At 72.6% G+C, this 57,671-nt stretch carries 49 protein-coding genes (2 of these 49 running past the window's edge); 21 read left to right on the forward strand and 28 right to left on the reverse strand.

The features are described 5' to 3' along the window. The 7 genes in view from ACQPZ4_RS28470 to ACQPZ4_RS28500 are tightly spaced (at most 47 nt apart) and all read right to left on the reverse strand, a layout consistent with a single transcriptional unit that may run on beyond the window. Positions 1–563, reverse strand: the 5' portion of a protein-coding gene (locus ACQPZ4_RS28470) for an MFS transporter (protein WP_433041714.1). Its footprint begins 676 nt before the window's first position; only the first 563 of its 1,239 coding nucleotides appear in the window; its start codon is at positions 561–563; the stop codon falls past the left edge of the window. Continuing rightward, entirely contained in the window at positions 560–1,849 is a 1,290-nt protein-coding gene (locus ACQPZ4_RS28475) for an ATP-grasp domain-containing protein (RefSeq protein ID WP_433041716.1), read from the reverse strand. Before ACQPZ4_RS28475 ends, ACQPZ4_RS28470 begins: the two co-directional genes overlap by 4 nt. Then, the gene (locus tag ACQPZ4_RS28480) at positions 1,839–3,356 is read right to left on the reverse strand and encodes an amino acid adenylation domain-containing protein (RefSeq protein ID WP_433041720.1); all 1,518 of its coding nucleotides are present in this window, start codon (positions 3,354–3,356) and stop codon (positions 1,839–1,841) included. The genes ACQPZ4_RS28475 and ACQPZ4_RS28480 overlap by 11 nt, the downstream gene beginning before the upstream one ends. Further along, on the reverse strand, positions 3,353–3,550 hold the full coding sequence (locus ACQPZ4_RS28485; RefSeq protein WP_433041723.1) for an MbtH family protein: 198 nt from the start codon (positions 3,548–3,550) through the stop codon (positions 3,353–3,355). Before ACQPZ4_RS28485 ends, ACQPZ4_RS28480 begins: the two co-directional genes overlap by 4 nt. 9 nt (positions 3,551–3,559) lie before the next feature. Then, positions 3,560–7,405, reverse strand: a complete 3,846-nt coding sequence (locus tag ACQPZ4_RS28490; protein WP_433041726.1) for a non-ribosomal peptide synthetase — start codon at positions 7,403–7,405, stop codon at positions 3,560–3,562. Positions 7,406–7,452: 47 nt separating this feature from the next. Then, positions 7,453–7,716 carry a phosphopantetheine-binding protein gene (locus ACQPZ4_RS28495; protein WP_433041729.1) on the reverse strand — a complete coding sequence of 88 codons (264 nt, stop codon included), beginning with the start codon at positions 7,714–7,716 and terminating at the stop codon, positions 7,453–7,455. After that, the gene (locus ACQPZ4_RS28500) at positions 7,713–9,224 is read right to left on the reverse strand and encodes an NAD(P)/FAD-dependent oxidoreductase (protein ID WP_433041732.1); all 1,512 of its coding nucleotides are present in this window, start codon (positions 9,222–9,224) and stop codon (positions 7,713–7,715) included. Before ACQPZ4_RS28500 ends, ACQPZ4_RS28495 begins: the two co-directional genes overlap by 4 nt. A gap of 906 nt (positions 9,225–10,130) precedes the next feature. Between ACQPZ4_RS28500 and ACQPZ4_RS28505 the strand changes: the two genes are divergently transcribed. After that, on the forward strand, positions 10,131–10,556 hold the full coding sequence (locus ACQPZ4_RS28505; protein WP_433041735.1) for a hypothetical protein: 426 nt from the start codon (positions 10,131–10,133) through the stop codon (positions 10,554–10,556). Between the two features lie 5 nt (positions 10,557–10,561). Here the strand turns inward: ACQPZ4_RS28505 and ACQPZ4_RS28510 are convergent, their stop codons facing one another. Beyond that, positions 10,562–10,999 carry an MSMEG_6728 family protein gene (locus ACQPZ4_RS28510; protein ID WP_433041738.1) on the reverse strand — a complete coding sequence of 146 codons (438 nt, stop codon included), beginning with the start codon at positions 10,997–10,999 and terminating at the stop codon, positions 10,562–10,564. A 165-nt stretch (positions 11,000–11,164) separates the two neighbouring features. On the opposite strand from ACQPZ4_RS28510, the gene ACQPZ4_RS28515 reads away from it, so the two are divergent. Next, positions 11,165–11,368, forward strand: a complete 204-nt coding sequence (locus tag ACQPZ4_RS28515) for a DUF6767 domain-containing protein (protein WP_433041741.1) — start codon at positions 11,165–11,167, stop codon at positions 11,366–11,368. Here ACQPZ4_RS28515 and ACQPZ4_RS28520 read toward each other — a convergent pair. From ACQPZ4_RS28520 to ACQPZ4_RS28555, 8 genes are all read right to left on the reverse strand, one after another. Then, positions 11,329–12,528 (reverse strand): alpha-amylase family protein, encoded by a 1,200-nt coding sequence (locus ACQPZ4_RS28520; protein ID WP_433066687.1) that lies wholly within the window; start codon positions 12,526–12,528, stop codon positions 11,329–11,331. The genes ACQPZ4_RS28515 and ACQPZ4_RS28520 overlap by 40 nt on opposite strands. Beyond that, on the reverse strand, positions 12,528–13,208 hold the full coding sequence (locus ACQPZ4_RS28525; protein ID WP_433041744.1) for a phosphotransferase family protein: 681 nt from the start codon (positions 13,206–13,208) through the stop codon (positions 12,528–12,530). Before ACQPZ4_RS28525 ends, ACQPZ4_RS28520 begins: the two co-directional genes overlap by 1 nt. Before the next feature lie 19 nt (positions 13,209–13,227). Continuing rightward, positions 13,228–14,550, reverse strand: a complete 1,323-nt coding sequence (locus tag ACQPZ4_RS28530) for a GH1 family beta-glucosidase (RefSeq protein WP_433041747.1) — start codon at positions 14,548–14,550, stop codon at positions 13,228–13,230. A 14-nt stretch (positions 14,551–14,564) separates the two neighbouring features. Then, on the reverse strand, positions 14,565–15,701 hold the full coding sequence (locus ACQPZ4_RS28535) for a sugar ABC transporter permease (protein WP_433066690.1): 1,137 nt from the start codon (positions 15,699–15,701) through the stop codon (positions 14,565–14,567). After that, entirely contained in the window at positions 15,701–16,447 is a 747-nt protein-coding gene (locus tag ACQPZ4_RS28540; RefSeq protein ID WP_433041750.1) for an ATP-binding cassette domain-containing protein, read from the reverse strand. Before ACQPZ4_RS28540 ends, ACQPZ4_RS28535 begins: the two co-directional genes overlap by 1 nt. After that, positions 16,435–17,394: a sugar ABC transporter substrate-binding protein gene (locus tag ACQPZ4_RS28545; protein WP_433041753.1), complete on the reverse strand. Its 960-nt coding sequence runs from the start codon at positions 17,392–17,394 to the stop codon at positions 16,435–16,437. Before ACQPZ4_RS28545 ends, ACQPZ4_RS28540 begins: the two co-directional genes overlap by 13 nt. Positions 17,395–17,510: 116 nt before the next feature. Then, complete coding sequence (locus tag ACQPZ4_RS28550) at positions 17,511–18,713, reverse strand: ROK family transcriptional regulator (protein ID WP_433041756.1); 1,203 nt, start codon at positions 18,711–18,713, stop codon at positions 17,511–17,513. An 86-nt stretch (positions 18,714–18,799) separates the two neighbouring features. Next, entirely contained in the window at positions 18,800–20,965 is a 2,166-nt protein-coding gene (locus ACQPZ4_RS28555; protein ID WP_433041759.1) for an ATP-binding protein, read from the reverse strand. Between the two features lie 53 nt (positions 20,966–21,018). On the opposite strand from ACQPZ4_RS28555, the gene ACQPZ4_RS28560 reads away from it, so the two are divergent. Both ACQPZ4_RS28560 and ACQPZ4_RS28565 read left to right on the forward strand, forming a co-directional pair. Then, positions 21,019–21,336 (forward strand): PadR family transcriptional regulator, encoded by a 318-nt coding sequence (locus ACQPZ4_RS28560; protein WP_433041762.1) that lies wholly within the window; start codon positions 21,019–21,021, stop codon positions 21,334–21,336. Further along, complete coding sequence (locus ACQPZ4_RS28565; RefSeq protein WP_433041765.1) at positions 21,333–21,989, forward strand: permease prefix domain 1-containing protein; 657 nt, start codon at positions 21,333–21,335, stop codon at positions 21,987–21,989. The genes ACQPZ4_RS28560 and ACQPZ4_RS28565 overlap by 4 nt, the downstream gene beginning before the upstream one ends. On the opposite strand, the gene ACQPZ4_RS28570 is transcribed toward ACQPZ4_RS28565, so the two are convergent. Both ACQPZ4_RS28570 and ACQPZ4_RS28575 read right to left on the reverse strand, forming a co-directional pair. Beyond that, positions 21,950–22,579, reverse strand: coding sequence for a hypothetical protein (locus ACQPZ4_RS28570; RefSeq protein WP_433041768.1), 630 nt, complete (start codon positions 22,577–22,579; stop codon positions 21,950–21,952). The genes ACQPZ4_RS28565 and ACQPZ4_RS28570 overlap by 40 nt on opposite strands. Positions 22,580–22,662: 83 nt before the next feature. Further along, positions 22,663–29,520 (reverse strand): polymorphic toxin-type HINT domain-containing protein, encoded by a 6,858-nt coding sequence (locus ACQPZ4_RS28575; protein ID WP_433041771.1) that lies wholly within the window; start codon positions 29,518–29,520, stop codon positions 22,663–22,665. Positions 29,521–29,838: 318 nt separating this feature from the next. Here ACQPZ4_RS28575 and ACQPZ4_RS28580 point away from each other — a divergent pair, with 318 nt between their 5' ends. From ACQPZ4_RS28580 to ACQPZ4_RS28600, 5 genes are all read left to right on the forward strand, one after another. Further along, entirely contained in the window at positions 29,839–34,383 is a 4,545-nt protein-coding gene (locus ACQPZ4_RS28580; protein WP_433041774.1) for a LamG-like jellyroll fold domain-containing protein, read from the forward strand. 96 nt (positions 34,384–34,479) lie between these two features. After that, a complete protein-coding gene (locus ACQPZ4_RS28585; RefSeq protein ID WP_433041777.1) occupies positions 34,480–34,674 on the forward strand; it encodes a Ku protein in 195 nt (64 codons plus the stop codon). Continuing rightward, positions 34,635–35,144 (forward strand): Ku protein, encoded by a 510-nt coding sequence (locus ACQPZ4_RS28590; protein WP_433041780.1) that lies wholly within the window; start codon positions 34,635–34,637, stop codon positions 35,142–35,144. Before ACQPZ4_RS28585 ends, ACQPZ4_RS28590 begins: the two co-directional genes overlap by 40 nt. A gap of 131 nt (positions 35,145–35,275) precedes the next feature. Further along, a complete protein-coding gene (locus tag ACQPZ4_RS28595; RefSeq protein ID WP_433041783.1) occupies positions 35,276–36,244 on the forward strand; it encodes an ATP-binding protein in 969 nt (322 codons plus the stop codon). Further along, positions 36,225–36,611: an SCO5389 family protein gene (locus ACQPZ4_RS28600; RefSeq protein ID WP_433041785.1), complete on the forward strand. Its 387-nt coding sequence runs from the start codon at positions 36,225–36,227 to the stop codon at positions 36,609–36,611. Before ACQPZ4_RS28595 ends, ACQPZ4_RS28600 begins: the two co-directional genes overlap by 20 nt. Before the next feature lie 4 nt (positions 36,612–36,615). Here the strand turns inward: ACQPZ4_RS28600 and ACQPZ4_RS28605 are convergent, their stop codons facing one another. Both ACQPZ4_RS28605 and ACQPZ4_RS28610 read right to left on the reverse strand, forming a co-directional pair. Beyond that, a complete protein-coding gene (locus ACQPZ4_RS28605) occupies positions 36,616–38,163 on the reverse strand; it encodes a TROVE domain-containing protein (protein ID WP_433041788.1) in 1,548 nt (515 codons plus the stop codon). 124 nt (positions 38,164–38,287) lie between these two features. Beyond that, positions 38,288–38,836: a hypothetical protein gene (locus ACQPZ4_RS28610; RefSeq protein WP_433066693.1), complete on the reverse strand. Its 549-nt coding sequence runs from the start codon at positions 38,834–38,836 to the stop codon at positions 38,288–38,290. Between the two features lie 116 nt (positions 38,837–38,952). On the opposite strand from ACQPZ4_RS28610, the gene ACQPZ4_RS28615 reads away from it, so the two are divergent. Beyond that, a complete protein-coding gene (locus tag ACQPZ4_RS28615; protein WP_433041791.1) occupies positions 38,953–39,933 on the forward strand; it encodes a LacI family DNA-binding transcriptional regulator in 981 nt (326 codons plus the stop codon). Here ACQPZ4_RS28615 and ACQPZ4_RS28620 read toward each other — a convergent pair. Then, positions 39,901–40,920, reverse strand: coding sequence for an aldo/keto reductase (locus ACQPZ4_RS28620; RefSeq protein WP_433041794.1), 1,020 nt, complete (start codon positions 40,918–40,920; stop codon positions 39,901–39,903). The two genes, ACQPZ4_RS28615 and ACQPZ4_RS28620, sit on opposite strands and share 33 nt — an antisense overlap. 129 nt (positions 40,921–41,049) lie before the next feature. Here ACQPZ4_RS28620 and ACQPZ4_RS28625 point away from each other — a divergent pair, with 129 nt between their 5' ends. Genes ACQPZ4_RS28625 through ACQPZ4_RS28660 form a run of 8 tightly spaced genes read left to right on the forward strand, consistent with a single transcriptional unit; the run spans position 41,050 to position 50,292 of the window. Next, positions 41,050–41,988, forward strand: a complete 939-nt coding sequence (locus ACQPZ4_RS28625; protein WP_433041797.1) for a metal ABC transporter substrate-binding protein — start codon at positions 41,050–41,052, stop codon at positions 41,986–41,988. Further along, entirely contained in the window at positions 41,981–42,691 is a 711-nt protein-coding gene (locus tag ACQPZ4_RS28630) for a metal ABC transporter ATP-binding protein (protein ID WP_433041800.1), read from the forward strand. The genes ACQPZ4_RS28625 and ACQPZ4_RS28630 overlap by 8 nt, the downstream gene beginning before the upstream one ends. Before the next feature lie 5 nt (positions 42,692–42,696). Continuing rightward, positions 42,697–43,551, forward strand: coding sequence for a metal ABC transporter permease (locus tag ACQPZ4_RS28635; RefSeq protein WP_433041803.1), 855 nt, complete (start codon positions 42,697–42,699; stop codon positions 43,549–43,551). Further along, positions 43,544–44,356, forward strand: a complete 813-nt coding sequence (locus ACQPZ4_RS28640) for a metal ABC transporter permease (RefSeq protein WP_433041806.1) — start codon at positions 43,544–43,546, stop codon at positions 44,354–44,356. The genes ACQPZ4_RS28635 and ACQPZ4_RS28640 overlap by 8 nt, the downstream gene beginning before the upstream one ends. Positions 44,357–44,408: 52 nt before the next feature. Beyond that, a complete protein-coding gene (locus tag ACQPZ4_RS28645) occupies positions 44,409–45,254 on the forward strand; it encodes a lysostaphin resistance A-like protein (RefSeq protein ID WP_433041809.1) in 846 nt (281 codons plus the stop codon). Further along, positions 45,224–46,516 carry a sensor histidine kinase gene (locus ACQPZ4_RS28650; protein ID WP_433041812.1) on the forward strand — a complete coding sequence of 431 codons (1,293 nt, stop codon included), beginning with the start codon at positions 45,224–45,226 and terminating at the stop codon, positions 46,514–46,516. Before ACQPZ4_RS28645 ends, ACQPZ4_RS28650 begins: the two co-directional genes overlap by 31 nt. Positions 46,517–46,526: 10 nt before the next feature. Then, a complete protein-coding gene (locus tag ACQPZ4_RS28655; protein WP_433066696.1) occupies positions 46,527–47,171 on the forward strand; it encodes a response regulator in 645 nt (214 codons plus the stop codon). A gap of 13 nt (positions 47,172–47,184) precedes the next feature. Next, a complete protein-coding gene (locus tag ACQPZ4_RS28660) occupies positions 47,185–50,292 on the forward strand; it encodes a BTAD domain-containing putative transcriptional regulator (RefSeq protein ID WP_433041815.1) in 3,108 nt (1,035 codons plus the stop codon). On the opposite strand, the gene ACQPZ4_RS28665 is transcribed toward ACQPZ4_RS28660, so the two are convergent. The 4 genes from ACQPZ4_RS28665 to ACQPZ4_RS28680 are packed head-to-tail and all read right to left on the reverse strand — an operon-like array spanning position 50,276 to position 53,429. Beyond that, on the reverse strand, positions 50,276–51,025 hold the full coding sequence (locus ACQPZ4_RS28665; protein WP_433041818.1) for an ABC transporter permease: 750 nt from the start codon (positions 51,023–51,025) through the stop codon (positions 50,276–50,278). The genes ACQPZ4_RS28660 and ACQPZ4_RS28665 overlap by 17 nt on opposite strands. Further along, the gene (locus tag ACQPZ4_RS28670) at positions 51,022–51,957 is read right to left on the reverse strand and encodes an ATP-binding cassette domain-containing protein (protein ID WP_433041821.1); all 936 of its coding nucleotides are present in this window, start codon (positions 51,955–51,957) and stop codon (positions 51,022–51,024) included. The genes ACQPZ4_RS28665 and ACQPZ4_RS28670 overlap by 4 nt, the downstream gene beginning before the upstream one ends. 42 nt (positions 51,958–51,999) lie before the next feature. Beyond that, on the reverse strand, positions 52,000–52,788 hold the full coding sequence (locus ACQPZ4_RS28675; protein WP_433041824.1) for an LLM class flavin-dependent oxidoreductase: 789 nt from the start codon (positions 52,786–52,788) through the stop codon (positions 52,000–52,002). Further along, a complete protein-coding gene (locus ACQPZ4_RS28680) occupies positions 52,785–53,429 on the reverse strand; it encodes an alpha/beta fold hydrolase (RefSeq protein WP_433041827.1) in 645 nt (214 codons plus the stop codon). The genes ACQPZ4_RS28675 and ACQPZ4_RS28680 overlap by 4 nt, the downstream gene beginning before the upstream one ends. Before the next feature lie 83 nt (positions 53,430–53,512). Here ACQPZ4_RS28680 and ACQPZ4_RS28685 point away from each other — a divergent pair, with 83 nt between their 5' ends. The 3 genes from ACQPZ4_RS28685 (at position 53,513) to ACQPZ4_RS28695 (ending at position 55,929) form a co-directional block, all read left to right on the forward strand. Further along, positions 53,513–54,406 carry a LysR family transcriptional regulator gene (locus ACQPZ4_RS28685; protein ID WP_433041830.1) on the forward strand — a complete coding sequence of 298 codons (894 nt, stop codon included), beginning with the start codon at positions 53,513–53,515 and terminating at the stop codon, positions 54,404–54,406. 51 nt (positions 54,407–54,457) lie between these two features. Then, positions 54,458–55,030, forward strand: a complete 573-nt coding sequence (locus tag ACQPZ4_RS28690) for an NADPH-dependent FMN reductase (RefSeq protein WP_433041833.1) — start codon at positions 54,458–54,460, stop codon at positions 55,028–55,030. 113 nt (positions 55,031–55,143) lie between these two features. After that, positions 55,144–55,929 (forward strand): alpha/beta fold hydrolase, encoded by a 786-nt coding sequence (locus ACQPZ4_RS28695; protein WP_433041836.1) that lies wholly within the window; start codon positions 55,144–55,146, stop codon positions 55,927–55,929. Here ACQPZ4_RS28695 and ACQPZ4_RS28700 read toward each other — a convergent pair whose 3' ends face one another. The 3 genes from ACQPZ4_RS28700 to ACQPZ4_RS28710 form a co-directional block, all read right to left on the reverse strand. Continuing rightward, entirely contained in the window at positions 55,930–56,202 is a 273-nt protein-coding gene (locus ACQPZ4_RS28700) for a GNAT family N-acetyltransferase (RefSeq protein WP_433041839.1), read from the reverse strand. A gap of 413 nt (positions 56,203–56,615) precedes the next feature. Continuing rightward, positions 56,616–57,470: an SRPBCC family protein gene (locus tag ACQPZ4_RS28705; protein ID WP_433041842.1), complete on the reverse strand. Its 855-nt coding sequence runs from the start codon at positions 57,468–57,470 to the stop codon at positions 56,616–56,618. Continuing rightward, positions 57,467–57,671: the 3' portion of an ArsR/SmtB family transcription factor gene (locus ACQPZ4_RS28710; protein WP_433041845.1), read on the reverse strand. 116 nt of this gene lie beyond the right edge of the window; only the last 205 of its 321 coding nucleotides appear in the window; the start codon falls outside the window, past its right edge; the stop codon is at positions 57,467–57,469. Before ACQPZ4_RS28710 ends, ACQPZ4_RS28705 begins: the two co-directional genes overlap by 4 nt.

The following is a 57,671-nucleotide window of genomic DNA, read 5'->3' on the forward strand; positions in this document are numbered from 1 at the left end:
AAGACGGCCGTCACGACCGCGAAGACCAGCGCGGCGAGCGCGTTGCTGTAGAACATCCACTCGTACGACACGGTGGCCAGCACGCCGCCCACGACCCCGCCGATCGCGGCGCCGATGTTCATCGCGAACCGGAACACGCCCGCGGCGGCGAGGCGCTGGCGGTGGTCGAGCCCGTCGACGAGCAGCGCCGCCGCGGCGGGCCGGTAGAGCTGCGAGGCGACCCCGACCAGCCCGACGAGCACCACGAGCACGACGAGTGGGCCGGCGAGCGGGATGCACGCGGTCAGCGCGGCGGTGGCGAGCCCGGACAGGGTCATCGTCCAGCGCCGGCCGAGGTGGTCGGCGAGGTGCCCGCCGACCGCGTTGCCGAGCACGTTGCCGAGCCCGGCGACGCCCAGCACGAGGCCGGACATCCACGGCGAGTGGTGGGTGACGGTGACGTACAGGACGATGAAGATCGGCAGGAAGTTCCCCGCCCGGTTGACGAGGATGCCCGCGCTGACCAGCCATACCCGTGCCGGAAGGTGGCGCACGGCGTCGCGGAAGCGTGGCTCCGCGCTCATCGGACCGGCTCGGTCTCGATGCGCAGCGCCGCCACGAGCCGCTCGCAGTTGGCGATCGCCTCGTCGGTGGTGGCGCCCCGGGCGATCACGTGCCCGACCCGGTCCTCGCTCCAGCGCAGCTCGCGCACGACGTCGCCGGGCTCGACCTCGAGCTCCACCTCGACCAGGTCCGGGTCGCCGGCGATGACGTCCTCGCCGTGGATCGCCACGACCCGGCCGGGCGGCGGGGTGAGGAACCGGATCGCCGCCCCCTGCACCGCCGCCGGCCGTCCCGGCAGCGGTTCGACCAGGCCGAACGGGATGGCGAGCGCGTAGCGGTCCATGTCGACGCCGTACGCGAGCTCGGTCAGCTCGTTGATCCGGTCGCCGCCGACCCGGTTGTGCGACTCGATGATCCGGGGCCCGCGCGAGGTCAGCTTGAGCTCGGTGTGCGCGGGGCCCTCCTGCAGCCCGACCGCGTCGAGGAAGCGGTGCACGAGCGCCTCGACCTGGGCCAGCAGCTCGGCGGGGTGCCGGCTGGGCGTGGAGTGGCCGAGCTCGACGAAGGCCGGGCCGGTGACCTTGTCGGTGATGCCGATGACGACGTGGCGGCCGGCGAAGCTCAGCGACTCGACGCTGATCTCGGGGCCGTCGAGGTACTCCTCCATGAGGAACGCGTCCATCGGCCCGGCCAGGTCGATGGCGTCGAAGGTGGTGCCCAGCTCGTGGTAGCGCGCCACGACCGGGGCGAGCTCGGCCTCCTCGCGCACCACGAAGACGCAGATGCTGCCGGCCTCCCGGGTCGGCTTGATCACCACCGGCAGCCCGTGCTCGGCCACGAACCGGCGCAGGTCGTCCTCGCCGCGCCCGACCGCGTGGGCGACCGGGCTGATCCCGAGCGCATTGATGTGCCGGCGCATGAATGACTTGTCGAGCAGCATTTCGACGGTGGTCACCGAGTTGCCGCCGAGGCCGAGCATCTCGTCGATCTTCGCGGCCGGCAGCAGCCCCAGTTCGAACAGCGAAACGACCTTGCGGAACGGAAACGCCTGGTGCAGCGCGCGCACCAGCGGCAGCAGCCGGTCGAGGTCGGAATAGTCCAGCAGCAGCGCCTGCGACACGTATTCCCAGTGCTCACGGCGGTACGAATTCGGGTACTGCACGTAGACGACCCGCAATCCGAGGTCGTGCGCCTTCTCGACGATCTTCGTCTTGCCGCCGATCACGAGCACCGCCGGCCGTACGTCCGCGTCCTCGACCGCCTTTTTTGTGTTCGCCGAGGTAGCACGAGCCGCGTCATCCACCATGGTGAATCTCCTTCAATGAGGTCCGCGGTGAATCGCGACGGCCCGCACCCATCACCATTCCGGTGATCGGCATTTCGGCCAGCTTGGCGCGATCCACCTTGCCCGGACGGTTCAGGGGCAGCATGTCGAGCCAGACATAGAACCGGGGCAGCATATAGCTCGGCAGGCGGTCGCGGAGGATATTCACCAGGTCCTCATCGGCGGATGGCGCACCCGTCAGATAGGCGACGATTGCCGTTCCGCCGGGCGCCCTTTCGTGTATCAGGATTGCGGCGTCGATGACGCCCGGGCAGTCGCGCAGGGCGTGCTCCACCTCGCCGATCTCGACCCGGTGCCCGTCGACCTTCACCTGGTCGTCGAGGCGGCCCAGATAGACGAGATTGCCGTCCGGCCCGAGCATGGCGCGGTCTCCCGTGGCGTACATCCGCCCGCCCGGGACGTCGGCGAGCGGATCGGGCAGGAACGCGGCGGCGGTGCGGGCCGGCCGCCCGAGATAGCCGCGGGCGAGCGCCGGCCCGGCGATGCAGACCTGCCCGGGCTGCCCGGCCGCGACCTCCCGGCCGTCGTCGTCGAGCAGGTGGATGCGCACCCCGCGGATCGGCCGGCCGATCGGCGTGCGCTGCGGGGTGGCGGGGTCGCAGCGGTACCAGGTGACGGCGACCGCGGCCTCGGTCGGGCCGTAGCCGTTGTGCACGACCATGGCGCCGGCCGCGTCGGCCAGGCCGCGCCCGTCCAGCTGGGAGCTGCCGGTGATGACCAGCCGCACGCCGGCCGCGGCCAGCCGGGGCAGCAGCGCGCGGCCGTACGGCCCGACCAGCGCCGCCGGCAGGTCCAGCACCGTCGCGCCGAGCTCCCGGGCGTCGCGCACCAGGCGGGTGCCCTGCAGCTCGCCCGGCGCCGGGATGGCGACCGCGGCCCCGCACGCCAGGGCCATCAGGCAGTCCTGCATGGTGACGTCGACGGTCGGCGCGGCCGTCCACAGCACCACGTCGTCCGGCCTGATCAGGTCCAGGTCGTAGCGGCAGGCCCGGATGCAGTTGACGATCGCGGCGTGCGGGACGCCGACCACCTTGGGCCGCCCGGTCGAACCCGACGTGGTGATGGCGTACGCCAGATCCTGCGGGCCCGGCACCGGCAGGCCTTCGCCGGCCGGGAGGTCACCCGGATCGTCGAGGATCACGTCGGCTTCGGTGAGGACCAGCGCGCAGCCCGCCTCCAGCAGCACCTCCCGGTTGCGCTCGGGCGGACCGTTGGGGTCCATCGGCAGGCAGGCGGCGCCGGCCCGGATCACGGCCAGCAGCCCGATCAGCGCGTGCGGGCCGCGCTGGATGGGCATCGCCACGACCGTGCCCGGGCCGGCCCCGCGGGCGTGCAGCCGGTGCGCGAGGCGGGCCGTGTCGCGGCCGAGTTCGGCGTACGTCCACGTCCGCCCGGGCGTGCGCACGGCCAGGGCCTGCGGCTGCCGCCGGACGTGGTGGGCGAACAGCTCGCCGACGGTCTCGCTCACGCCGTACCCCGGCGCAGGCTCAGCGGACGCAGGTCGGTCCAGACCTCGTCGATGTGGTCCAGGCACTCCTGCCGGGTCCCGGCCGGGCCGGTGGCCCGCCAGCCCGGGGGCGCGTCGCGGTCGGCGGGCCAGATCGAGTACTGCTCCTCGTCGTTCACCACGACCCGGAACTCCCGCTGCTCGTCGTCGAACATCCTTCTCCCTCAGTCCTGCCGCTCGTCGAAGATCCACCGCAGGGCTTCCGGGAGCATCGCCTCCCAGGCGGCGTAGGTGTGGCCGCCGGCGGCGGTCTCGGTGCGCGCCACGTGGCCGCGCTCGGCCAGCTCCGCGCCGGTCTTGCGGGTCGCCTCGACGAGGCTGAGCCCGTCGTCGAGGAGGATGTCGGCCTCGTCCCGCCCGGCGGCGAGATAGAACCGCGCCACGCTGGGCTCGTCCGGCTCCGACGCAACGAGGTGGTGGTCGGTGAGCGGGCCGGAGATCGCGGCGGCGCCGTCGAACCGGTCCGGGCGGCGCAGGGCGGCCCGGATGGCGGCGACCGCCCCCAGGCTCGCGCCGAGCGCCGTGGCCCGCTCCGCCCGGCAGCGCTCCCCCAGCCAGTCCCGCAGCTGCGGCAGCACCTCGTCGGCGAGGACGTCGACGTAGCCGTCGGCGAGCAGTTCGGTGCGGCGGGCCGCCCAGTCGGCCGGGCTGACGAAGGCCGCCGCGGTCACCGGGATCTGCCCGTCGAGGGTGAGCCGGTCCAGGATCACCGGCAGCCGCATGATGTCCACGAACTCGGAGCCGTCGAGCACGACCAGCAGCCGGCGGACCTCGGCCGCCGGGTCGGTGCCGGAGACGAACAGGTCCAGCCGCCGGTCACCGCCGAGGGCCGCGCTCGACCAGTCCCGCCGGTGCAGGCGGTGCTCCCGCGACGCCCCGGCGAGGTCGGGCTCGCTCTCGCGGAGCAGCGCTTCGGCGTACGCGGCCGGGGTGCGGTGCTCCATCATCAGGCGCAGCGGGACCTCCCGGCCGAGCAGCGCGCGGACGGCGGCGGTGGCGCGGGGTACGAGCAGCGAATGCCCGCCCTGCTCGAAGAAGTCCCCGTGCACCGGCGCCGGCCGGCCCAGCACCGCCGACCAGGCCTCCACCACCCGGGCGGCGAGCCCGGTCGCCGGCGCATCGGCCGCATCCGCCGCCGCGTCGACGAGGACCGGCGGGAGCGCGGGCCGGTCGACCTTGTGGTTGGCGGTCAGCGGCAGCCGCGGCAGCTCGATGACGTGATCCGGCACCATGTACGCCGGCAGGGTCGCCCGCAGCGCGCCGCGCAGCTCCGCCCGGTCCACAGGCTGGTCCGCGACGACGTAGGCGGCCAGGCACGGCCCGGTGCCGAGCTCCGCCCGTACGACGACGGCCGAGGTGATGCCGGGCCGGCGCAGCAGCGCGTGCTCGATCTCGCTGGTCTCGATGCGGAAGCCGCGGATCTTGACCTGGCGGTCGGCGCGGCCGAGGAAGTCGATGTCGCCGCCGGGCAGGTAGCGGCCGAGGTCGCCGGTGCGGTACATGCGGGAACCGGGCGGTCCGAAGGGGTCGGGCACGAACCGGTCCGCGGTCAGTCCCGGCCGGCCCTGGTAGCCGCGGGCGAGCCCGTCGCCGGCCAGGTAGATCTCGCCGCGCATGCCGACGCCGGCGGGGTTCAGGTCGCGGTCGAGGACGTACGCGCGGGTGTGCGGCACGGCCCGCCCGATCGGCACCCGGCCGCCGTCCACCGCGCCCTCGAAGACCGTGGCGAGGACCGTGCACTCGGTCGGGCCGTACGAGGCCGTCACCCGGCAGCCGGGCAGCGCCGCACGGGCCGCCGCGAAGCTCTTCGGGTTGACCACGTCGCCGCCCGCCACGAGCTGGCGCAGGCCGGTCAGGAAGTCCAGGCCGCCGTCGACGAGCAGGTCCAGCTGCGGCGAGACCACCTTGAGCGTGGTCACCGCGAAGTCGCGCACGACGGTGGGCAGGGACTCCTGGAGGGTACCGGTGCCGGCCACCACGACCCGCCCGCCGTGCGCCAGCTGCGCCCACTCCAGCGCGGCCACGTCGAAGGAGAGCGGCCCGGCCTGGAAGAACGTGGTGCCCGGGCCGAGGTCGAGGTACCGGGGCGCGCCCGCGCAGAGCCGGCTCAGGCCCCGGTGCGTGACCGCCACCGACTTCGGCGCGCCGGTCGAGCCGGACGTGGAGATCAGGTACGCCAGGTTGCCGGGGCGCGCGGCCGCGGGTGGGTTCTCGGCCGACGTCCCGCGCAGGTCCAGCTGATCCGGCTCCAGCACGGGCGTGGCGTGCTCCGGCAGCGCCCCGCGCAGCGACGCGCTGACGACGGTCAGGACGGCCGCGGCGTCGTCGAGCAGGAACCGCAGCCGGTCGGCGGGCAGCGCGGGGTCGAGCGGCAGATACGCGGCGCCGGCCTTGGCGATGGCGAGCAGCACGACGTACCGATGGACGCTGTGATCGAGGCAGACGGCCACGACGCGCTCCGGTCCGGCGCCGCGGCTGAGCAGGTGCCGGGCCAGCCGGTTCGCCCGCTCGTTGAGCTGCTGGAACGACAGGCGCCCGGCGCGTGCGGCGATCGCCAGCGCCTCCGGCCGGGCCGCCGCCTGCGCCTCGATCAGCTCGACGACGGTCGTTTCCGGTGCGGGGCTCGGGTCGTTGCCGGCCCGCAGCCGCTCGACCTCGGCGGCCGGGGTCAGGGGCAGCGCCCGCAGCGGCGTGTCGGGTGCGGCGACCGCCAGTTCGAGCAGCCTCGTGTACCGCGAGGTCAGCGCCTCCACCGGCGCCCGCTCGAAGAGGTCGGGGCGGTACAACATGGTCACCTGCAGCCGCCCGTCGACGGGCATCGCGGTGAGCGACAGGTCGAACCGGGCCGTGGCCGGGACCTCGGGGTACCACCAGATCGGCGCGTTCTCCAGCTCGGTGAGGCTGAGCCGGTCGCCGCCGTAGTTCACGGCCACGTCGAAGACCGGGTTGCGCCGGTCCGCGGTGCCGCCCCGCAGCGCCCCGACGATCTCCTCGAACGGCGCGTCCTGGTGCGCGTCGGCGGCCATCCAGGCGTCCCGGGTGCGCACGATGAGCTCGGCGAAGGTCAGCCCGGGACCGGCGGTGTCGACGAGCACCGGCACGGTGTTGACGAAGAAGCCGACGACGTCCTGCAGGTCGCGGTGCGGCCGGTCGGAGACGATCGCCCCGACCACCACGTCGGCCTGGCCGGTGTGGTCGGCGAGGGTCTTGGCCAGGGCGGCCATCACCACGATGAAGGGCGTCGCGCGGGACCGCCAGGCCAGGGCCGTCAGCTCGGCGGTGATGTCCGCGGACACCACCGCCGTCACGTCGGCGCCGGTGCCGTCGGCGGTCGCCGGGCGCGGGCGGTCCAGCGGCAGCTCCGGCCGCTCGCGTCCGCCCAGCGTCCCGGTCCACCAGCCCAGCAGCGCCTCGAGCCGCTCCCCGGTCAGGAACCGGCGCTGCCAGGCCGCGTAGTCGCCGTACTGCACCGGCATCGGCGGCAGTTGCGCCGGCCGGTCCTCCAGCGCGGCGTGGTACAGCTCCATCAGATCCCGCGGCAGCACGTCCATCGACCAGCGGTCGGTGACGATGTGATGCAGGGCCATGTAGAGCGCCGGGCCGTCCTCCAGCTCCGCGCCGACCACGCGGAACAGCGGCGGGCGGGCCAGGTCGAACGGCTCGGTCGCGGCCGCCTCGACCGCCGCGACCCAGTCCCGTCCGGCCCAGGTGATCGGAACTTCGACATCGTCCTGCACCTCCTGCGCGAGGGTGCCCCGCGCGCCCAGCACGAAGCGGGTGCGCAGGATCTCGTGCCGCCGCACCAGCCCGCCCAGCGCGGTGGCGATCGCCTCCGGGTCGAGGCCCTTCGGGAACCGCCAACCGCCATGGATGTGGTACTGGTCAGGCGCGGATCCGAGCTCGCGCAGCCACCAGAGCCGCTCCTGGCCCACGGACAGCGGGTAGTGGCCCGGCTCGCTCCCGCGGGTCAGCGGGTCCGGATTGGCTGGACGTTTCTCTCGTCGAGGCATCGCACCTGGCCCAATACAGAGGTTTCGGACAGACTTCCGGGCTGAGATCAGGCGAGCGTGTCTTCGCGGGCGCCGTCGATCGCGGCGACGATCGTGTTGACGCTGCGGAACGTCTCGTGCTGCAGCAGCTCGGTCGGCAGCTCGACGTCGAGGGCGTCCTCGAGGTTGAGCATCAGGCCCATGCAGGTCAGCGAGGTCATGCCGAGGTTCCACAGGTCGTCGTCGGGGTCCAGCGCGCGGCCGCCGACGTTGAGCTGGTCCTCGACGAGCTTGCGCACGACGTCCCGGACGGATTCCTCTGCTGTGCTCACCGCGCATCTCCAATGCCGCTGCTGGCCGGGGCCAGGACGGGGGTCTCGCCGCCGACGCGGCGCAGGTACCGGGCGACCCGGCGGGCTCCGACCAGGCTGCCCTCGGCGTACCAGAGCACGTCGGGACCGAGCGCGTAGTCGACGCCGAGCTTCTCGTAGGCCTCGGTGCCGCGGGCCCGGTAGAAGGCGGCCAGCTGGGTGGTCGTCATCTGCGGCGCGGCCTCGGCGCCGGTCTCGAACCAGGCGGCCATGTTGTGCTGCACGTACTCCTCGACCGACCAGTCGATCGTGCGGGTGACGATCGGGCGGCGGGTCGGGCTGAACATCGGGTCGATGGTGCCGGGCTTGCCCTGCAGCTCGTTGGCGACGTGCGTGGCCAGCAGCGGCGCGCAGTGGAAGCCGTCGCGGTACGTGCCGGTCATGAGGTACAGCCCGTTCATCGGCAGCCAGCCGATCATCGGGAAGCCGTCCAGGGTCACCGGCCGGTTGCCGCTGAGCCACTGCACGACCTCGTGCCGGGCGATCTGCTCGTCGAGCTGCTGCATGCCGTACTGCGCGAGGTAGCGCACGTCGGCGACCCAGGTGACGTTGGAGACGTCGTCGACGAGGCGGTTGGTGGCCCCGATGTACTCCCGCCCGGGCCCGGCCGGCACGACGTGCAGCCCGCAGGCGAAGCCCCGGTTCGGGGTCCGCACCACGCTGCTGAACGGCGTACCCGCGGTGCGCTGGGCGATCATCGCGAAGCCGAGGCCGGCGAACATCGGGATCAGCTCGAGGTCCGCGGCGACGGTGCGCACGAGGGCCTCGCTGCGCACGCCGACCGCGACGACGACGGCGCCCGCCTCGATGACCGTGCCGTCGGCCAGCTCGACCCCGGTCACGGCGTCGCCGGAGCCGATCAGCCGCCGGACGGTCGAGTCGACGAGCGTCGCGCCGGTCGCGTGCAGCCGGGCCTCGAGCGCGGCGAGCACGCCCCGCCCGTCCACGGCGCCCTCCTCGTGCAGGCACACCGCGCGCAGCGCCCGGGCGTCGGTCCGCGGCCGGAAGCCGGGAATGTCCTGCGGGTCGATCTCCGACCACGGCTTGCCGTACTCGTCGAGCGCCTTGAGCATCGACTCGAAGTTCACCGTGTCGAGCTCCGCGCCGATGGCGTTGAGCACCACGTGCGTCTCGGTGGCGACCTGCAGCGGGAACCCGGTCGAGGAGAACTCCTCCAGCCGGCGCAGCACGTCGGGCCAGCGCTCGTGGCCGCGGACCCCGAGCTCGAACCGGGTGCGCGCGGCGTCCGTGCGCAGCGACTCGGAGGTCGTCTCGCCGAAGCAGCCGAGCATCGCCCCGGCGGCCCGGCTGGCCCCGGCGTCGCGATCGCTGGGGCCCACCACGACGACGGAGCCGGCGCGGCGCTCCATCAGCTCGTCGGCGAGGAACAGCCCGAGCGCCCCGTTGCCGACGATGACGACGTCGGCCTGCCGCGGCACTTCGGCGCTGGCAACCTGACGGTGTTCCATTGGCATCCTCCGTACATTCCGTACACGGACATGCGGCATCGAATCACCGGTCGGAATACGTCCGGCGATTGGTATTTCCGTCAAAGGCGCGGTGAACCGGCCGGCCCCGTCGCCGGCTGGACAAATGCTGGGAGCTTTTTGTGAGTTGACCGCGAGCGAGAATCCGTTTTCGCGCATGCGCCGCCGACCTCCCTGCTCCAGGGCAGGGTAGGGCGGCAATGCGCGGTGCAAAGGAGGCCCGACGACCAGGCAGGATCTAGGCACGGCCGTGCGGCGGACACGATCGATTGGAATGATCAGTGAGACGCCGTGCAGATCTTGAGAGTCCCCGTTACCCCCGTCCGACAGCCGAATCCCGAAGGCCGATGAGGCCACTTCCGCTGTTCACGCCGCTCGCAATTGATCACTGAGCGACTTCATTGGGAAGCTTAGACGCGGCCGTCCGCGAGCCGCAACCCATCATTGACGTTTATCGGTTTTCTGCCGGGCGGCGTTTCCCCGCGCGTCACCTGCAACGATGATCGCCGATCTTATTTCTGGTCCTGCCGATCCCGCGCTGAGCAGTGGGTATTTCCTTGATTCGACCGTACCCAAATGACGTGTTGCCGCACGCACGAGATCCACGAATATCACTGTCGATTTTTGCGCACCATGCACACGCGGACTTCGCACCACCGGCATTGGATCACGGGACCGGCAACTCCGGCGGCAGGTTGCCCGGTTGCACGACTTGCACGAACTCGCATTTGTCCGGCCGCGCGTAACAGTCGCTTCCAGGCAATGTAAACGGGCCGATATTGTTTTCCCCCATACAACGATCTCCACGCCTTCCCTGGCCGGATCCCGTCGGTCTGTGGCATCCGGGCCACTGCCGCACCGGCGGCCGTGGATCTACCTTCGTCCCCCGTGAGCAAAATCCTGCTGAGCATCCACGTGCTCGCCGCGATCGTGGCCGTCGGGCCCGTGACGGTGGCGGCGAGCATGTTCCCGGCCGTGGCCCGGCGTGGCGACGGGGCCGCGTTGCGGCTGCTGCACCGGATCTGCGTGGTGTACGCCGCGCTCGGGCTCGCCGTGCCCGTGTTCGGGCTGGCCACGGCGGTGAGTCTCGGGGTGCTCGGCGACGCGTGGCTGCTCGCCTCGATCGCGCTGACCGTGGCCGCCGCGGCGCTGCTCGGGCTGGTCGTCCTGCCCCGGCAGCGGCGCTTCGTGCGCGGGGCCGCCGATGTCGCCGCGGCCGGGCGGCTGGGCATGGTCACCGGCGTGTTCAACCTGCTGTGGGCGGCCGTCGTGGTGCTGATGATCGTCCGGCCCGGGTCGACCACCGGGGTGTGAGGCGGTCAGGCGGCGGGCCAGACGTACGGCTCCTCCGGCTCGGCGTCGGGGAACAGGGGGCCGTAGAAGGCCGGATCCTTGCGTACCAGGGCGGAACGGTGGCTGCGGTGGACGTCCTCGCGCCCCAGCCACACCGGCAGCGCCCCGGCCTCGGCGAGCTCCTCCTGGGCCCGGGCCGCGCCCCGCTCGGCGAGCAGCGTGGCGGCGACGGTGTCGGCGTGCCCGAGGGCCGTCCACGCCGCGCACATCTCGAGGCCGTACCGCACGAGCGCCTCCTCGCACCCCGCCCACATCTTCACCGCCGGGTGGTGCCGCCAGCCGTAGCCGGGCACGACGAGGCCGCGCAGCACCTGGAGCGCCTCGACCCGCTGCTTGCCGAGCCGCCGCTGGTCGAGCACGGCGGCGGTGGCGGCGAAGTCCGCGTAGGGCAGGAACGTCTGCACACTGTCTTGGTACCCGGCGCCGCCGCTCGATACCGGGACTTTCGGCCCTGCCGGCGTTGTGTCGCGCGGCGCACGGTGGACGTATGAGCAGCAAGCTTTCTTTCGTGCGGCGCACGGTGGACCTGTGAGCGGCAAGCTTTCTTTCGTGCGGCGCACGGTGGACCTGTGAGCGGCAAGCGCCGTCCGGATGCGCGGTGCCCGCTCCGGCCGGGCGAGCCGTGCACGCTGTGCCACCCGAACGCCTCCGGACCGCAGGACTGCCCGATCGTGTACCTCGTGATGAGCGATCCCGAGCTGCGCGCCGGGCTGCACGCGTTCCGGCGGCGGGCTCAGGACGCCAGCACGGCCCAGCCCCGCGCGGGCAGCTGAACCCGGTCCCCGTCGAGCGTCCCGTTGCCGGCGGCGTGGGTGGTCGCGCCTGCCGACGGTACCGTGGCCGGTTCTTCCGCCAGATTGAGCGCCGCGATCAGCGCACCCTCGCCGGTCGCGGTGCGCAGCACGGTCTGGCGGTTGTCCAGGTGCACGACGTCCGTGTGGGCCCGAACGACCCAGGGCCGGTCGCGGCGCGCGGCGAGCAGCTCGCGGTGCACGCGCGTGAGGTCGTTGTCGGGCAGCGGCCGCTCCGGGAACTCCGGCCGCACCGCGTCGTCACCGCCGAGCCGCTCCTCCTTGACGCCGGTGAAGCCGTACTCGTCGCCGGCGTAGACGCTCGGCACGCCCGCCACGGTCAGCAGCACCGCGAGGGCGTGCGGCACGAACTCGGCCCCGACCGCCGAGGCGATCCGGGACACGTCATGATTACCGGTGAACGTGGCCGGAACGAACGCGGCCAGCAGGTCGTTGTGCCGCTTCAGCGCGTGCGCGAGCTCGAAGAAGTTCCGGTCGGCAATGCCGTGCCAGATACCCTGCCACAGCTCGTACTGCGTGACGGAGTCCATCGTGGACGCCCGCACGATGCCCGCGTAGTCGCCGTGGATGATCTCGCCCACGAACCAGGCCCCGGGGTGCCGCTCGCGCACGCGGGGCAGCACGGCCGCCCAGAACTCGTTCGGCACCGCGTAGGCCGCGTCGAGCCGCCACGCGTCGGCGCCCCGGTCCAGCCAGTGCGTCATGACCCGCACGACGAGGTCGGCGACGGCGGGCGAGGCGTGGTCGAGCACGACGAGCGAGTCATGTCCCTCGAATACGGCCGGGTTCACCAATTCCGCCACGAGCGGATGCCCGCGCCCGACGTGGTTGAACACACCGTCGAGCTGCACCCGCAGCCCGCGCGCATGGGCGGCGGCCACGAGCCGGTCGAAGTCCCCGTCGTCCCCGAGCCGCGGGTCGATCCGGAAGTGGTCGAGGGTGTCGTACCCATGCGTCTGCGAGGCGAAAATGGGGCCGAGCGCGATGCCGTCCAGTCCCAGCCCGGCCACGTGGTCGAGCCAGCCCTCGATCCGCCCGAGCCGGTGCGTCACGGTCTCGGCCGCCGTTTCGGGACGCACGGGCGCACCGGCGAAGCCCAGCGGGTACAACTGCCACCACATCACGGATAGTCAGCATAAACCGCGTCGAACCAGGCGGCCGCCGGGGCGACCTCCGCCGCCGGGTCGAGGGCCTGGAAGTGCTCGCTGCGCCAGCCGAGCCGGCTCGCCATCTCGTGAGCGACGGCCCAGCGCCACGCCTCCTCGCCGTGCCGCGAGCGTCCATAGTGGACCAGGGCGGCAAGCCCGGGCGCGCCGTGGCGGTGCCAGTCGGCGGCGAGGCAGGCCACGTCGGTGGCGCCGCTGCCGATGCCGAGGTTCTCCAGGTCGATCAGGCCGACGATGGTGTCGCCGTCGGTGAGGATGTTGCCGAGGTTGAGGTCGATGTGGACGTAGTCGAGCGCAGTCGCCGGCGTCCGTGACATGTCAACCGAATCGCGGACACGTTCACACAATGCCCGCGCGTCAGCACCGACGGCGGCGGCATTGGCCCAGTAGCCGGCCGCGTCGTCGCGGACCACCTGCGTGAGCCAGGCGTTGTAGTCGCTGCGATGCGGCCCGGCCGGCGCGGCCGGAATCCCCCGGCGTCGCAACTCGGGAATCTGCCCGGCGATGTACGGGAGCTTCTCGGGCAGATCCAGGTCGAGCCCCCACTTCACGACCACCTGCTCGCCGCGCCACCGCGCGAAGTAGGTGCGCCGCTGCCCGTGCTGGCCGGGCGTGGGCCGGAGATCCTCGAGCACGGCTCGATCGTACGGCGAGTCAGTCGATGCCGTTCGCCTTGATGACGCCCGCGTACCAGCGGGCGCTGCGCTTCGGCACCCGCTGCTGGGTCGGGTAGTCGACGTAGTACACGCCGTACCGCACGCCGTAGCCCGACGCCCACTCGAAGTTGTCCAGGAACGACCACGGGAAGAAGCCGAACAGCGGCACGCCCCGCTCCAGCGCGGCGTGGGCGGCGCGGATGTGCCCGTCGAAGAAGGCGATCCGCTCGTCGTCGGCGATCTCGCCGTCCGGGCCGGGGTAGTCGTGCAGCGCCAGGCCGGTCTCGGTGACGACGAGGGGCAGCGGCGTGTACTCCTTGGCGACCCGGTCGAGGATCTCGCCCAGCCCCTCGGGGTGCACGCCGATCCCGGTCACCGTCGGGTGTTCGGGCGGGACGCGCTGCCAGCCGCCGGTACCGTCGGCGCGGACGAGGTGGCGCTCGTAGTAGTTGATGCCGAAGAAGTCCAGCGGTGCGGAGATGCGCTCGAGGTCGCCGTCGCGGACGAAGCCGAAGTCGGTCACGTGCGCGTAGTGCGCCTCGGCGTCGGCGGGGTAGGCGCCGCGGAAGAGCGGGTCGAGGTACATGCGGTTCTCGTGCAGATCCAGCTGCCGGGCCGCGTCCAGGTCGGCCGGGTCGTCGCTCGCCGGATGGACCGACGTGAGGTTGCAGGTGATGCCCACGGCGCCGGTGACCCCGCCGGCGCGCAGGGCCGCGACCGCCAGCCCGTGGGCGAGCAGCAGGTGGTGGACGGCCGTGACCGAGGTCCGCTCGTCGCGCAGCCCCGGCGCGTGCCGGCCCTCCAGATGGCCGACGACCGCCGAGCAGTACGGCTCGTTGAGCGTGAGCCAGTACGGCACCCGATCGCCGAGCCGGTCGTGCACCACCGCGGCGTAGTCGGCGAAATGCGCGGCGGTGTCGCGGTCCGCCCAGCCGCCGCGGTCCTGCAGGGCCTGCGGGAGATCCCAGTGGTACAGGGTGAGCATCGGTGTGATGCCCCGCTCCAGCAGGCCGTCGGTGAGCCGGTCGTAGAAGTCCAGGCCGGCCGGGTTAACCGGGCCGGCGCCGCCGGGCACGACCCGCGGCCAGGCGACCGAGAACCGGTACGCGCCGACGCCCAGCTCGGTGAGCAGGTCGAGGTCGGCGGGCCAGCGGTGGTAGTGGTCGCAGGCGACGTCGCCGGTGTCGCCGCGCAGGACGGCGCCCGGGGTGTGGCTGAAGGTGTCCCAGATGGACGGTCCGCGGCCGTCCTCGGCAACGGCCCCCTCGATCTGATAGGCGGCGGTGGCCGCGCCCCAGAGAAACCCGTCGGGAAAACGCATGTGTACGAGCCTTTCTACAGGAAGCCGCGCGCCGCACGACGGCGGCGGCCGAGCGCGTCGAGCACGACGGCGACGACGAGGATGACGCCGGTGGCGATGTTCTTCACGGCGGCCGGTTCACCGAGCAGGTCCAGGCCGTTCTGCACGCTGCCGACGACGAGCGCGCCGAGGATCGCGTGGTAGATGCGGCCGCGGCCGCCGAACAGGCTGGTGCCGCCGATGACCGCCGCCGCGATCGCGTTGAGCTGCAGGGTGCCGCCGCCCAGCGCGTTGGACGCCGAGAACTGCCGGGAGGCCTCGACGACCCCGGCCAGTGCGGCGATCGCGGAGACGAGCACGAAGACCACGACGACGGTACGGGCGACGGGAATGCCCGCCCGCCGGGCCGCCTCGCGGTTGCCGCCGATCGCGGTCACGTGCCGGCCGAAGGAGGTGCCCGTCATGAGCACCCCGGCCGCGCCGGTCAGCACCAGGAGGAGCACGAAGACCCAGGGGATCCCGAAGTACGAGTTGAGCAGCCACGTCACCGCCAGCACGACGACGGCCACGAGGACCAGCGCGGGCACCTCGGCCCGCAGCGGCGGATCGGGCAGCTCGTGCCGGGCCCGGCGCGCGCGGCGCAGCGCCCGCAGGCCGGCGAACCCGGCCACCACCAGCACCGCGAGCACCCAGCCGAAGCCGGGCACGACGTAGCTGGACGCGATCGAGCGGATCGCGGTGTCGCGGATCGGGATCTGCCCGCCGTCGCCGACGAGCGCGAGCTGCACGCCCTGCCACACGAGCAGACCGGCGAGGGTGATGATGAACGACGGAATGCCGGCCGAGGTGATGACGAGCCCGTGCAGCAGCCCGATCACGGCGCCGGTGGCGACGGCTGCGGCGATCGCGAGCCAGGCGGGCGCGCCCTGGTCGGCGAGGAGCCGGGCCAGGACGGCCGCGCTGACCCCGGCGACGGCGCCGACGGACAGGTCGATCTCGCCGAGGATGAGCACCATCACCATGCCGACCGCGAGCGTGCCCAGCACCGCGATCTGCAGCAGCAGGTTGGACAGGTTCCGCGCGGACAGGAAGTTGTCGTTGAGGGCCTGGAAGATGCCCCAGACCAGCAACAGTCCGATGAGGACGGTCGTGGTGCCGCTCGCCCTGCGCATCACGACCGGCTCCCCGTGATCGCCGCAACCACGTCGTCGGTACTGTCCGTGCCCGGCCGGAACTCGCCCGCGTTGCGGCCCAGGCGCAGCACGCTGATCCGGTCGGCGACGGCGAACACGTCGGCCATGTTGTGCGAGATGACCACGACGGCCAGGCCGCGGTCGCGCAGCCGCCGGATGAGGTCGTACACCATCGCCGTCTGCGCCACCCCCAGCGCCGCGGTCGGCTCGTCGAGCAGCACGATCCGCGAGCCCCACAGCGCGGCCCGGCTCACCGCGATGGCCTGGCGCTGCCCTCCGGACAGCGCCGAGACCGGCTGGGCGAGGTCGGGCAGGTGCGCGGACAGGTCGGCGATGATCGCGGCGGCGTGCGCCTGCATCCCCTCCCGGTCCAGCAGCGCCGAGCGGCGCCGGCGGCGCTCGCGCCCGAGGTACAGGTTGGCGGTCACGTCGAGGTTGTCGCAGAGCGCGAGATCCTGGTAGACGGTCTCGATGCCCAGGGCCGCGGCCTCCTTGGGCGAGCCGATCGCGACCGGCTCGCCGTCCAGCAGAATCTCGCCCGCGTCGATGCGGTGGGTGCCGGCGATCGCCTTGACGAGCGTCGACTTGCCGGCCCCGTTGTCGCCGACCAGGGCCACCACCTCGCCGGCGGTGGCCGTGAAGCCGACCTCGGTGAGCGCCGCGACGCGCCCGTACCGCTTGACGACGCCGCGGAGCTCGAGGGTGGGCGGAGCTACAGCTTGCACTGGTCCGCCGCCAGTCCCGCGCAGATCTTGTCCTTGCTGCTGTACCCGTCCTTGATCACCACGTCGGCGATGTTCTCCTTGGTCACGGCGACCGGGTCGAGCAGCAGCGCCGGGACCTTGCCGGTGCCGTTGTCGACCGTGCTCGTGGTGAGCGCGGTGGCCCCGGCCTGGTCGCCCTTGGCGAGCGCGACGGCGATCTTCGCGGTGGCGGCCGCCTCGGCGCGGATCGACTTGTACACCGTCATGGACTGGTTGCCCGCCATGATGCTGCCCAGGCCGGCGTCGGTGGCGTCCTGCCCGGTGACGAGGACCTTGCCGTTGAGCTTGCGGGCGGTGAGCGCGGTGATGACGGCGTTGGCGAGCCCGTCGTTGGGCGCGATCACGCCCTGCACGTCGTCGCCGAGCTTGGTCAGGCCCTGCTCCATCGCGGCCTGGCCCTTGGCCGGGTCGAAGCTCGGGGTGTCCGACTCGTAGCCGAGCTTGAGCCGGCCCGACTGGAACGCCGGGTCGAGGACCTTGTGCGCGCCCGCCTTGAACTCCCGGCCCGGCGCCGAGGTGATGTCCCCGTTGATCATCGCGACGGTGGCGCCCGGCGGCAGCTTGTCGAGCAGGTACTGGCCCTGCAGCTCGCCGACCTTCTCGTTCTGGAAGGAGACGTACGCGGCGGGCATGGCCCCCTCGATCGCGCCGTCGTAGGCGATCACCTTGGCCCCGGCGGCGTCGGCCTTCGCCACGATCGACGCGCCCGCCTCGGCGGTGAAGGGGCTCACCACGATCACCTTGGCCCCGTTGGTGAGCGCGGATTCGGCCTGCTGCAGCTGTACCGCGGCATCGCCCTGGGCGTTGTTCGCGATCACCTTGATCGTGGGGTCGATGGCCTTGACGGCGTCGGTGAAGTAGGGCTTGTCCTTGCTCTCGAACCGGTCCGCGCAGGTCGAGCAGGGCATGAGGAACGCGATGGTGAGATCTTTTCCGGCACTTGCAGTGGGCGATCCCTGCGTACACGCGGCAGTCGAAAAAACTAAAGCTAAAACCAGCAGTCGTCGCAGCATGGGGGTGTCCTTTACAGGGGTGTGAGGCGCTCGATGCCGGCGCCGGACTCGATGAGCTGATGGATGGGCAGCGTGGCCGCGCCGAGCACGGCGGCCTCGCGCCCGAGCTGGGAGCGCACGAGCACGACCTCGCCGCCGGGCTGGTCCAGGGCGTAGGCGCGCACCGCGGCCTGCAGCTCCCCGAGGAGCTCGGCCGCGATCCGGTCGCCGAACCAGCCGCCGACGATGATCTTTTCCGGGTTGTACAGGTTGACCAGGTTGGACAGCGCCAGCCCGAGGTGGCGCACGAGGCCGTCGATGGCCCGCTGGGCCGCGGTGTCGCCGGACCGCCAGGCGGCCAGGATCGCCTCGACGCCGTCGGTCTCCCGGCCGAGCCAGGTCTCGTCGGGCCCCCGCCACTGGTTGAGGACCGCCGACGCGCCGACGAACGTCTCGACGCACCCGGCCCGCCCGCAGCGGCAGTGCGGACCGTCGAGGCTGATCTTCGTGTGGCCCCACTCGCCGGCGCTGCTGGAGAAGCCGCGGTACAGCCGGCCGTCGGTGATGATCCCGGCCCCCGCGCCCTCACCGATGAGCACCATGACCGCGTGGTCCGTGTCGCGGGCCGCCCCGAACCAGGCCTCGGCCTGCGTGGTCGACTTGGCCCCGTTGTCGATGTACGCCGGGATGCCGAGCCCGTCGCCGAACCCGCCGAAGTCCACGCCGTGCCAGCCGACGACCTCGGCGTGCACGAGCTGGCGGTCCTCCTCGACGATGCCCGGCACGCCGAGCCCGAGCCCGATCACCCGCCGCGCGTCGACGCCGAGCTCGGCGAGCATCGCGGTGACCTGATCGGTGATCGCGGTACGCGCCTCGCCGACCTCGATCCGCCGCCCCTTGAACGGGTACTCCCGGGCGGCGAGCCGGTTCAGCCCGAGATCGAACACCTCGACCCCGATCTTGGTCTCGCCGACGTCCGCCCCGACGACCAGCCCGGCATCGTGGGCGACCCGCACGATCGCCCGCCGCCGCCCGCCGTCGGAGTCCAGGAACCCCTCCTCGCGCACGGTGCCCTCGGCGAGCAGCTCGTTCATCACGTTGGTCACGGTGGCCGGCGACAGCCCGGTCGCCGTCCCCACCTCGCTGCGCGACGTGGGCCCGTGCAGCCAGACGTGCCGCAGGATCAGCGCCCGGTTGCGTCGCCGCACGTCCTTGACCGAAGCCTTCTTCGCCACCGTCGTCACTCCAACCCTTGGTTCAATGATTGTTTTATAGTCTGAAATAAGTCCCCGCACAACCGTCCCGCCCCAACTACGTGGCGTTACCTTCCGGGTGCGCGGTGCAGAGCGGCCAGGCCGGCCCGGGCGCGGTCCTCCTCGAACCGGTCGCCGATCTCCATGGCGAGGTCCAGCGCGAGCTCGTGCTCGCGGGCGGAGCGCAGCGCCTCCCCGAGCCCGTTGCGCGCCTCGCACTCCCCGCCCTTGTCACCGGCGGCGGCGAAGACGGCCAGGGCCCACCGGTGCTCCTGCGCGGCGCCGGCCCGGTCGCCGTGGCGGCGGTACGCGACCCCGAGATCGTTGCGCGCGTGCGCCTCGCCGATCCGGCTGCCGGCGGCCCGATGGATGGCGATGGACCGCTCGTGGTGGTCCACCGCGTCCCGATGCCGCCCCTGCCGCGAGGCGATGCATCCGAGGCTGTCCAGCACGCCCGCCTCTCCGGTCGGGTCGCCGAGCTCGCGGAAGAGCCGCAACGCGCCGTCGAACAGCCCGGCGGCCTCCTCGTCGCGGTCCTGACGCTCCAGCACGAGCCCCAGCGCGTCGAGGGCGGCCGCCTCCGCCGTCCGGTCGCCCAGGCGCCGGGCCAGCTCAAGCGCGCGTTCGGCGTAACCGGCGGCGGTGTCGTACGGGCCGCGACGCCAGTGCACGTGGCCCAGGTAGCGCAGCGCGCGGGACTGCCCGGCCAGGTCGCCGAGGTCGGTGTACTCGTCGAGGGCGCGCCGCAGGTTGGCTGCCGCCTCGCCGAAGCGTCCCTGCACCTCCTGCGTAGCGCCGAGGCTGACCAGCGCCGCGGCCTCCCCGGCACGGTCGCTGGTGATGTGTGCCGCCTCGCGCCCGGCGGCGTGGATGGCGAGCGCGTCGGCGTAGTGTCCGCCCTCGCGCAGGTACCGTAGCAGCAGCTCCGACAGCCGCACCGCGAGCTCCGGGCGGCCGTGCGCCGCGGCGACACCGGTGGCCGCGACGAGATTGGCGCGTTCGGCGTCGAGCCAGGTGCGGTCGGCCGTCGCAACCGTGGCCGTGTAGTGCTCCAGCAGCCGCACGACGCCGGCGGACCGGACCTCGTCCGGCTCCTCGGTGTGCTCCAGCCGGGCCGCGTAGGCCCGCACCAGGTCGTGGAACCGGAACCGGCCGCGCACCGCCTGCTGCAGCAGGTGCGCGTCGAGCAGCCGTTCCAGCATCGGCCCGGCCACCGGCTCCGCGATCCCGGCGAGGGCAGCGGCGGCGGCGGAGTCGGCGTCGGTACCCGGATGCAGGCTCAACCGGCACCACAGGCGCCGCTGCGCCGGGTCGAGATCGGCCACGGACAGCGCCAGCGCGGCGGGCACGCTGCGTTCGCCGTCGTCGAGCCGCTCCACGGCGAGCTCACCGGCCAGGTCCTCCGCCGTCCACATCGGACGCGCCCGCAGCCGGGCGGCGGCGATCCGCACGGCCAGCGGCAGACCACCGCAGGCGGCGACGATCCGGTCGACCGCATCGGCGTGCGCGCGCACCCGCTCGCGGCCCGCCACCGAACCGAACAGCGCCACCGAGTCCCCGTCCGGCAGCCCGTCCAGCGACACCGACCGCGCGTCGTCGAGCGCGAGCAACCGGCGCCGACTCGTCACCAGCGCCAGGCAGCCGGGGCCGGCCGGCAGCAGCGGCCGGACCTGCTCGGCGGTGCGGGCGTTGTCGAGCACGACCAGCACCCGCCGCCCGGCCAGCCGCCCCCGCCACAGCGCCGCCTGATCGTCGGCCTCGGCCGGGATCTGCTCCCCCGGCACCCCGATCGCGCGCAGCAGCCGCGGCAACGCCTGCGCGGGCTGGATCGGTGCGACGTCCTCGGTGTACCCGTGCAGGTCGAGAAACAGGCACCCGTCGGGGAACCGGCCGGCGAGCCGGTGGGCGGCCCGCACCGCGAGGGCCGTCTTGCCGATGCCCGCCATCCCGTCGATCGCGACGACCGCCGCCCCGCCCGAGACGACCCGCTCCAGCTCGGCCCGCCGCCCGGTGAACAGCGCCGTGTCGGCCGGCAACTGCGCGACGCGGCCGGCGAGCTGGTCCCGCCCGTGCCCGGCGCGCCAGATCTCGAACCCGATCCAGGCCCCGGCGAGCGCCACGAGCCCGGCCCCGACCGGCCACGTCCAGCCTGACGTGACAACGTTGGTGAGCACGCCGGCCGCGATCGCCAGCAGCGTCGAGACGCCCGCCGTCAGCTGCGGCCTCCGCTCCACAGTTCCACGATAGTGGTTGACACCGATCCGCCCCGATACCTAGATTGCTAGGTATGGACCTGCGGGGGCACCTCGACCTGCTGCTGCTGACGGCCCTGCGCCGCATCGAGCCAGGCCACGGCTACGCACTCATCACCGCCCTGCGCGAGCAGTCGGCGGGCACCTTCGACCTGCCGGAGGGCACGGTCTACCCGGCCCTGCACCGCCTGGAGCGCGACGGCCTCGTGCAGAGCGAGTGGAGCACGGAGTCCGGCCGCCGCAGACGCGTCTATCGGCTGACCCAGGCGGGCGCGGACGCGGTCACGGTGAAGCAGCAGGAATGGACGATCTTTCAAGCCGGCGTACGCGCCGTGGTGGAGGGATGGGCGTGAGCGAGATCGACTGGTACCTCGACGACCTCTTCAACCGGCTGTCCGGCCAGGGCGCCGCGGGCCGCCGCATGCTGGAGGAGGCCGCAGACCACCTCCACACGGCCGCCGACGCGCACGTCGCCGCGGGCCTGCCGCGCGACGAGGCGGAACGCGAGGCGGTGCTGAACTTCGGCGGCGCGGGCGAGGTCGCCACCCAACTGCTCCACGTCCACGAACCCACCCGCCTGGCCGCCGCCGCCTCGACCGCAACGGCCGTGGGCGGCCGGGCCCTGCTGATGCTGGCCGGCTGTTTCCTCGGCGCGGGGCTGGCTTTGAGCGTGTGGGGCAACAGCGACCCGATCGCCCGGCAGACGGCCTGGGTGGGGGTGCCCCTGTTCGTCGCCGCCATGGCACTGCTGCTGGCACGGCGTCCCGCTCCCCCGTTCGCTTCCCTGGGCGCGGCCCTGATCACGCTGGGCGGGGTCGCGGCGCTGGTGGACGTGCCGCTCGCGGCGGGCCTGTACTCCGGCGAGACCGGCCTGCACCGCCACGCGGCTGCGATGCTGACCGGCTTCGCCCTGGCCAACCTGGCCGGCGTCGGCCTCGTCCGGGCCTTCGTCCTCGTACCAGGAGCTCAGCCCATCGGGAACTCGGCCTCGAACCCCTCGATGTAGGGCATGTTCCGGAACGGAAAACCCGAACCGTCCTCGATTTGGCGCCGCATGTCCTCAAGCGCCTCGTAGGCCGCGTCGAGGTCGCCCACGAGCGCATGCAGCAGCGGTAGCCGTTCGATCGGGAGCCCGCCCGTGAGTCCCTGGCCCGTCCGCAAGACGTCGAGGACCCCGGCGTATGACGCGTGCGACCGCAGGAACGGCAACGCGATGTCCTTGACGTCGGCCAGGATCGGCCCGACGACGGACACGGGCGACTCCGCGGCCAGATCTATCGGGTGCTCCTGCCACTGCCGCTCGGCGGTGAGGTAGCCGGTGTTCATCGCGACCGTCGGAACGTAGTATCCGTCCCATCCGGGAACGACATCCCCGCACCAGGCGGCCACACGATCCTCGACGGCCGCCAGCCGGACGCCCACGATCGTCGCCACAAAGAGCGCTCCTGGGCGACCGTGATTCGAGTCGGCGAACGCGCACGAGCCCTCGATCCCGGCACCGAGATCGAGGTGGAACTCGAAGTTGGACTTGTACCGCTTGAACCCGAGGGCCTGCATCTCGGTCTTCAGCGCCGAGAAGAGCTCCGCCTTCTTCACCCGTTGCCCTCACTCAACCGATGGACCGGTCACAATGCGTCTCGCCCCGGCCTCGCGAGCGGGCCGGGGCGAGACGCACGACGCTACACGTCGAAATGATGGACCATGATGACGAACTCGTTCTCCCGGTAGTAGCGGGCCACCTTCGCAGCACGCGCCCCACGGCCGTACAGAATGAGTCCCACCTCGCTGAAGCGTTTGTCCAAGGCGCGCTGGGCCGCGTTGTAGGTCGCGCCGGCACCGTTCTTGGACTCGTGGAAGAACATGATCCCGTCTTTCTTGGTGATCAGGTCGTACCGGCGGATGTTGCCGGCCGTGTGACCGGTTCCGGGCGCACGCGCCCAGAACTCACGTCCGATGATCTCATGGCCGTCGGCCGCCATCTGGTCCGCGAGATGGTCGACGCCCTTGTCGCCCTTCTCATGCGGTTCCTTGCCGCCCTTCTGCGGTGGGTCGACGTCGCACGAGCTGTTGTGGACGAGGACCGCGGTGGGCCCGGCGAGCACGTAATAGGTGTGGGTGTCCTCGACGGTGAGGTTGTGGACCGTCGCCACGGCGCCGTAGGCCGCCACAGCCAGGACGCTGACGCGGGAACCGTCCGGCGCGAGCAGCGAGTCGCCCGGGCGTAGGTCGGCCGTGTTGCGCCACTCATGGACGCTCGCAACCCAGATCGGGTGGTTGTCGGTGGCGGTGAAGGATGCCGTCGTGCCGCTCGCGTCCGCGACGGTGACCTCGACGAGGTCCTTGTCGCCGGTGCCCTTGATCGTGGTGGTGACGGGCTGGGCGCCGGTCGCGCCGGTCTCCGGGTCGGTCGCGACGACCTGGTCGCCGATCTGCAGCGTCTCGATGGGCTTCGTCGAGCCGTCGGCCATCAGCACGGGTGTCCCCGGCAGGAAGCTGTTGCAGGTGTCGGCCACCGCCTCGCCGGCGTCGTCGGCGCTGGCCGGTATGTCGTCCGCGGCCTTGCCCACGTCGTCGCCGTGCTTCGCGGCCTGTTCCGCCACGTCGTCGGCCTTCTTCGCGGCCGCTTCCGCCGCCGCGGCCGCGTCGTCCGCCTTGCGCAGGATCGCCTTCGCCCAGGCGAGTTTCTCCTTGAAGGCGTCATAGGCCTTGTACGCCCGCTCGATCGCCTTCGCGATCTTCGGTAGCTTCGCGATCTTCGCCCAGGGGATGAAGTTCGAGGCCACCCCGACACAGGCGAGGATGTCGCCCTTGGTGAAGCAGTCGCGGATGTCGTTGATCCCCAGGACCTCCATGAGGATCTCGCCGCCCGCGTCGATGACGATGTCCAGCAGCGGGGTGTCCTTGATGATTTTGGCCTTCTCGACCTCCTCCTGCGAGACGCCCCCGGTGTTGCTGTTCGTGTTGGAGCCACCCGTGCTGGCCGATCCGCCGGAGGCGGCCTTCTCCTCGCGCCGGCGCTCCATCACCTCGCCGTCGGACTCGGGGCGGCGGCCCGAGGGGTCGGCGCTGGAGACCGGGCTGTTGTTGGCGTAGGAGTACCCCTGCATCATCTGGGGGTTGTAGAAGTCCTGCTCCGGGTCGACCGAGATGAAGCGGCCCAGGGCCGGGTCGTACTCGCGGGCGCCCAGGTGGGTCAGGCCGGTCGGGTCCTGCTCGCCGCCGAGGTAGCCCTTCGTCGTGGGCCAGGACGGCGGGGCGGTGCCGCGCTGCTGGCCGAACGGGGTGGTGCGGCGGACCTGGTAGTCCTGCGTGCTCTCCTTGATGACCAGGTTGTTGGTGCCGAGGTGGTCGCTGCAGGTCCACGACAGGCCGCTCGCGTCGCGGACCGCGACCGTCTGGCCGGCGTGGGTGTAGTAGCGGGTGGTCTTCGGCTTCGTGGTGCCGGTGGCCAGGCGCAGGTCCTCGCCGCCGAGGTACAGGGTCGCGCCCTTGGCGTCCTTGCGGATGATGCGGTTGCCGCCGGCGTCGTAGACGAACTCGGTGCTGTCGCCGCCCTCGACGACCTTGCTGAGCTCGCCCTCCTTGCCCCAGGTGAGCGTCTGCGGGGTACCGGTGGCGCTCAGGCGGTTGATCGTGTCGCCGAGCTGGTCGTAGCCGTAGTTCATGGTGCGCACGGTGCCGCCGGGCTCGGTGACCTCGACGGACGTGACCGAGTGGGGTTTGGTCGCGTCGTCGTACTTGTACCGGCGCTGCGTATTGCCGGCCGCCGTGTGCTGGGTCTCGGTCTGGCGGCTGCCGATCTTGTCGTACGTCCAGCTGTTCCAGTACGGCGCCGGTCCCCCGAGGGCGGTGGCCGACGGGGCCGGGGCACAGGTGCCGGAGGTGGGAGTCCAGGCCTCGGTGAGGCGGCTGCGGTTGTCGTGCGTGAAGCACTGCGTGTCGCCGGAGCCGGCCGCGACCCCGGTGTCCTTGATGGAGCTGATCAGGCCCCGGCCGTCGTAGTCGTACTTCACGTCGGCCAGCAGCGCCGGCGCGTTCTGCGCGTAGACGCTGGAGCCGTCGAGCCGGCGGGTGCCGTCCTTGTACGTGAACGTCTGCGCGACGACCTTGCTCGCGAACGCCTCCGGGCCGTCGTAGTCCAGGGTCAGCCGCTCGATCTCGCTGAACTTGGTGTAGTCGGTCCCGGCGGCGTAGTAGCCCAGCGCCGAGTACGTCTGCGTCGGCAGGCCCAGGTCGTTGTAGGCGAAGCGGACCTGCTCGGCGTCGAGGTCGCCACCGGCGTTGGGGTACGTCACCGACGCGGGCGAGCCGTCGACGTTGTACGTGTACGAGGTGTCGTAGGCGCCCTGGAACGGCACCGTCTTGCCCGACGGCGGCACGATCTGCAGCCGGGTCATCAGCGGCCGGTAGCCGGCGTCGTAGGAGCGGACGCCGGTGATGTACTGCGCGCCGTCCAGGTAGCGCACCGAGTAGTTGGGCAGGCCCTTGTAGCCGGTCGGGTCGTAGAAGTTCTCGGTCCGCTTGGCCCCGGTGGTCGAGCCGTCGTAGGTGGTCTTGAGGCGGCCGAGCTTGTCGTAGGCGTACGCGATGACCGTGCCGCGGGCGTCCTTGGTCGAGGTGACCTGACCGGCGTCGTTGTAGCCGATCTCGCCGGTGCCCTTGTCCGGGTCCTCGGTCTTGACCAGCCGGCCCTGGCGGTCGTAGTGGTTCGTCCAGACGGTGCCCATCGGGTCGGTGACCGTCTCGAGCTGGCCCGCCTTCGTGTACGTGTACCGCGTCTCGTCGCCGCTGGTGAGGTCGGTCAGGCCGGCGTGCTGGATCACCTTGAGCGTCTCGCCGCGGGCACCCTTCACCGTGGTGGCGGCGACCCCGTACGGCGGGATGACCGTCGTGCGCTCGCCGCGGTACTGCGTCGTGGTGCGGTACTGCTCCACGCCGAGCCGGTAGAACGCGTCGGCGACCGGGCGGCCGGCGGCGTCGTACTCGGTGACGTTCATGCCGGGCACGACGTTGTCGGCCACGCCGAGCAGCTCCGGGCCGGGGGCGCCGTCGTTGTAGAAGGCGCCGTGCTGCTTGACCACGAAGCCGCGGTTGTCGTAGACCGTGTCGGTGACGATCCGCCCGCCGCCCGGCGCGGGGACCTGTGTCTGGCGCGGCCGCTGGAGGCCGTCGAAGATGTCGTACGTGGTCACGTACGCGCCGTTGGGCCCGAGCGCCTTGGTGCTGGTGACGATCGGCTTGTCGGCCTCGACGGTGTAGCCGAACTCGGAGATCGGGCCGTAGCCGGCCAAGCGCGGCCGATCGATCGCCCAGGCCTTCGCCAGCCGGCCGAGCGGGTCGTACTCCAGCTCGGTGAACTTGGTGTTGGCGTCGGTCTGCTTGGTCGCCAGGCCCCAGGCGGGCTCCAGGGTCACGCTCGAGACGTGGTCGAGCGGGTTCTTGGTCGAGATCTGGGTGACCGGGCCGCCGACCTCCGGCGTGTACGCGGTCGTCGTGGTCCACCCGAGGGCGTCGGTGCTGGAGGTGCCGCGGCCGTAGCCGTCCACCGTGGACTTGCCGGTCATGTAGTAGACCGGCTGGCCGCCGGTGTAGTCGCGCAGGGTCTGCGTCTCGGTGACCGCGCCCTTCGTCGGCGCCGCCCCGTACGCCTGGTTGTCGTACAGCGTGAGCGCGTCGGACAGCACGTCGGCCGGGCGGCTCGGGGTCGCCGCGCAGGACACCGAGACCGTCTCGGTCCGCGTCGGCAGGTTGAGAATCCACGCGCCGGTGTTGCGGGCGTACGTGAACCGCGTGCACTGGTCGTCGTCCGGTGTGGACACGTCGCCGCGGTCCTCGACCTGGTCGACCGTGCCGTACGAGTCGAAGTGCTTGCTCGTCTCCATCGTGCGCCAGGTGCCGTCGGAGAGCAGGGCGCGCACGACGGTCTTGTTGGTGTTGACCCGCCGGGCGGTGACGTTGCCCCAGTCCCGGTTGCGGGTCGCGGTGGCGTCGGAGCGCCAGGGGTCGGTGATGGTGGACGAGACCTTCGCGCCGCCCGGGCCGAAGCCGATCACCTCCCGCGGCATGCCCGCGTACTCGTCCTCGTCGGGATAGCTGCCGCCGAACGAGTCGGACACCGACACGCTGCGGAAGGTGTTCGTCCCGGGCAGCTTGTCGCCGTTCATGCCCTGGAAGTACCGGGTCTCGGAGACGGTCGGGGTGGCGTTGGTGGCGCCGCCGAGCGTGCGCACCACCGGATACCCGCGCCACTGCCCGTAGGTCTTGTACTTCGGGTCGACCAGGCCGTCGTTGTCGTCGAGGCGCCAGGCGGCGTTGCCGGAGTACTCGTAGCGGGTCACCACCGGCGGCTGGGCGGTCACCCGGTCGGTCTCGGTGACCTCCTTGACCACGTACTTGTGGAACCAGTCGGTGTCGGTCGCGGTGTCGCTGCCCGGCCGCGGCGACTTCACCGGCATGCAGCGCTTGGTGTTGGACTCCGGGGCGGGCATCCCGGCGGCGTAGGAGCACTCCGGCTCGGAGTACGTGATGGCGAGCTGGCCGCCGCTCTCGTTGTTGATCCGGGCGACCCGCCACCAGTTCATCGTCGAGTTGGTGTCGTTGGGCCGCATGACCCGGTTGGTCAGCTGCACGCCGTCGAAGTTGACCTCCGGCAGCGCCTTGTCGCCGCCGACGTGGCCGGTGTGGGTGATCGCCTCCAGCCACAGCCCGGCCCGGGTGCCGTCGCCGGGCGACGGGAACTCGTGGTGCAGGGTCCACGAGTCGACGTTGCGATAGCCGCCGGCGCCGTTGGAGACCTGGGTGGTGATCTTCGAGTACCGCTTGGTGGTCCAGAACGTCGGCGACCACTTCTCGTCGCACGGCGCGGCGTCGCACTTCTGGTCCAGCGGGGTGTCCGGGTAGTTCTCGGGGTGCGAGTAGTCGCAGGTCGACCCGGGCACGCACCGCTCGGCGACGTCGAAGACGACCTGCGCGACCGGCGCCGCGGAGAACAGCGTGTCCTCGCGCTGGCCGTACTCGGCGCGCTTGAGCCAGCCGCCGCGGGTGTACCCGACCGGCTGGTCCTTCTTGAGGTTGGCCGCGTAGAGGTTGCCCTCCTTCTCGTACCAGTACGACATGGCGTTGCCGTACGGGTCGATCACCTCGTCGAGCTGCCACCGGTACGCCTGCTGGCAGGACGATCCCGCGAAGTCGCCGGCCTTGTAGCACGGCTCGCCGGACTGGTTGCCGTAGACCGGCGACGTCCAGGTCGAGTTGGTCTCGTTCTTGCCCGCCGACCAGCCGGGCAGCCGGTTGCGGCCGAAGAAGTACTGCATGCCGCCGGTCGTGGTGACCTTCCAGTACTCACCGTCGTCGTCGCCGTTGGTGGCCCCGGTGAACCGCTCGATCTTCGAGCCGTCGTCGCTGCGCAGCTTCCAGGCGCCGGTCGCGTCGTCGCGGACCAGCTCGCCGCCGCTGCCGTTGAGCGACATCGTCGCGTTGTCGGTCGCCCAGCACTGGTCGCCGGTCTTCTCGGTGGTGTTGCTGCCGGTCATGTCCTCGGCGCACGGCTTGTAGCGGCGCTCGATGAAGCCCGGGTGGAAGTCGAAGCCCTCGCCGATCATCGACGGCTGGTTGTTCGTGGCCGAGGAGCGGCCGTCGACGGAGGAGGACGAGTAGGACAGGGCGATCGACGGCGTCGGGCCGCCCAGGCCCGGCGGCACCCGCAGCGGGTAGCTCCAGCCGAAGTTGCCGGTCGGGTTGCCCGCGCTCCAGGTCGACGACGGCGACAGCGAGGTGGCGGCGAACGAGCCGGTCGGGCCGGACGCGCCGGCGACGGCCGCGAACAGGGCGCCGGAGGACTTGAGCTCGGCCGCCGACGGTCGCGCGATCGATGGATCCTCAAGCCGATGTGGTACCGCGAAAGCCTTCGCCGGCAGCGCCACGTCCGCGGTCAGCTTGCCGGTCCGGGTGTCGTTGCGCGAGGACGGCAGCTCGACCGGGCGGCAGGCCGCGGCGGCCGGGGTGCTCAGCGCGCACTCGGGCACCCGCACCAGGTGCAGGCGCTGGGCCCAGTCGCCGCCGTAGCTGTTGCGGAACGACGTGTAGTCCAGCTCGACCGAGGCGCTCGCGGCCGCGGTGCCGCCGTCGGCGCGGGCGATCCGCCAGACGGGGCCGCGGATGCCGGTGCGGGCCGTGGCGGCGGTGTCAAGGAACTCGACGCGAACCTTCGACGGCGCCGGGTTCTGTGCGTCGGTACCGGCACCGACCGCGAGCGGCAGCGCCCCCGCCTTCGTGCGGGCCGTCGCCGTCAGGGTCGTCTCCGCGCCGGCCGCGGCCGGGGCGGCGGCCGATCCCTGGTTGCCGTGCAGCGCGGCGGCCAGGACGGGGTCGGTGTCACGGGGCTTGGCGGCGATCGGGCCGCCGGGCACGGACTGCTCGACGTGCAGCGCCGGCGGGGCGGCCGGCGCGGCGAAGGCGGTGCCCTCCCCGAGGACGCCGACGAGGGCCATGACGGCCGCACCTGCGAGCGCGGCCCGCAACCGTTGCCGCAACGGCACCCTGGACCATCCAAATTGGACACCTGGCGCGGTGGCATCGAGCACGGCGGCCCTCCCCCATACAGAGTCGTCGAAGCGACGCGGACGTTACTGCCATTCACGAGCGTCAGTCAACGGGGTCCACAATGGGCGCCGGATGTGAGAAGCTCCGCGCAGAACTGCGCGCGTGACGACCACGGGGAGGAACGACCATGCGCCGCTCTGCCGGGCTCTGCCCGGGGTAGACACCCGCCCTTCACCCGAAATTCGTCCGAGGCCGCTCATCGCCCGAGCGGCCTCGATGTCGTGCTGTGCCCATCCGGTCCGAGAGGAAAGACCTTGCCCGTACATCGGTTCCTGAGCCGGCGGCTGATCGCCACGGCCGCGGCCGCCGCCCTCGTCGCGGGAGTCGGCGCCATCGCACTCGTCCGGTCGGGCGGCGACCACGCCGACGCCGACGCGGCCCGCTGGGCCGCGATCACCGAGCAGCCCGACGAGCGCTCGGCGTCGTTCGTGGCCGCGAAGGCCAAGCGGCGCATCGAGGTGAGCGGGCTCACATCCCCCACGGGACAGGTGTTCGCCGAGCCCGACGGATCGTTCGTGGCCACCCAGACCATCGAGCCGGTGCGGGCCCGCCGGGCCGACGGGTCGTGGGGCCCGATCGACACGACGCTGCAGCCGCAGGCCGACGGCACCTTCCGCACGGCCGCCACCCCCGCCGCGGTGACCGTCTCCGGCGGCGGGACCGGCCCGCTGATGGTGCTGCGCGACGATGCCGGGCACGAGCTGTCGATGACGTGGCCCGCGCCGCTGCCCAAGCCCGCCGTGGCCGGTGCGGTCGCGACGTTCGCCGAGGTGCTGCCGGGCGTGGATCTGCAGGTGCGCGGCGACCGTACCGGTGCGCGCAAGGTCCTGGTCGTGAAGACGCCCGAGGCGGCCCGCAGTCAGGCGCTGCGCGAGATCGCGTTCGACCTGCACACGGCCGGCGTCACGGTGGCCGAGACCGGCGCCGAGACGCTGTCGGCGACCGACGCGAACGGCAAGGTCGTGTTCGCCACGCCGACGTCGAGTGTGTGGGACGCGCGGACGGCGGTCAGCGAGACCGGCGCCTTGCAGACCGGCGAGTGGGGACCGTCGGACGCGGCGAAGCTCGGCACGGTCGGCGTGCGGCTCGACGGCGACCGGCTGCTCATGTCACCGGACCCGGCGGTACTGCTGGCCGGCGATGCCCAGTTCCCGATCCGGATCGACCCGGTGTGGGGCTGGACCGGCCAGAACGCGTGGCAGCTGGTCAGCACCCAGGACAAGAACAAGTCGTACTGGAACGGCGGCGACCGGGAGAACGACCCCGAGGGCAAGGTGTCGGTCGGGCGGACACGGAACGGCAGCGTGGAGTCGGACTTCCGGGCCTTCATGCGGTTCGACACCAGCTTCTTTCGCGGCAAGGACGTGCGGGAGGCGCATTTCTACACCGTGATGAGCTACGCGTGGTCGTGGGCCTGCAACGAGTCGAACTACAAGCTCGGCATCTACCGGTACAGCGGCATGAACACCGGCCTGACCTGGAACAACCACGAGGGCGGCTGGGGCAGTTCGATCGCCGAGCGCTCGGAGACCTGGGGCAACAAGAACGGCAACTGCGCGGGGGATCTGTCGGTCGACACCACCGTCACCAGCTACGCCCAGGACGCCTCCAACCTGGGCTGGGGGGACATGCAGTTCGGACTGCGCTCGATGAACGAGTCGTGCGACTCCCAAGGCGAGTGCAAGAGCTGGCGGCGGTTCAAGGAGGCCGGCAGCGCGCCCGACGGCGGCACGGTCATGCGGCTCAGCGTCAGGTACAACACCCCGCCCGGCGTGGCCGACGGCATCCAGGTCGACGGCCGGGCCTGCGACAACACCACCCTCACGGCCGGGGCCGGCGCCTCGTACACGGTGAGCGCGGTCCTGCACGACCCGGACAACGAAAACGTCACCGGCGTGCTGCACGTGTTCAACAGCGACGGCACGGTGCTCAGGACCCTCGACAGCGGCACCGTCGGCAACGGCACCCGGGTCAGCTGGCAGATCAGCACCGCCTGGCTGGTCAGCAACCGGACCTACTCGCTGATCGTGATGACGAGCGACACGATCGCCAACTCGTGGAGCCCCACGTGCAAACTGTCCGTCGACCTGCTGCCACCGGCAATAGCCGACGTCGACTCGGTGGACTATCCCGACGACGGGGCACCCCACGGCAGTGTCGGGCGCACCGGCGACTTCCTGCTCAAGGTTCCCGCCGACGCGGCGAAGGTGTTGTACGGCCCGAGCGACCCGCCCACCACGGAACTCGCCCTGAGCGGGGCCAACCCGACGGTCCAGCTCACCCCGACGGCCCAGGGCGTCAACTTCGTGCACGTCAAGACCGTCGACGCGGCCGGCAACCAGAGCACCACGTACCACTACCAGTACGTCGCCGGCGCCCCCTCTGACCCGATCGGGCACTGGAAGCTCGACGACGGCTCCGGCACGACGGCCGTGGACACGCCGTACCCCGGGAACCCCGACGACGTGAACAAGCCGCTGACCATCACCGGCAGCGGCGGCATGCAGTGGGTCGCCGACCACGCCGAGGACAAGCTGGAGCACGGCACCTACCTGCGCTCCAACGGCGGGTACCAGCGGGTCAGCACCAGCGGGCCGGTCGTGGACACCACCCGCAGCTACACCGTCTCCGCCTGGGCCCGGCTGACCGGCTCGACGCTGCCGACCACCAACGAGCCGGTCGTCACCGCGGCCGGCACCCGGGTCAGCGCGTTCAACCTGTCGTACGGGCCGACCACGCAGTCGTGGGGCTTCACCGTCAGCACCGCCGACAACGAGACCACCAACACCTCGTGGGTCCGGGCGGCCTCCGCGACCCCGGCGCGGCTCGGCGTGTGGACGCACCTCGCCGGGGTCTACGACGCCGGGTCGAAGAAGGCGATGATGTACGTCAACGGCGTCAAGGTCGCCGAGAAGCCCGTCACCTCCGTGTGGAAGGCGGGCGGCCCGCTCGACATCGGCTCGGTGCTGTGGACCGGCTCCTCCGGCACTCCGTTCCACGGCGACATCGACGACGTGCGCGCCTACAACCGGGTCGTCGCACCCGAGGAGTTCGTCGGGCTGACCCGCCGGGCCGAGGCCTGGTGGAGCTTCGACGACGGGCTGAGCACGACCGCCGACCGCACCGGCAACGGGCGCAGCGCCACGCTCGTCGACGGTACCGCGGTGAGCCCCGGCTTCACCGGGCACGGCGTCAGCCTGAACGGCACCAACAGCCAGGTCACCACGGCCGGCCCGGCGGTGCGCACCGACGGCAGCTTCACCGTCAGCGCCTGGGTCCGGCTGCTGCGCGGCGAGAACTGGCAGACCGTGGTGAGCCAGGACGGCACGCGGATCAGCGGGTTCTTCCTGAAGTACAACGGCGGCCAGAAACGCTGGGAGTTCCATCTGCCCGGCCAGGACGCCGACAACCCCGCCTGGGCGACCGGCGTGCTGTCGACCGAACCGGCCCGCATCGGCGAATGGACCCACCTCGCCGGCGTGTACGACGCCGAACGCCAGCAGGTCCAGCTGTGGGTCGACGGGGCGCTGCAGGGCACCGCGACCGCCGCGCCGCAGTGGAACGCCACCGGCCCGCTCGTCATCGGCCGCGGCAAGACCTCAGGCACCGCCGTCGACTTCCTCTACGGCGACATCGACGAGGTGATGGCCCACACCGGAGCGCTCAACGCGCAGCAGATCGCCGTGCTGGCCGACCGGGCCCGGCGCCTGCCGGCCACCCACCAGCTCTCGGCCGACTTCACGGGCGACGGCAAGGCGGACTCGCTGGTCATCCAGGCGTACCCGGACCAGCAGATGAAGCTGTGGCAGCTGACCAGCAGCACCGGCCAGCCGCTGGAGACGCCGGTCGAGGTGTGGGACAGCCAGTTCGCACCGTGGGACATGCCCTCGGGCTGGCAGCACGACGGGGCCCGGTGGAACGCCGCCGACTTCAACGGCGACGGCATGGCGGACATCTCGCTGACCCTGCGCAACGACGCCATGAACCCCGGGGCCTGGGTCCGCAACACCCAGGTCTGGCTCTTCTACTCGACCGGCAGCGGCTTCGACGCGCCGCAGCTGACGTGGGAGAGCACCGACGGCAGCTGGCCGCTGGACCACCTCAAGGTCGACGCCGGCGACGTGACGGGCGACGGCAAGGGCGACCTGGTCATCATGCGCGACGACGCGGCGTCGGGCTTCCACGTCTTCACGTTCGCCGGTGACACCTTCGGCCTGCAGGCGCCGGTCGAGTGGTACGGCCTGGGCACCCAGTTCGCCAACTCGGACGCCAAGCGCATCACCAACCGGGTCGCCGACTTCAACGGCGACGGCAAGGCCGACCTGGTGCAGTTCTACCAGCAGGACAACAACCGCACGATGATCTACGTCAACCCGTCCGACGGCGCCCGCTTCACCGGCCGCACCATGTACTGGGACAGCGGCGCCAACGGCCTGTCCATGGCCCTGGCCAAGCCCGTCGTCGCCGACGTCACCGGCGACGGCAAGGCCGACGTCGTCGTGTACTACAACGCCGGCACCAGCCGCCAGCTCTGGCAGTGGACGTCCACCGGCACAGGCCTGGCCGCGCCGTCGGTCTGGACCGACACCGCCACCTGCACCGGCTGCGCCACGGCGATGAACAGCTGGGCCGACCTGTCCTTCGTGGCCGGCAACTTCGACGGCGACGCCGACAAGGACCTGCTGGGCATCCGCACCACGCCGGGCAGCCAGCAGTTCACGCTGTGGGGCTTCATGTCCACCGGCACCGGGTTCGCCGCCCCGACCACGCGGTACGTCAGCGGCCCGAACGGCCTCTGACCTCCGGCTGGGCCGGTCCTCGACGGAGGGCCGGCCCAGCACCCGCGGGTTTGCGTCCCGCCGCAGCGGGCATCCCAACCGTCGGAGGTGGGGGCGATGGCGCGGCCGATCTGGAGTGGGGTCATCTCGTTCGGGCTGGTGTCGGTGCCGGTGGCGATGTACCCGGCGACCCGCGAGCACGAGGTGTCGTTCCACCAGTTCCAGCGGGACACCAGCGACCGCATCCGGTACAAGCGGGTCAACGAGCGGCCATGGCCGAGGCGAACCGGGCCGCGATCGCGACGCTGGTGATGCGGGGCAAGGAGTACCTGGCCGCGGTCCGCGCCGACGGGAACCTGCTCGTCCTGGAGACGATGTACTTCGCCGACGAGATCCGGGACCCGAAGCAGGAGCTCGGCCGGTACCCGGGAAAGGTCACGCTTTCGCGGCCGGAAATGCGGATGGCGACGCAGCTCATCGCGTCGATGAGCGGGCCGTGGCGGCCGAAGGACTTCCGTGACACGTACCAGGATCGGGTCCAGGACCTGATCGAGGCCAAGGTGAAGGGCGACGAGCTCACCCAGGCCGACGAGCCGCCGGAGGCCACCGAGGTGAGCGACCTGATGGACGTCCTGCGGCAGAGCGTCGAGACCGCCCGCAAACGCCGGACGGCCCCCAAGAAGACCGGCGCGAAGAAGACCGCCGCGAAGAAGGCCGCACCGCGCAAGAAGGCCGCACCGCGCAAGAAGGCGGCCAAGGCCACGAACAAGAAGGCCGCCTGACCTGACCCGTCGGCGTCCAGCCCGCGCCGACCAGGGTGGCGCGGTCGCCGCCGCCGGCATGGCGGCTTTCGCAAGGGGTCCGTTCGGGCGTTTCGCTTGTGTTTGAAAATGAAAACCGATATCAAGAAGGCATGAAAGCCGCGTTCGTCGGCAAGGGTGGCAGTGGCAAGACCACCCTGGCCGCGTTGTTCTGCCGATATCTGGCCGCCCGGGACGCCCCGCGCGTGCTCGCCTTCGACGCCGACATCAACCAGCACCTGGCCGTCGCGCTCGGGGCCGACCCGGACGAGGCCGCCCTGCTGCCCGCGCTCGGGGATCACCTCGACGAGATCAAGGAGTACCTGCGCGGGGACAACCCGCGGATCGCCTCCGCCGCCGCGATGCTCAAGACCACGCCGCCCGGCCCGGGGTCGCGGCTCGTGCGCGTCGACGAGCCCAACCCGCTGTGGGACGGGCTGGTGCGCACCGCCGGCGGGGTGCGCCTCGCCGTCACCGGGCCGTTCGCCGCCGACGACCTCGGGGTGGCCTGCTACCACTCGAAGGTCGGCGCGGTCGAGCTGCTGCTCAACCACCTGGCCGACGGGCCGGGCGACTACGCGGTGGTCGACATGACGGCCGGCGCCGACTCGTTCGCGTCGGGCCTGTTCACCCGGTTCGACCTGACGTTCCTGGTGTGCGAGCCGACGATCCGCAGCGTCGGGGTGTACCGCCAGTACGTCGGCTACGCCCGCGACCACGGCGTGCGCGTGGCGGTCGTCGGCAACAAGGTCGACGACGAGTCCGATGTGGACTTCCTGCGCGCGGAGGTGGGCGACGACCTGCTGTGCTGGTTCGGCCGTTCCGCCTTCGTGAAGGCCGCCGAGCGCGGGCGGCACCAGCCGCTGTCTGCCCTGGAGCCGTCCAATGTGGAGGCCCTGGCGTCCTTGCGCGGCGCGCTCGACGACTGCGTGAAGGACTGGCCGCGGTACGCCGCGCAGGCCGCCGAGTTCCACACCCGCAACGCGCTCGCGTGGGGCAACACCCGCGCGGGCGCCGACCTCACCGCCCAGATCTGGCCCGACTTCCTGATTGGAGAGCACCATGTCGCTCAACGTTCCTAGTGCCCTGCTCGAGCGCGCCGAGGCCGGCCCGGTCGACGACGCCGAGTTCGTCGCGTGCGTGCGTGCATCGCTGCCGTACGCCTGGCAGGTCATCAGCGGCGTCGCGTCCTCCCTCGGCGCTTCAGCATTCGCCGAGCACAGCGTCCCGCCGCCCAGCGAGGCCGAGCGCGGGCAGCTGCTGCGGGCCCTGGCCAGCGACGCCATCCGCGGCGGGCTGGAGCGGCACTTCGGGGTGACCCTGGCCTTCCAGAACTGCCATCGGGTCGCGGCGTTCGCCCCGTCGGCCGTGGGCGGCGAGCGGTACCGGGCGTTCGTCTCCCCGCGCGGGCAGCTGCTCAACCAGTCGCCCTCGCTGCGGGACTGCTGAGGCTTCAGAACGGCCAGTCCGCCTCCTCGCCGGCCTCGATGAGCGGGATCATCGCGAACGCACCGTCGGACAGGCCGCCGAACGTGTGCCGATGCGGGCCCGCGGCGAGGTGCGCGGCGCGGTAGCCGGCCAGATTCCAGGTGTACACCGGGATCTGCGCCGGCACCGCGGCCGCCACGTCCGCCTCGGGGTGGTGGTGGGCCTGCTCGTCGGTGAGGATGACGACGCGGTCGTGCCCCTCGTAGTGCCGGCGCACCGCGGGCTCGGTGTTGGTGCCGGCGGCGTAGAAGTACCCGCCGTCCTTGAAGCGCCGCACGCCGGCCAGCACCGACTCCCCCGCAACGGCCGGGAAGACCTTGCTGTACGTCGAGAACGACACCACGGTCGCGTCCGCGGCCCGGGCGGCCAGGGCGAGGCCGAACACCACGGCCGCGTCCCAGAACTGCAGGGTGCCGTCCTTGCTGAAGGTCGCGCTCATCGAGCCGGAGGTGTCGATGAGCACGAGGGTCCGCCCGTCCAGCGCGGGCACGTTGCCGAGCGCGAGCTGCAGCGCCCGGTCGAGCGCGGCGGCCCAGCGGGGGCTCGGGGCGGCGTTGTACGCCGAGAGGTAGCGCATCGGCAGCACCCGCGAGGTGGCCACGGAGCTGGGATCGGCCAGCCGCGCCGCGACGGTCCCGGCCACGGCGTCGCTCACCCCGGCCTCGTCGAAGTTGCGGAGGTTGCGCAGGAGGGCGAGGTACCCCATGGAATCCACAATGGACTCCCAGGCCGCCGCGTCCATGGCACCCTGCCGCCAGCCCGCGAGCGCCTCCCACGTCATCCCGGCGTTCGCGAGTGTCGCCGGATCGGTGACGTCGCGCCGGAGCTCGACCGGCACGGCCATGAGCGCGGCCCGCGCGGCGAGCAGCGTGAGCGACGCGGGAACGGCGGCGTCGCGCCCGTGCCGCCGGTTGAGCGCGTGCCGGAACAGGTCACCCTGCCGCTCGTCCCGCGCGACCGGATGGGTGAGCTCGACGACGTCGCCGAAGCGCACCGCCCGCCCGTCGGTGTCGTACTTGAGCAGGCTCCGCTCGTGATACAGCCGCACCGCCGCGCCGGCGATCCCGCGCTTGACGGGCTTGGGCAGCGCGCGGCCGTGGTGGCGCAGCCAGTACGCGACGGCCTCACCGGGCTCGTCGGCCCGCTGCAGCGCCGAGTCCACCACCCCGCGCGAGCCGGGAATCCCGGCGGCAACCTGCGCCCGGGCCCCTTCGAGCGCCGCCACGACGGACGCGGTGCGCAGCATCGCCCCGGTGCGCAGCCACGGCACGAACCGCGCGAACCACGCCGGATCGGCCACCGCCACCGCCGCGACAAGCTCCCGGAACCGCGCGTCGCGCGCCCCGGCCCCCTCGTAGAACGTGCCCTCACCGACCATGTTGGACACCGCGAGCAGAAACAGCTCCGCCTTCGGCTCCCGCCGGAACCCCCGCCCCCGCTCGGCGGTGAAAATCCACTCGAGATCGGCGGTCTCATGCCGGTTTTCGCGCAGCTTGAAGTTGAACTTGGCCATGGGTGGACTTCCCCCGGGTCACAACACAGACCGGTCACCAGACTTGTTGGAGGGGTCGAACCTCCACCCGAGGCGCTCCCCGAGACCTCAGTGGGCGACGGACTGGATTCGAGTGAAGGAGCCGTCACCTTCGCACCGGGAAGCGCGACGCCCAAGCTAACCCACCGCTTCCGAAGCGCGCAACGCATTTATCTGGTACGCGTGCGAACGCCTCGATCCGCGCCAGATCCCGCGGCCGCAACCCCCGCCGCGGATGCGGCCGGATCAGCAGCCCCTTCCCACCGGCGGTCAACTCGCCGAGGACGGGCCCGTCGCGCGGCACCTCGACGTCGTCCGTCCACACGAGCCGCCGCCCGCTCGCGAGCACTCCCCGAGCCGCGGCGAGCTTGGCCCCGTCGGGCGCGCCGGCCCCGAACGCCCGCCCGAGTGCCGGCAGCCCGAACAGCCGCTCCAACGCATCGGCGTCCGCACACCAGGTGGAGCACCACCGCACCTCGACGATGCCTTCGCCGTGCAGCCACCGGATGCGGTCGACGAGCGCGGGCGCCCACCGGATCGGCCAGTCGACCCCCTCCGACCGCGCGGTCCCGCGACGCAGCTCGGCACCCCACAACGGCCGGCGGGTGTTGACGACCCCGTCGACGTCCAGCAGCCACACCGGCGCCCGTCGCATCACCGGCCCATTGTGACGGGGCCGCCGCCGACGGTCGGCGCCGAGCGTGCGCTTCGGCGGCGGCCCAGCACCACGGCACCGGCACGGTACGGCCCCCGCGCCGTTATAGTCGGCCCATGTCGTCGAAGCGGCCGACCCTCGCCGATGTCGCCGCCGCCGCGCACGTGTCCACGGCCGCCGTGTCGCGGGTCGTGAACGGAGCACCTGGCGTGTCGGCCGAGACGCGGGAGCATGTGCGGCGGGTCATCGCGCGGCTCGGGTACCGGCCCGACCCCGCCGCCCGGGCGCTCGCCAACGGGCATGGCAGCATCGTGGAGCTGTTCATCGTCGACGAGCCGGGGATCTTCGGCACCAGTCCGTACTATGGCCGCGTCACCGCCGGAATCCTGCGGGAACTGGCCGGCGAGGCTCAGCTGCGGGTGCACGTGGTCGAGGAGCACCGCGCGGCCGAGGCACTCCGAACGATCACCGCGAGCGTCGGGTTGGTGCTCATCAACGTCCCGCCCGGGCTCGCCGAACAGACCTATGCCCGGTGCGAGCGGATGGTGTCGATGGGGCCCTCCGGCCGAGGCGTGCCGTACGTCGACATGGCGAACGAAGAAGGCGCGTACGCGGCGATCCGGCACCTGCACGAGACCGGCCGCCGGCGCATCGCCGCGCTGCACGGGCAGGAGGGCAACCCGTGCGCCGACGCGCGGCGGGCCGGATATGGGCGCGCGATCCGGGAGCTCGGGCTCGCCGACATCTCCGCGATCGGGAAGCTGCGCCGCGAGGCCGGGTACGAGCTGGCGCTGCGCCTGCTCGCCGAGCAACCCGGCATCGACGCGTTCTTCGTCGGCTGTGACCTGATGGCGACCGGCACCATGCAGGCCCTCGCCGACGCCGGGCGGCGGGTGCCGGCGGACGTGGCGGTCGTCGGGTTCGACGACAGCGTCATCGCCGTCTCCACCACGCCGCCCCTGTCGTCGGTACACCAACCCGTCGAGGCGATGGCCGCCGCCGCCACCCGCGCCCTGGTGCGCCGGGAACTCGCTCCGCACTGGCGGCTCGTGTTCCCGGCCTCGCTACAGGTGCGCCAGAGCTCGGCGGCGGGGTGAGTTCGCCAGGTAGCCGTGCGGGTACGGCAGCGGGCGGGCGCCGGCCCCGGTCAGCCGCTCCACGTGCTTGTCGTCGAGAACAAGGCCGACCGCGCCCAGGTTGTCGTCGAGCTGGGCGACCGTTCGGGCCCCGACGATCGGGGCGGTGACCCCCGGGCGCTGCATCAGCCAGCGCAGCGCCACCTGCGCCGGGGTCCGCCCCACCTCGTCGGCGACGGCGAGCAGGGTGTCGGTGACCGCCCACGTGCGCTCGTCGACGCTGGTGTTCCAGTCGCCGAGCCACGGCTGCTTGTCCGCCTCCCAGCGGGTGCCCACCGGGGCCGTTTGCATGCCGCGCCGGTACTTCCCGGTCAGCCACCCGCCCCGCAGCGGCGCCCACGGCAGGATGGCGACGCCCTCGTTGCGGCACACCGGGACGAGTTCGGGCTCGATGTCGCGGTCGATCAGGTTGTACAGCGGCTGCGCCGACACGAACGGCTCCCACCCGCGGTGCCGGGCCACGTCGAGCGACTTCTGCAGCTGCCAGCTCGCGTAGTTGCTCACCCCGAGGTGGCGCACCAGGCCGGCGCGGACGAGGCCGTCCAGCGTCGCGAGCGTCTCCTCCAGCGGCGTGGACTCGTCGAAGGCGTGCACCTGGTACAGGTCGATGTAGTCGGTCCCGAGCCGGCGCAGGCTCGCCCGGACCGCGGCGAGGAGGTGCCGGCGGCCGGCGCCGTGGTCGTTCGGGCCGTCGCCGGTGGCCCAGAAGCACTTGGTGGCGACGACGAACCGGTCGCGGTCCCGGCCCGCCAGCCAGCGCCCGACGATCTCCTCGGAAGCGCCGCCCCCGTACACGTCGGCGCTGTCGATGAAGGTGCCGCCCGCCTCCGCGTAGCGGTCGAGCAAGGCGCGCGACGCGGCCTCGTCCGCCTCGCCGCCGAACGTCATCGTGCCGAGACCCAGCTCACTGACCAGCAGGCCGCTCGCACCCAGATACCGGTGTTCCATGCCGCCATTCTGGGCGCCGGCAAGGCTTCCGCGGCGACGTAAGCGCTTACGACTTTCGCGGGGGCGGTATGCGCACATCGCTATGCGACGTCTCGTTATTGGAAATGAAAACGAGTACCGTCTGGCCCCGTGAGCACAACGACACGCAAACTCCTCGGTTCCATAGCGGTTCTGGCCCTCGCCGGGCTCCTCGGCGCCTGCGCGGAGGAGGCGAAGACGGGCGACGACGGCGGGAAGCTCGCCGTGGTCGCCACCACCACGCAGGTCGCCGACTTCGCGCGGAACATCGGCGGCGACCACGTCACCGTCACCCAGATCCTCAAGCCCAACATCGACCCGCACGACTACGAGCCGACGCCGGCCGACATCGCCGCGATCGGGGCGGCCAAGGTGGTCGTCAAGAGCGGGGTCGGGCTGGAGAAGTGGCTCGACGCGACCATCGCCTCGGCCGGGTTCACGGGCACCACCGTCGACACCAGCCAGGGCGTGCAGGTCCGGCAGGGCAACGGCGAGGAGGAAGAGGCGGCGGGCGACCCGCACATCTGGCACGACCCGCGCAACGCGAAGACCATGGCGCAGGACATCGCCAAGGCGTTCAGCGCGGCCGATCCCGCCGACGCGGCCACCTACGACAAGAACCTCGCGGACTACTCGGCCAAGCTCGACCAGCTCGACGCCGACATCCAGGCCAAGATCGACAAGGTGCCGGCCGGCAACCGCAAGCTGGTGACGAACCACGACGCGTTCGGGTACTACATCGACCGGTACAAGCTGGACTTCGTCGGCTCCATCATCCCCAGCTTCGACACCTCGGCCGAGCTGTCGGCCCAGGACATCGACGAGATCGTGGCGAAGATCAAGCAGACCGGCACCAAGGCCGTGTTCTCCGAGAGCTCGCTGCCGCCGAAGACGGCCGAGGCGATCGCCAAGCAGGCCGGGGTGAAGGTGGTGGCCGGCGAGGACTCGCTCTACGGCGACACCCTGGGTCCAGAGGGCTCCGACGGCGACACGTACCTCAAGATGGAGGAGCACAACACCGACGTCATCGTGCAGGCCCTGAGTGCCTGAGCCGGCCCTCGTCATCGCCGACGCCGCCGTCGCCTACGGGGCCGAGCCCGTCCTCACGGGCGTGACCGGCACCGTGGGCGCCGGGGAGGTCGTCGCGCTCATCGGGCCCAACGGCGCCGGCAAGTCCACGCTCATCAAGGCCGTACTCGGGCTCGTCCCGATCGTCGGCGGCAGCGTCACGGTGCTCGGCCGCTCCCCCGCCGCCGCCCGCCGCGACGTGGCCTACGTGCCGCAGGCGGACACGCTCGACGCGCAGTTCCCGGTCTCCGCCGGGCAGGTCGTCCTCATGGGGCGGTACCGCCGCATCGGCTGGTTCCGCCGCCCCTCGCGCGAGGACAAGGCGGCCGCCGCCGAGGCCCTGGAGCAGGTCGGGCTGGCGGACCGGGCCAAGGCCACCTTCGGCACCCTGAGCGGCGGCCAGCGCCAGCGCGTGCTGCTCGCCCGCGCCATCGCCCAGCAACCCCGGCTGCTCCTGCTCGACGAGCCCTTCAACGGCGTCGACGCGACCAGCCAGCAGGCCCTGGTCGAGGTCCTCACCCAAAGCAAGGGCCGGGGCACCGCGATCCTGATCTCCACGCACGACCTGACCCTGGCGCACGACGTCAGCGACTACGCCTGCCTGCTCAACCGGCGCATGATCGGGTTCGGGCCGACCGACGAGACGCTGACCCTCCACCAGCTCCAGATCGCCTATCAAATTTAAGAGCTATGCACACCTTCATCGCCCCGTTCCAGATCCCGTTCATGGGCCGCGCGCTCGTCGAGCTGCTGCTGCTCGCCGTCCTCGCCGGTGCCGTCAGCGTCCACGTGCTGACCCGCCGGCTCGGCTTCGTGGCCGACGCCATGACGCACACCGTGTTCCCCGGCGTCGTGCTCGGCTTCCTCACCGGCGGCATCGGCGGGGTCTTCCCCGGCGCCCTGCTCGCCGCCGCGGTCACGGCCGTCCTGCTCACCGCGTTCACCCGGGTGCGGCGGGTCACCGACGACACCGCCCTCGCCGTGCTGCTCGCCGCGATGTTCGCGATCGGGGTGGTGCTCGTGTCGCGGCGCTCGTCGTACACGGCGGACCTGACCTCGTTCCTGTTCGGCCGGCTGCTGACCGTGACCACCGGGCAGATCACCCAGACCGCGCTCGTGGCCGGCGTCGTGCTGCTGACCCTCGCCCTGCTGCGCAAGGAACTGCTGCTGCGGGCGTTCGACCCGCAGGGGGCGGCCGCGCTCGGGTACCCGATCTGGCTGCTCGACCTGATCCTCAACCTCGCCGTCGCGCTCGTCGTGGTGGCCGCGGCCCAGTCGGTCGGCACCATCCTCGTCATCGCGCTGCTGGTCGTCCCGGCCGCGACCGGCCGCCTGGTCGCCGACCGGCTCGGCCCGATCACCGCGGTCGGCGTCGCCGCGGCCGCCCTGTCCGGCTACCTCGGGCTCGCCGTGAGCTACCACGCGTCGGTCGGCTACGGGCTGCGGCTGGCCGGCGGGGCCACGGTCGTGCTCACCCTCGTCGCGGTCTACCTGCTCACCATGCTCGTGACCGCCCTGGTGCGCCGGAGGCCCGCCGTTGCTTGACATCGCCTTCAACCGTGCCCTGATCGAGGCCGTCCTCGTCGGTACCGTCTGTGGCCTCATCGGTGTCCACGTCGTGCTGCGCCGGCAGGCCTTCTTCACCATGGCCATGACCCACGCCACGTTCCCGGGCGTCGTGATCGCCGCGGTGACCGGCCTCAACCTGTACCTGGGCGGGTTCGCGGCCGGGGTGCTGGCCGCCCTGGCCGTCACGGCGCTGTCCCGGCGGCGCGGCCACGACTCCAGCACCGCGACCGCCGTCGCGCTGGCGGCCGGGTTCGCGCTCGGGGCGGCCCTGATGGCGGCCCAGGACGGGTTCACCCGGGACCTCACGGCGTACCTCACCGGCTCCATCCTCACCGTGGGCACCCAGGACCTCGTGGTCGCCGCGGCCGTCACCGCCGCCGTCGCGCTGGTGCTCGCCGTGCTGCACAAGGAGCTGCTGTTCACCGCGTTCGACCCGGGCGGGGCGCGGGCGGCGGGCTACCGTACCGGCGCGATCGACCTGCTCGTGCTGGTCCTCATCGAGGCCGTGGTCGCCACCGCGGTCCCGGCCGTCGGCACCATCCTCACCCTGGCGCTGGTGGTCGCCCCGGCCGGCGCGGCGCGGCTGTGGACCGACCGCCTCGCCCCGATGACAGCCCTGGCCGTGGCGCTGGCGGTGGGCAGCGCGGCCGGCGGGCTGTACCTCTCCCGCGCCTTCGACGTCGCGGCCGGCGGCGCCATCAGCCTCCTCGCCGCGCTCGCCTTCGTCGTGTCGATGCTCGGCCAGGCCCGGCGGCGTCTGGGGGCTGTCCCCCAGACATAGGTGGCGGTCAGCGTCGTTCCGCCCGGCCGCGGCCGCCAATACGTTGCCAGGCATGGCACTCACCACCGGCTGGCGCGTCTCGGGGTACATCGTCTGCTGGCTGCTGCTCTACGGCGGCCTCTCCTACCTGCTGGCCGGGCCCGACCCCGCCGTCGTGCGCAACGTCGTCGCGCACCTCGACGTGGCCGCGGCCGTCGTGGCGCTGACCGCGCTGTTCCGCCGGTACGTCGACCGGCGGCCCTGGCGCGACATCGGGCTCGTCCGGCCGGACCGCCGGCAGGTCGCGTGGATCGCGGGGGGCTTCGCGGCCGGCGTGGCGGTCATCGGCGCCTGGTTCGCGCTGCAGCTCGCGCTCGGCACGGCGACCATCACCGGGTACGAGCTGACCGAGCGGGGCGCCGCGGGCATGGCCGGGCTGCTGGCGGCCGGGCTGCTGTTCTACGTGACGAGCGCGACCGTGGAGGAGGTGGCCTACCGCGGGTACATCTTCCAGAACCTGCGCGAGGCCATGCCGGCCACCGGCGCGGTCCTGCTCGTCGGCGTGCTGTTCGCCACACCGCACTTCCTGGCCGGCTCGTCGGGGCCGCTGCACCTGGCCATCGGCGCGCTCGACTACGTGCTGTTCTCGACGCTGATGATCCTGGCCCGGCTGCGCAGCGGGGCGCTGTGGGCCGCGATCAGCTTCCACGCCGCCTGGAACTGGGCCCAGGACTACGTGTTCGGCACCGGCGTGGCGGGCGAGGATGATTACCACAACGCGCTGGTACACCTGCGGCTGCACGGCTCGTCGCTGCTCGTGGGCGGGCCGGACAACGCGGACACGGATGTGCTGACGGTCGTGCTGGAGGTCCTGTTGCTGGTCGGCCTGTGGTCCTGGACGCGGCGGCGGTCGTCGTGAGGCGGCTGCGCGAGTTCGCCTGGGCCCTCGCCGGGCTGCCCTGGGCCGCGGTGAGCCTGCTGCCGCTGCTGGCGATGGTGCTCGTCGGGACGCCGCTGTCCATCACCGTCATCGGCCTGCCGATCGTGGCCGCCGGGCTGTTCGGGGCGCGGGCGGCCGGGACCGTGGACCGCTGGGCGGCCCGCCGGCTGCTCGGGGTCACCGTCGCCGCACCCAGCCCGGGCCGTTCCGCGTCGGGCCCGATCGGCTGGATCCGGGAGCGGCTGCGCGATCCGGTGGCGTGGCGTTCGCTGCTGTACCGCCTGCTGAAACTGCCCCTCGCCGCGCTCGCCGCCGTCATCGCCCTCGCCTTCTACGGGTACGGCATCGTCGCTCTGGCCTATCCGGCCTGGTGGCGGCTCCCGCCGGTGCAGGTCGACGACCAGGGCCGCGCGCACCACGGGCTCGGGCTGGCCGGCGGCGTGTACCTCGACACCTGGCCGCGCGCCCTGGCCACGAGCGCGGCCGGGCTGCTCCTGCTGCTGGCCGCGCCGTGGGTGCTGCGGGTGGTCGTCGCCCCCGACGCCTGGCTGGTGCGGGCCCTGCTCGGCGGCGGCGGGGCCGGCGAGCGCATCCGCGACCTGGAGCGGACCCGCGCGCACGCCGTGGAGGACGCCGCGACCCGGCTGCGGGCCATCGAGCGGGACCTGCACGACGGTACCCAGCCGCAGCTCGTGGCCCTCGCCATGCGCCTCGACCTCGCCCGCACGATGCTCAACAACGGCTCCGAGGCACCTGACCTGGACCGGGTGCTCACGCTCATCGACGCCGCGCACCGCGGGGCCACCGACGCCATCGGCGAGCTGCGGGACCTGGCCCAGGGCATCCACCCGCCGATCCTGGACAGCGGCCTGGAGGCGGCCCTGCAGACCGTCGCCGCCCGCAGCGCCGTGCCGGTCGAGCTGGCCGTGGACCTGCCCCGGCGGCCGTCGGCGGCGGTGGAGACGTGCCTGTACTTCTGCGCCACCGAACTGGTGAACAACGCGGCCAAGCACAGCGGCGCCGGGCAGGTGGGCGTGACGGTGACCGGACGGTACGGCATGATCCGCCTGGTCGTGCGCGACGACGGGCGCGGCGGGGCGCGACCCGGCAGTGGCACCGGCGGCGGCACCGGCCTGGACGGGCTCGCCGAGCGCCTCCGCGCGTTCGACGGCCGGCTCACCGTCGACAGCCCGCCCGGCGGCCCGAGCATCCTGACCGTGGAGGTACCCGACCATGCCTGACCCGTCCCGCCTGCGGGTAGCCGTGGCCGAGGACGCCGTGGTCCTGCGCGACGGGCTGGTCGAGCTGCTCGACACGTACGGTCACGAGGTCGTCGCGGCCGTCGGGGACGCGGACGCGCTGCTGGCCGCGGTGGCCGCCCACGAACCGGACATCGCGGTCGTCGACATCCGCATGCCGCCCACCCACACCGACGAGGGGCTGCGCGCCGCCGTGTCGCTGCGCCGGAGCCGGCCGGAGCTCGGGGTGCTGGTGTTCTCGCAGTACATCGAGGCGCGCTGGGCCTCGGAGCTGCTGGCCGTGCGGGCGGGCGGGGTCGGGTACCTGCTGAAGGAGCGGGTCACCGACGTCGGCGCGTTCATGGCCGCGCTGACCCGGATCGCGGCCGGCGAGACCGTCCTCGACCCCGAGGTGGTGAGCCAGCTGGTCGGCGCCAACCGGCAGCGCGAGACCCTGGACCGGCTCACCGCCCGGGAGCGCGAGGTGCTGGCGCTCATGGCCGAGGGCCGCTCCAACACGGCGATCGCCCAGCTGCTGCACATCGGCGAGGGCACGGTAGAGAAGCACGTCTCGGCCATCTTCGGCAAGTTCGGCCTCGCCGCGGCCGACGAAGATCACCGGCGCGTGCTGGCCGTGCTGCGCTATCTGAAGGCGTGACAGAATCGCGCAGGTGCAGATCGGGATACTTGGGCCATTCGAGGTACGCACGGACGGCGGGACGCTCGCCGACGTGCCCGGGGCGCGGCTGCGCGGGCTGCTCGTCGCGCTCGCGCTGCGCCCGGGCCAGGTGGTCCCCAAGGCGACGCTGATCGACTGGATCTGGGGCGAGCAGCCGCCCGCCGACGCCGCCAACGCGCTGCAGCGCCTCGTCTCCCGGCTGCGCAAGGTGCTGCCGGACGGCTCGGTCGAGGGGCACACCGACGGGTACCGGCTGACCGTCGCCCCCGACGCCGTCGACGCGGTGCGCTTCGAGCGGCTCGCCGCGCCCGGGCCGCAGCAGGACCTCCCGGCCGCGCTCGCCCTGTGGCGGGGCGCCGCCATGCAGGACGTCGGGCTGCAGGAGAGCGCGGCCTACGACGCGGCCGTCACCCGCCTCGAGGGCCTGCGCCTGAGCACGCTCGAGGACCGTTTCGACGCCGAGACGGACGGTGCCGCGTTCGTCACCGAGCTGACCGACCTGGTGGCCGCCAACCCGATCCGGGAACGGCTCGCCGCCGCGCTCATGCGGGCCCTCGTGGCCGCCGGGCGGGACAGCGAGGCGCTGCTGGTGTTCCAGCGCACCCGCGAGGCGCTCGCCGACGCGCTCGGCGTCGACCCGTCGGCGGAGCTGACCGCGCTGCACGCCGCGATGCTGCGCGGCGAGGTCGGCCGGCGCGAGGAGACCCGCAAGAGCAACCTGCGCTCCGAGCTGTCCAGCTTCGTCGGCCGGGCCGCGGACGTGGCCGCCGTCCGCGAGCTCGTCGCCGCCAACCGGCTCACCACGCTCATCGGGCCGGGCGGGGCGGGCAAGACCCGGCTGGCCACCGAGACCGCGCGGACCCTGCTGGGCGACCTGCCCGACGGGGCCTGGCTGGTCGAGCTGGCCGACATCGGCGCCGACGGCGACGTGGCCCGCTCGACGATGACCGTGCTCGGCCTGCGCGACGCGCTGCTCGGGCAGTCGCAGAGCGCCGACGTCACCGACCGGCTCATCGCCGCCGTGCGCGACCGGGCGGCGCTGCTGGTGCTCGACAACTGCGAGCACGTCATCGAGTCGGCGGCCGCGTTCGCGCACCGGGTGCTCGGCGAGTGCCGGCGGCTCCGCATCCTGGCCACCAGCCGCGAGCCGCTGGGCATCACCGGCGAGGTCCTGTACCCGGTCGAGCCCCTCGCCCTGCCCGGCGGCGACGCCGATCCGGGCGAGATCGAGTCCTCGGCGGCGGTACGGCTGCTGCGGGACCGGGCCGGGGCCGTGCGCCGGCAGCTGACCGTGGACGCCGCCACCCTCGCCACGATGGCCCGGGTCTGCCGCGCCCTGGACGGCATGCCGCTCGCCATCGAGCTGGCCGCGGCCCGGCTGCGCACGCTGTCCATCGAGCAGCTGGCCCAGCGCCTCGACGACCGGTTCCGGCTGCTCACCAGCGGCAGCCGCACCGCCCTGCCCCGGCACCGCACGCTGCGGGCGGTCGTCGACTGGAGCTGGGAGCTGCTGACCGACGCCGAGCGGGCCGTCCTGCGCCGGCTCGCGGTGTTCACCGGCGGGGCGAGCCTGGAGGCGGCCGAGCGGGTCTGCGCCGGCGACGACGTCGCACCGGACCAGGTCCTGGAGCTGCTCACCTCGCTCGCCGAGAAGTCGCTGCTGCTCACCGAGGACGAGGGCGCGCCGCGGTACCGCATGATCGGCACCATCCAGGAGTACGCCGGACAGCGCCTGGCCGAGGCCGGCGAGTCCGACTCCGCGCGCCGGTCCCACCTCGCGTACTTCACCGAGCTGGCCGAGACCGCCGAGCCGCACCTGCGCCGGGCCGAGCAGCTGACGTGGCTCGCGATCCTCGACGCCGAGCAGGAGAACCTCGGCACCGCGATGCGCGGCGCGCTCGCCGCGGGCGAGGCGCAGGCGGCGATGCGGCTCGCCGTCGGCGCCGGCTGGTACTGGTGGCTGGCCGGGCGCAAGGCCGAGGGCCAGGAGCTGATCGGCGCCGCGGCCGCGCTGCCGGGCGAGGCCGACGACGACACCCGCGCCAACGTGTACGCGATCATGTCGATGTTCGTCACGTCCGGGCGCAGCGACGAGCAGGACGCCGCGGAGTGGATCCGGCAGGCGTACCAGTACAGCCGCGACAGCCGCCACCGGCACCCGCTGATGGGCTTCGTGGTCCCGCTGCATCGCATGCTGGAGTCCCCCGAGGCGTCCATCGCGGAGTTCGAGGCGCTGCTCGGCGACGAGGACCCCTTCGTGCGGGCCCTCGCCCGGCTGCACCAGGGCAAGATGCGCATCGTGATCGGCCGCGGCGGGCCCGAGGCCGACGCCTACCTGGAGCAGGCCCTCGCGGAGTTCCGGGCGATCGGCGAGCGGTTCGGCATCTCGTTCGCGCTGACCGAGCTGGCCGACCGGATCGCCACCCGCGGCGAGATCGCGGCCGCCTGCGCCCACTACGAGGAGGCCATCGCGGCCGTCGCCGAGGTCGGCGACATCGAGGACGTCATCCGGCTGCGCGCCCGCCAGGCCCGCCTGTACTGGCTGCACGGCGACGAGGCCGCCAGCACCGCCGCCCTCGCCGACGCGCAGCGCTGGACCGAGCGGGTCACCTGGCCCGACGCCCTCGCCGAGCTGGCGCTGTGCCGCGCCGACCTCGCCCGGTGGGCCGGCCGCCCCGACGAGTCCCGCCGGCACCTGGAGCAGGTCACCGCGCTGCTGGGCGCGGACGCCGAGCGGCCGACGAACCGGGCCGGCACCGAGGACCTGCTCGGCTGGCTCGCCGAGGACCTCGAGGAGTCCCGCGAGCACCGGGCCGCGGCCTGGGGCGAGGCGAACAAGGCCGGGCACGCGCCGCTGGTCGCCGCCGTCCTCGTCGGGATCGCCGACCTGGCGCTGCGCCGCGGCCAGGACGAGCAGGCGGCCCGGCTGCTCGCCGCCGGGGCCGGGGTGCGCGGGCTGCAGGACGCCGCCCACCCCGACGTGGTCCGCATCGAGCGGACCGCGCGCGAGCGCCTCGGCGACCAGCGGTACGCCGAGGCGGCTCGGGAGGGTGCCCAGTCCAGCTGGGACGAGCTGGTCGCGGTCACGCTCGCCGTGTGAAGGTGCGCATCGCCCAGACGTAGCCGACCAGCCCGATCCCGGCGCACCAGGCCACCGCGGCGATGGCGGTGCCGGTCGACGGGGAGCCGGTGAGCAGCCCGCGCAGGGTCTCGATGATCGGCGTGAACGGCTGGTACTCGGCGAACTGCTTGACGCCGGCGCCCATCCGCTCCGCCGGGGAGAACGCGCTGGACAGGAACGGGAGCATGATCAGCGGTACCGTCGCCAGGCCCGCCGAGTCCGCGCTCTTCGCGGCCAGGCCCAGCGCGACCGTGATCCAGCTGGCCGCGAACGCCAGCAGCACGATCAGCCCGGCCGCGGCCAGCCAGTCCAGGGCGCTCGCGCTGGGCCGGAACCCCATCGCGAAGCCGACGCCGACGATCGCGGCGACGGCCACCACCGCCCGCAGCGTGGTCTCGACCACGTGCCCGGTGAGCACCGCCCCGCGGGAGACGTCCATGACCTTGAACCGGCTGATGATGCCCTTGGTCATGTCGGCGTTCACCGCGGTGGCGGTCGCGCCCAGCCCGTAGCTGATGGCCATCACGATCAGGCCGGGCGTCACGTAGTCGATGTACCTGACGCCGACGTTGAACGTGCCGCCGAGCACGTAGACGAACATCAGGGCCATCACGATCGGGAACAGCACGGCGTTGAAGACCGTGACCGGGTTGCGCGCGGTGTGCTTGAAGTTGCGCCGCAGCATGGTCGCCGAGTCGGCCAGAGCACTCATTTCGCCACTACCTCCGGGTTGGTGCGGCCGGTCAGGGCCAGGAAGACGTCGTCGAGGTCGGGGGTGTGCACCGAGAACTCCTCGATGCCGATCGCGTGCTCGTCGAGCCGGTCCAGCAGCGCGCGCAGCTCGCGCACGTCGCCGCCGCCGGGCACCTGCAGGGTCAGGTCCTGCTCGTCGCGGGTCGCGCCGGGGAACACCGCCGCGGCGGCGTCCAGGGCGGCGGCGGCGGCGAAGCGCAGCCGCACGTGCCCGCCGGGGACCTGGCGCTTGAGCTCGGCCGGGGTGCCCTGGGCGACCAGCCGGCCGTGGTCGAGGACCGCGACCCGGTCGGCGAGCTGGTCGGCCTCCTCCAGGTACTGCGTGGTGAGGAAGATCGTCACGCCCTCGGCCACCAGGTCGCGGACGATGGCCCACATGGTGCGCCGGCTGCGCGGGTCCAGGCCCGTCGTCGGCTCGTCCAGGAAGATGATCCGCGGGCCGCCGACCAGCGTCATGGCCAGGTCGAGCTTGCGCCGCATGCCGCCGGAGTAGGTGTGCACGAGCTTCGCCGCCGACTCGGTCAGGTCGAAGCGCTCCAGCAGCCCGTCGACCAGCTTGCCCGCCCCGCGCAGCTGCTTGAGGTCGGCCATGAGCTGCAGGTTCTCCCGGCCGGTGAGCAGCTCGTCGACCGCCGCGAACTGCCCGGTCACGCCGATCGCGGCCCGGACCTGCTTGGTGTGGGTGGCGACGTCGTGCCCGGCCACCCGGACCGTGCCGGCGTCGGCCTTCAGCAGCGTGGTGAGCACGTTCACCGTCGTGGTCTTGCCCGCCCCGTTCGGCCCGAGCAGGGAGAAGACCGTCCCCGCCCGTACCTCCAGGTCGATGCCGTCGAGCACCGTCTTGTCAGCGAAGGCCTTGCGCAGCCCCGCGACCTCGATCGCCGTTGTCATGCCCAGTACTTTCGGCGGGCCGGCTGACACGGCCCCGCCACGTCACTGACACGGCCCGGCCTTCACGACCGCGCGGATGTGGGCGAGGTCCAGGGCCTCCTGGTCGAAGTCGGTCAGCAGCCAGGTCGCGCCGGCTTCGCGGTACCCCCGCGGATCCTGTCCTGGTGACAGTGCGACGGCGACGTCGTAGGGCCCGGGCGCGCCGATCGCCGCCACGGCCTCGGCGAGCTGCTCGGGGTGGGCGAGGTTGATCGGGAAGAAGCCCTGGAACCGGGCGGCCCGCCGCAGCGGCTTGCGGCTGCCGGGGTACGACGCCACCCACACCGGGATCGCCGGCTGCACCGGCACCGGCAGGAACGTGACGTCGTCGACGACGTAGTGCGCGCCGCGGTGCCGGACCGGCCCGCCGGACCAGGCGGCGGTGAGGATGTCCAGGGCCTCGTCGAGCATCTGCCCGCGCAGCCGGTCGTCGGTCTGCTCGCCGAAGCGGGTGAGCTCGCCGCCGTACCGGTCTCCGCCGAGGCCGACGCCGAGGGTGAGCCTGCCTCCGCTGAGCCGGTCCAGGGTGGCGGTCTCGCGGGCGACCTTGGCCGGGCGGCGGCGCGGCAGCGGGGTCACCATCGGCCCGATCCGCAGCCGCTCGGTGCCGGCGGCGATCGCGGCCAGGGTGATCCACGGGTCGGCGGCCTGTTGCACCGGCGCGTTCCAGTGCAGGTGGTCCCACACGAAGAAGCCGTCCCAGCCGGCCTCCTCGGCCTCGGCGGCGAGCCGGACCGCCACGAGCGGGTCGGCGAGCGGATCGAACAGCGGCAGCCACACGCCGTGCTTCATGACGTGATCCGGATGAGTGTGGTGGCCAGCTCCATCGGGTGGGCGAGGGACATGCAGTGCCCGGACTCGATCTCGTCGGGCTGGATGCCGAGCCGCTCCGGGACGAGCTTGCGGAACAGCGCGGGCGGGAAGCACCGGTCCTCGGTTCCGAGCACAAATCGCGTTTGTACCGCGGGCCAGCGCGGCAACGGCCACGGCTGGCCGTACGCCGCCGTCGACGGGTGGGCGCGCTCGCGGCGCTGGGCCTCCTCGGCGAGCGGGCGGGGGACGTCGTGGAAGTAGGGGTCGTCCGGCTCCTCGGGCACGAAGTCGCGGTAGCCGACGTTGTCCCACCAGTCCGCCGGTTTCTCGCCGGGCGCCGGGACCATGCCCGCCGTCAGCACCAGCAGCCTTGCGCCGAGCCGGTCGGCGACCAGCGGCGCGGTGAACGCCCCGAACGAGTGCCCGACGACGACCGTGTCGCGCTGTGCTCCGACCGCTTTGACGGCCGTCTCGGTGTAGTCGTCGAGGTCGGCGCGGTCGTCGTCCGCGGGCAGGTCCGGTGCGACGACCTCGTGGCCGTGCTCGCGCAGGATCGGCGCGACCAGGTGCCAGGTCCAGCTCGACTCCCCAGCGGCGTGGATCAGGACGAAAGTGCTCATGTCCCCACGCTAGCCAGGTGGCTTGATGCTGAAAAGCGATTGGTTCCGATGATGGTCATCGGGTTTGCCGATAGACTCGGGCCGTGGAGCTGCGCCATCTCGCCACCATGGCCGCCGTCGTCGACGACGGCTCGTTCGGGCGGGCGGCGGCCCGGCTCGGCTACACCCAGTCGACGGTGAGCCAGCAGGTCGCGGCGCTGGAGAAGGCGGTCGGCGGCGCGGTGTTCGACCGGCCGGGCGGGCCGCGGCCGGTCACGCTCACCCCGCTCGGGCAGGTCGTGCTCGCCCACGGGCGGGAGCTGCTGGCGCGGGCCGGCGCCATGGCCGCCGCCCTGGAGCGGTTCCGGGCGGGCGAGGGACGCCTCGATATCGGTACCTTCCAGAGCCTCTCCACCACGCTGCTCCCCCGGCTCGTCGTGGCCCTGCGCGCCGAGTTCCCGGGCTGCGACATCCGGCTGTTCGAGGAGGAGGCGGACCCGCCGCGGATCGACGCGGTGGACCTGACCTTCTTCGACGGGCGGGTCGCGGGCGACGTCTCGCACCGCAAGCTCCTCGACGACCCCTACGCGCTCGTGGCCCGCCGCGGCGACTTCCCGGCCGGCCCGGTCGCGCTGGCCGACCTGCACCGGGCGCCAATGGTGGCCTGGCCGCCGGAGTGCGACCAGCCCCGGGTGGAGGAGGCGTTCGCGCGGGCCGGGGTGCGGCCACGACTCGTGTTCCGCACGACGAGCAACGAGGCCGTGCTGTCGATGGTGCGGGCCGGGATCGGCTCGGCGGTGCTGCCCCGGCTCGTGCTCGGCGGGCTCGATGACGCGCTGTCGGTGCATCCGCTGCGGCCCGCGTTCCCGCCGCGGGAGATCTACCTCCTGTGGCCGGCCGGGCGCACATTGTCACCCCTGGCGGCGCGGGCGGTCGCGCTTTCCGTCGAGATCGCCGGCTCGCTGTCCGGTGAGATTGCTGACATGGCAACTATCTGACGGTTGGACTATCTTGGCATCCGCACGAATCGGCTCCGTCGAGAGGTCGCCATGTCGCTCCCCGTTCTGCAGATCATCGCCGCCAGCACCCGGGACGGCCGCAAGGGCATCGCCGTCGCCCGCTGGATCGAGCGCTTCGCCGAGGCCCACGGCGGCTTCGAGGTCGAGTTCGTCGATCTGGCCCAGGTGAACCTGCCAATGTTCGACGAGCCGAGCCACCCGCGGCTGGGGCAGTACAAGCACCAGCACACCAAGGACTGGAGCGCCACGGTGGCGCGCGCGGACGCGTTCCTGTTCGTGACGCCGGAGTACAACTACTCGTTCCCGGCGTCGCTGAAGAACGCGCTGGACCACCTGAGCGCCGAGTGGAACAACAAGGCCGTCGGCCTGGTCTCCTACGGCGGCGTGTCGGCGGGCCTGCGCGCGACCACGGCCCTGCGGCCGGTCCTGGCCGCGCTGCGGCTGTTCCCGGCGGCCGAGGCGGTGTCGATCCCGATGTTCATGCAGAGCATCAACGAGGACGGCGAGTTCGTCGCGCCCGCCCCGGCCGAGGCCGGCGCCAAGGCGATGCTCGACGAGCTGGTCCGCCTGACCGGCGCCCTGACCACGCTGCGGACGGCGTAACCCTCCTTCGCTCCCACCGCCCGGCCGCGGCGACGGCGCGCTGCACGCCGCGGCCGGGCGCTTGCCCGAGTGCGCGGCGGACGGTTGATCCTGCCGGCAGTACCGTCGAAGGCATGGAAAGCGGCGTCTGGCGCGATCTCGTCGTGGCCGAGCCTCCCGGGTTCCGGCCGCTGACCCTGGACCTCTTCCGTCCCGCGTCGACCGGCCCGGTCCCGGTCGTCGCCTGGATCCACGGCGGCGCCTGGCTGTTCGGCAGTAGCAAGCGCGACTCGCCGGAGCTGGTCGGGGCCCGCCTCGAGGAGCGCATCCTCGGGGCGGGCTTCGCGCTCGCCCGGATCGGCTACCGGCTCAGCGGCGAGGCCCGCTTCCCCGCCCAGCTGGACGACGTCCGGGCGGCGATCCGCTGGCTGCGCGCCGCGTCCGGCGAGCTCGGGCTCGACCCGGAGCGCATCGCCGTGTGGGGCGAGTCGGCGGGCGGGCAGCTGGCCGCGCTGGCCGCCCTCACCGGCGCGGGCGACGACGCGGTCCGCTCCGCGGTGATCTGGTACGGCCCGTCGAACTTCCTCACCATGGCCGCCCAGAGCCATCCGGAGGACCCGGACCACGACGCCGCCGACTCCCCGGAGAGCCTGCTCATCGGCGGCCCCGTCCAGCAGTTCGCGCGCGAGGCGGCGGCGGCGAGCCCGGTCACGTACGCCTCGCCGGCCGCTCCCCCGATGCTGCTCGTACACGGCGGCGACGACCGGATCGTGCCGGCCGAGCAGAGCCGGGAGCTGCACGGGCTGCTGCCGAACTCGCGGCTGCACATCGTGCCGGGCGCGGGTCACTGCTTCATCGGCGCCGACCTCGAACCGCTCGTCACCGAGGCCCTGGAGTTCCTGGCGGTCAGCTTCCGCTGATCAGCGCTGCTCCAGGCGGGCCTGCAGCGCTCCTCGGATCTGCGGCCAGTCGTCGTCGAGGACGGCGTACACGACGGTGTCCCGCCAGGAGCCGTCGGCGCGGCGGCGGTGCTTGCGCAGGACGCCCTCCCGGGTCGCGCCGAGGCGCTCGATGGCCCGCTGCGAGCGCTCGTTGCGCACATCGGTGACGAGCGCGACGCGGACGGCCTCGAGGGTCTCGAACGCGTACGTGAGCAGCAGCAGCTTCGCCTCGGCGTTGACCCGCTGCCCCACCAGCGGCGGCCGAGCCAGGTGTGCCCGATGTACAGGCTGCGCAGGGCCGGGTCGGGGTCGGCGAACGAGGTCGTGCCCATGAACGCGCCCGTGGCCGGGTCGAGCTGCGCGTAGGGCAGGCGGACCCCCCTCGCGCGGGCGGCCAGCGCGGTGACGATGTGCGCGCGGGCCTCGCCGACCGTCGTGGGGTGGGCCAGCGCCCCGCTGGGCGGGCTCTGCCAGCGGAAGATCTCGGCGCCGTCGTCGACCGCGGCCAGGTACCCGGCGGCGTGCTCCACCGTCAGCGGTTCCAGCCGGACGTGCGGGCCTTCGAGAGCGGGCATGGCGTACCAGAGACCTGGATCGATCATGCCCGCCATGCTCTCAGGCGTTGCGGTGCCGCGCCCGCCCTTGTCCGCGGCCTTTGCCGCGGCTCAGCCGTTCGAAGCGGCTGCCTCGCGGGCCACGTGGGCGATGGCGCCGCCGCCCCACTGCTCGATCGCCGGGTCGAGCTCGGCCTCGTCCGTGCCGTCGACGTCCAGGATCAGCCGGGCGCCGTGCCCCGTGCCCTCGCCGAGGCGCAGCTGGACGCGGGTGCCGGGCTCGCCCTCGGCGGTGTCGAAGAGGAACTTTTTTGGAGCGTCCACCTCGACGACTGTGCCGAGCAGCTGGTCCGGGGCCGCAAACGGGTGGAACGGCTCCCCCACGGCCGGCGCCTGCTGTCCGCCGAAGAAGATGCTCCAGGCGCGCTCGGCCGGGCAGGTGAGCTGGCGCTCGAAGCGGACGTGCCAGCCGGTCGCGTCGCGGGTCACCCGCGGGCGGTCGAGGCCGAAGCGGGTCACCAGCTCCTCGTGGCGGGTCACACCGCGGTCCGGGGCCGGCGGCTGCTCGCCCGCGAGGTCGGCGGCGAGGGCGCGCATGCACAGCTCCCAGCCGGTGGCGAAGCTGGCCGCGCCCGGGCGATCGTCGAAGTGATGGACCAGGGTGAACCTGGTGCCGCCGCCATCGGCCTCCAGCTCGAACTCGAAGCGCTGGTCGCCCCACAGGAACGCGAAGCGGCGGGGCGGGTCGACGGCGAGGACCTCGCCGTCGGAGCCCCCGTCGCCCAGGTCGCCGAAGCGGATCTTGCCGCCGGGCGTGAGGTCGAGGGTGACGCCGGTGGGGAACCAGCGGGCGAGATGCTCGGGGGTGGTCACCGCCCGCCAGACCCGCTCGATCGGGTGATCGTAGGTGCGCACCACGCGGATGCTCGGCCGCGCGCCGTCGTCGTGCAGTTCGGGATTTCTCACGGTTCGTCCCCTTCGCGGAGTTCGTCCAGGTGACGGCCCAGCAGGTCGAGACGGTCCTGCCACATCCAGCGGTACGGCTCGAGCCACTGCGCCACCTCGATCAGCGGCTCGGGGCGCAGCTCGTACCACCGGCGCTGGGCATCGGCGCGGGCGGTGACGAAGCCGGCGTCACGCAGTACACGCAGATGCTTGGACATGATC

Origin of the sequence: Dactylosporangium sp. CS-033363, from assembly GCF_050942475.1 — a bacterium.
Classification (GTDB): domain Bacteria; phylum Actinomycetota; class Actinomycetes; order Mycobacteriales; family Micromonosporaceae; genus Dactylosporangium.

Excerpts from the sequence above, each read along its gene's own strand:
- ACQPZ4_RS28675 (WP_433041824.1), bottom strand. The coding sequence starts at position 52,788 with ATGAAGCACGGCGTGTGGCTGCCGCTGTTCGATCCGCTCGCCGACCCG.
- ACQPZ4_RS28520 (WP_433066687.1), bottom strand. The coding sequence starts at position 12,528 with ATGTGGTGGCAGTTGTACCCGCTGGGCTTCGCCGGTGCGCCCGTGCGT.
- ACQPZ4_RS28610 (WP_433066693.1), bottom strand. The coding sequence starts at position 38,836 with ATGCGACGGGCGCCGGTGTGGCTGCTGGACGTCGACGGGGTCGTCAAC.
- ACQPZ4_RS28665 (WP_433041818.1), bottom strand. The coding sequence starts at position 51,025 with ATGAGTGCTCTGGCCGACTCGGCGACCATGCTGCGGCGCAACTTCAAG.
- ACQPZ4_RS28545 (WP_433041753.1), bottom strand. The coding sequence starts at position 17,394 with ATGCCCTGCTCGACCTGCGCGGACCGGTTCGAGAGCAAGGACAAGCCC.
- ACQPZ4_RS28535 (WP_433066690.1), bottom strand. The coding sequence starts at position 15,701 with ATGCGCAGGGCGAGCGGCACCACGACCGTCCTCATCGGACTGTTGCTG.
- ACQPZ4_RS28600 (WP_433041785.1), top strand. The coding sequence starts at position 36,225 with ATGTCGCTCAACGTTCCTAGTGCCCTGCTCGAGCGCGCCGAGGCCGGC.
- ACQPZ4_RS28585 (WP_433041777.1), top strand. The coding sequence starts at position 34,480 with ATGGCGCGGCCGATCTGGAGTGGGGTCATCTCGTTCGGGCTGGTGTCG.
- ACQPZ4_RS28620 (WP_433041794.1), bottom strand. The coding sequence starts at position 40,920 with ATGGAACACCGGTATCTGGGTGCGAGCGGCCTGCTGGTCAGTGAGCTG.
- ACQPZ4_RS28645 (WP_433041809.1), top strand. The coding sequence starts at position 44,409 with ATGGCACTCACCACCGGCTGGCGCGTCTCGGGGTACATCGTCTGCTGG.
- ACQPZ4_RS28490 (WP_433041726.1), bottom strand. The coding sequence starts at position 7,405 with ATGCCTCGACGAGAGAAACGTCCAGCCAATCCGGACCCGCTGACCCGC.
- ACQPZ4_RS28635 (WP_433041803.1), top strand. The coding sequence starts at position 42,697 with ATGCACACCTTCATCGCCCCGTTCCAGATCCCGTTCATGGGCCGCGCG.
- ACQPZ4_RS28475 (WP_433041716.1), bottom strand. The coding sequence starts at position 1,849 with ATGGTGGATGACGCGGCTCGTGCTACCTCGGCGAACACAAAAAAGGCG.
- ACQPZ4_RS28500 (WP_433041732.1), bottom strand. The coding sequence starts at position 9,224 with ATGGAACACCGTCAGGTTGCCAGCGCCGAAGTGCCGCGGCAGGCCGAC.
- ACQPZ4_RS28530 (WP_433041747.1), bottom strand. The coding sequence starts at position 14,550 with ATGCGTTTTCCCGACGGGTTTCTCTGGGGCGCGGCCACCGCCGCCTAT.
- ACQPZ4_RS28605 (WP_433041788.1), bottom strand. The coding sequence starts at position 38,163 with ATGGCCAAGTTCAACTTCAAGCTGCGCGAAAACCGGCATGAGACCGCC.
- ACQPZ4_RS28485 (WP_433041723.1), bottom strand. The coding sequence starts at position 3,550 with ATGTTCGACGACGAGCAGCGGGAGTTCCGGGTCGTGGTGAACGACGAG.
- ACQPZ4_RS28615 (WP_433041791.1), top strand. The coding sequence starts at position 38,953 with ATGTCGTCGAAGCGGCCGACCCTCGCCGATGTCGCCGCCGCCGCGCAC.
- ACQPZ4_RS28560 (WP_433041762.1), top strand. The coding sequence starts at position 21,019 with ATGGACCTGCGGGGGCACCTCGACCTGCTGCTGCTGACGGCCCTGCGC.
- ACQPZ4_RS28690 (WP_433041833.1), top strand. The coding sequence starts at position 54,458 with ATGTCGCTCCCCGTTCTGCAGATCATCGCCGCCAGCACCCGGGACGGC.
- ACQPZ4_RS28680 (WP_433041827.1), bottom strand. The coding sequence starts at position 53,429 with ATGAGCACTTTCGTCCTGATCCACGCCGCTGGGGAGTCGAGCTGGACC.
- ACQPZ4_RS28590 (WP_433041780.1), top strand. The coding sequence starts at position 34,635 with ATGGCCGAGGCGAACCGGGCCGCGATCGCGACGCTGGTGATGCGGGGC.
- ACQPZ4_RS28595 (WP_433041783.1), top strand. The coding sequence starts at position 35,276 with ATGAAAGCCGCGTTCGTCGGCAAGGGTGGCAGTGGCAAGACCACCCTG.
- ACQPZ4_RS28670 (WP_433041821.1), bottom strand. The coding sequence starts at position 51,957 with ATGACAACGGCGATCGAGGTCGCGGGGCTGCGCAAGGCCTTCGCTGAC.
- ACQPZ4_RS28695 (WP_433041836.1), top strand. The coding sequence starts at position 55,144 with ATGGAAAGCGGCGTCTGGCGCGATCTCGTCGTGGCCGAGCCTCCCGGG.